At 46.3% G+C, this 57,671-nt stretch carries 44 protein-coding genes and 6 tRNA genes (2 of these 50 running past the window's edge); 30 read left to right on the plus strand and 20 right to left on the minus strand.

The window, feature by feature from the left end:
* A protein-coding gene (locus AC51G0_RS10915) for a DUF3360 family protein (RefSeq protein WP_496298430.1) crosses the window boundary here: on the plus strand, positions 1–1,299 show its 3' portion. It extends 156 nt beyond the left edge of the window; the window shows 1,299 of its 1,455 coding nt (coding positions 157–1,455); the start codon falls outside the window, past its left edge; it ends in the stop codon at positions 1,297–1,299.
* Positions 1,300–1,900: 601 nt separating this feature from the next.
* Here AC51G0_RS10915 and btuD read toward each other — a convergent pair.
* The 6 genes from btuD to pheS form a co-directional block, all read right to left on the minus strand.
* A complete protein-coding gene (gene btuD / locus AC51G0_RS10920; RefSeq protein ID WP_496298431.1) occupies positions 1,901–2,662 on the minus strand; it encodes a vitamin B12 ABC transporter ATP-binding protein BtuD in 762 nt (253 codons plus the stop codon).
* A 40-nt stretch (positions 2,663–2,702) separates the two neighbouring features.
* Positions 2,703–3,695 carry a vitamin B12 ABC transporter permease BtuC gene (btuC, locus tag AC51G0_RS10925; protein ID WP_496298433.1) on the minus strand — a complete coding sequence of 331 codons (993 nt, stop codon included), beginning with the start codon at positions 3,693–3,695 and terminating at the stop codon, positions 2,703–2,705.
* Positions 3,696–3,805: 110 nt separating this feature from the next.
* On the minus strand, positions 3,806–4,849 hold the full coding sequence (locus AC51G0_RS10930) for a succinylglutamate desuccinylase (RefSeq protein WP_496298434.1): 1,044 nt from the start codon (positions 4,847–4,849) through the stop codon (positions 3,806–3,808).
* A gap of 351 nt (positions 4,850–5,200) precedes the next feature.
* Positions 5,201–5,497 (minus strand): integration host factor subunit alpha, encoded by a 297-nt coding sequence (gene ihfA, locus AC51G0_RS10935; RefSeq protein WP_299021885.1) that lies wholly within the window; start codon positions 5,495–5,497, stop codon positions 5,201–5,203.
* A gap of 475 nt (positions 5,498–5,972) precedes the next feature.
* Positions 5,973–8,375 (minus strand): phenylalanine--tRNA ligase subunit beta, encoded by a 2,403-nt coding sequence (gene pheT / locus AC51G0_RS10940; protein ID WP_496298436.1) that lies wholly within the window; start codon positions 8,373–8,375, stop codon positions 5,973–5,975.
* 18 nt (positions 8,376–8,393) lie between these two features.
* Entirely contained in the window at positions 8,394–9,377 is a 984-nt protein-coding gene (gene pheS / locus AC51G0_RS10945; RefSeq protein ID WP_496301924.1) for a phenylalanine--tRNA ligase subunit alpha, read from the minus strand.
* 480 nt (positions 9,378–9,857) lie between these two features.
* On the opposite strand from pheS, the gene AC51G0_RS10950 reads away from it, so the two are divergent.
* A complete protein-coding gene (locus tag AC51G0_RS10950) occupies positions 9,858–10,115 on the plus strand; it encodes a YiaA/YiaB family inner membrane protein (protein ID WP_496298437.1) in 258 nt (85 codons plus the stop codon).
* Between the two features lie 4 nt (positions 10,116–10,119).
* A complete protein-coding gene (locus AC51G0_RS10955; RefSeq protein ID WP_496298439.1) occupies positions 10,120–10,605 on the plus strand; it encodes a hypothetical protein in 486 nt (161 codons plus the stop codon).
* 55 nt (positions 10,606–10,660) lie between these two features.
* On the opposite strand, the gene rplT is transcribed toward AC51G0_RS10955, so the two are convergent.
* The 5 genes from rplT to yqfB form a co-directional block, all read right to left on the minus strand.
* Complete coding sequence (gene rplT / locus AC51G0_RS10960) at positions 10,661–11,014, minus strand: 50S ribosomal protein L20 (protein WP_048897216.1); 354 nt, start codon at positions 11,012–11,014, stop codon at positions 10,661–10,663.
* A gap of 41 nt (positions 11,015–11,055) precedes the next feature.
* Positions 11,056–11,250, minus strand: a complete 195-nt coding sequence (rpmI, locus tag AC51G0_RS10965; RefSeq protein ID WP_007469870.1) for a 50S ribosomal protein L35 — start codon at positions 11,248–11,250, stop codon at positions 11,056–11,058.
* 95 nt (positions 11,251–11,345) lie between these two features.
* Positions 11,346–11,816 carry a translation initiation factor IF-3 gene (infC, locus tag AC51G0_RS10970; protein WP_496298442.1) on the minus strand — a complete coding sequence of 157 codons (471 nt, stop codon included), beginning with the start codon at positions 11,814–11,816 and terminating at the stop codon, positions 11,346–11,348.
* An 84-nt stretch (positions 11,817–11,900) separates the two neighbouring features.
* Positions 11,901–13,829 carry a threonine--tRNA ligase gene (gene thrS / locus AC51G0_RS10975; protein WP_496298444.1) on the minus strand — a complete coding sequence of 643 codons (1,929 nt, stop codon included), beginning with the start codon at positions 13,827–13,829 and terminating at the stop codon, positions 11,901–11,903.
* Between the two features lie 187 nt (positions 13,830–14,016).
* Positions 14,017–14,346, minus strand: coding sequence for a N(4)-acetylcytidine aminohydrolase (gene yqfB / locus AC51G0_RS10980; RefSeq protein ID WP_496301925.1), 330 nt, complete (start codon positions 14,344–14,346; stop codon positions 14,017–14,019).
* A 158-nt stretch (positions 14,347–14,504) separates the two neighbouring features.
* Between yqfB and hutC the strand changes: the two genes are divergently transcribed.
* The 8 genes from hutC to AC51G0_RS11020 all read left to right on the plus strand — a co-directional run bounded on the left by hutC (position 14,505) and on the right by AC51G0_RS11020 (position 23,587).
* Entirely contained in the window at positions 14,505–15,209 is a 705-nt protein-coding gene (gene hutC / locus AC51G0_RS10985) for a histidine utilization transcriptional repressor HutC (RefSeq protein ID WP_496298445.1), read from the plus strand.
* Between the two features lie 410 nt (positions 15,210–15,619).
* On the plus strand, positions 15,620–16,852 hold the full coding sequence (hutI, locus tag AC51G0_RS10990; protein WP_496298446.1) for an imidazolonepropionase: 1,233 nt from the start codon (positions 15,620–15,622) through the stop codon (positions 16,850–16,852).
* Complete coding sequence (hutG, locus tag AC51G0_RS10995) at positions 16,842–17,870, plus strand: formimidoylglutamase (protein WP_496298448.1); 1,029 nt, start codon at positions 16,842–16,844, stop codon at positions 17,868–17,870. The genes hutI and hutG overlap by 11 nt, the downstream gene beginning before the upstream one ends.
* A 28-nt stretch (positions 17,871–17,898) precedes the next feature.
* Positions 17,899–19,611, plus strand: a complete 1,713-nt coding sequence (gene hutU, locus AC51G0_RS11000; RefSeq protein WP_496298449.1) for a urocanate hydratase — start codon at positions 17,899–17,901, stop codon at positions 19,609–19,611.
* Positions 19,612–19,636: 25 nt separating this feature from the next.
* Positions 19,637–21,169: a histidine ammonia-lyase gene (gene hutH, locus AC51G0_RS11005; RefSeq protein ID WP_496298450.1), complete on the plus strand. Its 1,533-nt coding sequence runs from the start codon at positions 19,637–19,639 to the stop codon at positions 21,167–21,169.
* Between the two features lie 234 nt (positions 21,170–21,403).
* Entirely contained in the window at positions 21,404–22,270 is an 867-nt protein-coding gene (locus AC51G0_RS11010; protein WP_496298451.1) for a fructosamine kinase family protein, read from the plus strand.
* 136 nt (positions 22,271–22,406) lie between these two features.
* Complete coding sequence (gene hxpB, locus AC51G0_RS11015) at positions 22,407–23,060, plus strand: hexitol phosphatase HxpB (RefSeq protein ID WP_496298452.1); 654 nt, start codon at positions 22,407–22,409, stop codon at positions 23,058–23,060.
* Between the two features lie 323 nt (positions 23,061–23,383).
* Entirely contained in the window at positions 23,384–23,587 is a 204-nt protein-coding gene (locus AC51G0_RS11020; RefSeq protein ID WP_496298454.1) for a CPXCG motif-containing cysteine-rich protein, read from the plus strand.
* Between the two features lie 100 nt (positions 23,588–23,687).
* Here the strand turns inward: AC51G0_RS11020 and AC51G0_RS11025 are convergent, their stop codons facing one another.
* Positions 23,688–24,299, minus strand: coding sequence for a riboflavin synthase subunit alpha (locus AC51G0_RS11025; RefSeq protein ID WP_496301926.1), 612 nt, complete (start codon positions 24,297–24,299; stop codon positions 23,688–23,690).
* 198 nt (positions 24,300–24,497) lie between these two features.
* Here AC51G0_RS11025 and AC51G0_RS11030 point away from each other — a divergent pair, with 198 nt between their 5' ends.
* From AC51G0_RS11030 to AC51G0_RS11100, 15 genes are all read left to right on the plus strand, one after another.
* Positions 24,498–26,345, plus strand: coding sequence for a diguanylate cyclase domain-containing protein (locus tag AC51G0_RS11030; RefSeq protein ID WP_496298455.1), 1,848 nt, complete (start codon positions 24,498–24,500; stop codon positions 26,343–26,345).
* Positions 26,346–26,515: 170 nt separating this feature from the next.
* Positions 26,516–27,886, plus strand: coding sequence for an MATE family efflux transporter (locus tag AC51G0_RS11035; protein ID WP_496298456.1), 1,371 nt, complete (start codon positions 26,516–26,518; stop codon positions 27,884–27,886).
* 98 nt (positions 27,887–27,984) lie between these two features.
* On the plus strand, positions 27,985–29,031 hold the full coding sequence (locus AC51G0_RS11040; protein WP_496298457.1) for a DUF3080 domain-containing protein: 1,047 nt from the start codon (positions 27,985–27,987) through the stop codon (positions 29,029–29,031).
* Positions 29,032–29,167: 136 nt separating this feature from the next.
* Positions 29,168–29,428 (plus strand): DUF5062 family protein, encoded by a 261-nt coding sequence (locus tag AC51G0_RS11045; RefSeq protein ID WP_496298458.1) that lies wholly within the window; start codon positions 29,168–29,170, stop codon positions 29,426–29,428.
* A gap of 65 nt (positions 29,429–29,493) precedes the next feature.
* Positions 29,494–30,291: a ParA family protein gene (locus tag AC51G0_RS11050; RefSeq protein ID WP_496298459.1), complete on the plus strand. Its 798-nt coding sequence runs from the start codon at positions 29,494–29,496 to the stop codon at positions 30,289–30,291.
* 188 nt (positions 30,292–30,479) lie between these two features.
* Positions 30,480–30,556: transfer RNA gene (locus AC51G0_RS11055), tRNA-Val, on the plus strand.
* A gap of 58 nt (positions 30,557–30,614) precedes the next feature.
* A tRNA-Val gene (locus AC51G0_RS11060) sits at positions 30,615–30,691 on the plus strand.
* 53 nt (positions 30,692–30,744) lie between these two features.
* Positions 30,745–30,821: transfer RNA gene (locus AC51G0_RS11065), tRNA-Val, on the plus strand.
* A gap of 57 nt (positions 30,822–30,878) precedes the next feature.
* A tRNA-Val gene (locus AC51G0_RS11070) sits at positions 30,879–30,955 on the plus strand.
* 57 nt (positions 30,956–31,012) lie between these two features.
* A tRNA-Val gene (locus AC51G0_RS11075) sits at positions 31,013–31,089 on the plus strand.
* Positions 31,090–31,145: 56 nt separating this feature from the next.
* Positions 31,146–31,222: transfer RNA gene (locus AC51G0_RS11080), tRNA-Val, on the plus strand.
* A gap of 484 nt (positions 31,223–31,706) precedes the next feature.
* On the plus strand, positions 31,707–34,709 hold the full coding sequence (locus AC51G0_RS11085; RefSeq protein ID WP_496298460.1) for an ExeM/NucH family extracellular endonuclease: 3,003 nt from the start codon (positions 31,707–31,709) through the stop codon (positions 34,707–34,709).
* Between the two features lie 56 nt (positions 34,710–34,765).
* Positions 34,766–35,635: an endonuclease I family protein gene (locus AC51G0_RS11090; protein WP_496298462.1), complete on the plus strand. Its 870-nt coding sequence runs from the start codon at positions 34,766–34,768 to the stop codon at positions 35,633–35,635.
* 412 nt (positions 35,636–36,047) lie between these two features.
* Complete coding sequence (locus AC51G0_RS11095; protein WP_496298463.1) at positions 36,048–37,148, plus strand: efflux RND transporter periplasmic adaptor subunit; 1,101 nt, start codon at positions 36,048–36,050, stop codon at positions 37,146–37,148.
* On the plus strand, positions 37,148–40,315 hold the full coding sequence (locus tag AC51G0_RS11100) for an efflux RND transporter permease subunit (RefSeq protein ID WP_496298464.1): 3,168 nt from the start codon (positions 37,148–37,150) through the stop codon (positions 40,313–40,315). The genes AC51G0_RS11095 and AC51G0_RS11100 overlap by 1 nt, the downstream gene beginning before the upstream one ends.
* Before the next feature lie 368 nt (positions 40,316–40,683).
* On the opposite strand, the gene AC51G0_RS11105 is transcribed toward AC51G0_RS11100, so the two are convergent.
* The gene (locus AC51G0_RS11105; protein ID WP_496298466.1) at positions 40,684–41,550 is read right to left on the minus strand and encodes a GNAT family N-acetyltransferase; all 867 of its coding nucleotides are present in this window, start codon (positions 41,548–41,550) and stop codon (positions 40,684–40,686) included.
* Positions 41,551–42,052: 502 nt separating this feature from the next.
* Here AC51G0_RS11105 and AC51G0_RS11110 point away from each other — a divergent pair.
* Positions 42,053–42,541 (plus strand): L,D-transpeptidase family protein, encoded by a 489-nt coding sequence (locus AC51G0_RS11110; protein ID WP_496298468.1) that lies wholly within the window; start codon positions 42,053–42,055, stop codon positions 42,539–42,541.
* Between the two features lie 151 nt (positions 42,542–42,692).
* On the opposite strand, the gene AC51G0_RS11115 is transcribed toward AC51G0_RS11110, so the two are convergent.
* On the minus strand, positions 42,693–43,367 hold the full coding sequence (locus tag AC51G0_RS11115) for a fructose-6-phosphate aldolase (protein ID WP_496298470.1): 675 nt from the start codon (positions 43,365–43,367) through the stop codon (positions 42,693–42,695).
* 173 nt (positions 43,368–43,540) lie between these two features.
* Between AC51G0_RS11115 and AC51G0_RS11120 the strand changes: the two genes are divergently transcribed.
* On the plus strand, positions 43,541–44,452 hold the full coding sequence (locus AC51G0_RS11120) for a glycyl-radical enzyme activating protein (protein WP_496298471.1): 912 nt from the start codon (positions 43,541–43,543) through the stop codon (positions 44,450–44,452).
* 4 nt (positions 44,453–44,456) lie between these two features.
* Positions 44,457–46,883 carry a formate C-acetyltransferase/glycerol dehydratase family glycyl radical enzyme gene (locus AC51G0_RS11125; RefSeq protein WP_496298472.1) on the plus strand — a complete coding sequence of 809 codons (2,427 nt, stop codon included), beginning with the start codon at positions 44,457–44,459 and terminating at the stop codon, positions 46,881–46,883.
* Between the two features lie 130 nt (positions 46,884–47,013).
* On the opposite strand, the gene AC51G0_RS11130 is transcribed toward AC51G0_RS11125, so the two are convergent.
* On the minus strand, positions 47,014–49,731 hold the full coding sequence (locus AC51G0_RS11130; protein ID WP_496298474.1) for a bifunctional diguanylate cyclase/phosphodiesterase: 2,718 nt from the start codon (positions 49,729–49,731) through the stop codon (positions 47,014–47,016).
* A 341-nt stretch (positions 49,732–50,072) separates the two neighbouring features.
* On the opposite strand from AC51G0_RS11130, the gene AC51G0_RS11135 reads away from it, so the two are divergent.
* Complete coding sequence (locus tag AC51G0_RS11135; protein ID WP_496298476.1) at positions 50,073–50,819, plus strand: DeoR family transcriptional regulator; 747 nt, start codon at positions 50,073–50,075, stop codon at positions 50,817–50,819.
* Here AC51G0_RS11135 and AC51G0_RS11140 read toward each other — a convergent pair.
* The 5 genes from AC51G0_RS11140 to AC51G0_RS11160 all read right to left on the minus strand — a co-directional run.
* The gene (locus AC51G0_RS11140) at positions 50,795–52,762 is read right to left on the minus strand and encodes a diguanylate cyclase (RefSeq protein WP_496298478.1); all 1,968 of its coding nucleotides are present in this window, start codon (positions 52,760–52,762) and stop codon (positions 50,795–50,797) included. The two genes, AC51G0_RS11135 and AC51G0_RS11140, sit on opposite strands and share 25 nt — an antisense overlap.
* Before the next feature lie 198 nt (positions 52,763–52,960).
* On the minus strand, positions 52,961–54,415 hold the full coding sequence (locus AC51G0_RS11145) for an HD domain-containing phosphohydrolase (protein WP_496298479.1): 1,455 nt from the start codon (positions 54,413–54,415) through the stop codon (positions 52,961–52,963).
* 104 nt (positions 54,416–54,519) lie between these two features.
* Positions 54,520–55,965: an NAD-dependent succinate-semialdehyde dehydrogenase gene (locus tag AC51G0_RS11150; RefSeq protein ID WP_496301927.1), complete on the minus strand. Its 1,446-nt coding sequence runs from the start codon at positions 55,963–55,965 to the stop codon at positions 54,520–54,522.
* Positions 55,966–55,989: 24 nt separating this feature from the next.
* Positions 55,990–56,871 (minus strand): cache domain-containing protein, encoded by an 882-nt coding sequence (locus AC51G0_RS11155; RefSeq protein ID WP_496298481.1) that lies wholly within the window; start codon positions 56,869–56,871, stop codon positions 55,990–55,992.
* Between the two features lie 47 nt (positions 56,872–56,918).
* Positions 56,919–57,671 carry the 3' portion of a TRAP transporter large permease gene (locus AC51G0_RS11160; protein WP_496298483.1) on the minus strand. It continues 588 nt past the right edge of the window, so 753 of the gene's 1,341 nt are visible here — the last part of the coding sequence; its start codon lies beyond the right edge, outside the window; the stop codon is at positions 56,919–56,921.

The raw sequence follows: 57,671 nt of genomic DNA on the forward strand, positions 1-57,671 counted from the left end.
TGGGTACCGGCAATTGCAGCAACAATCGGCAAAGTTGTGATGGTTACCGCCATGGTCGCCGCATTTGCCGCACAATTTGGCCTATCACAAGAGTTCGTTGCTGAAAACGTACGCTTTGAGCTATTAATTGCAGGTCTCCTTTTTGTCGTTTTCTTCTCTGCCATTTTAAATCCGCTATCCAATTTGGCGGGAACTCATGGGCCAATGATTCCATTAATTCCATTAATTGCAGCATCTGGAGGTCACCCTCTTGCATTAGGAATTATGGTGGGCGTATTTGGTTTACTACTAAGCGCAACAAAAGGTGGTTCCAGGCTGGTTAATTTAACCGGCGAAGGTGTCCGTGGCGGGTTGTTAATATACCTGGGGGCGGTTGGACTTATTGGGCAATTAAACAAATTTGAATCTTGGTCGGTAAGTTCTGGGCTAGATGCCGTTTCCTTCATTGTTATACTTACCACTATTGTTATTTATGCTTATCTGGCAAAAATAGAAAAACGCTGGCTGGCCATTCCTCTCTGTTCACTAATTGCCGGTGTGGTTGCATATATAATGGGTGTACCATTTGAGTTTGTTACTGAACCCGGTTTACCTAATATGAGCCCGTTTTACTGGTGGGGAGAAAATACCGGTTGGCAATTGGGGTGGCCTCAATTAGAACATTATGTGGCTGTTATTCCTTTTGCAATTCTAGCTGTTGCTATGTGGTCTCCTGACTTTCTAGGACACAGAGTATTCCAAGAATTGAATTACCCGAAAAGTGCTAAAGGTGCGCTGATGAACGTGGATGACACAATGGCTGTGTGTTCTATTCGTCAGATGATCGGTGCAGGCCTGGGCGGTGGTAATTTGGCATCGTCTTGGGGTACTTACATGATCCCGGCTGCCATTGCTAAGCGTCCGATCCCAGGTGGTGCGTTGTTAACTGGTTTACTTTGTGTATTAGCAGCAGTCTTAGGCTTTCCAATGGATCTCGCGATGTGGGAACCTGTTCTGCGTGTTGCGCTATTAGTCGGCGTATTCTTGCCTTTGCTGGAAGCCGGAATGCAGATGGTGAAATGCTCGCGTAGCTCACAAAGCGCCGGTATCTGTATGTTTGCCTGTGCGTTAGTTAACCCTGTATTTGGTTGGGCGCTAACCATGCTACTAGATAACCTTGGATTAATCGGCAACAAGGAGCGTGCTGAGTCTCTATCACGAACCGATAAACTGATCATTCCAGCGACAGCCGTCATTGTTTGTGTAGGTGCATTAGCCCTTGTTGGTCAATTGCCGGGTATTCCTGCGCTGTTAGGCTAAATTAGTTTTTCAATGAGCAATAGGCCAGTTCTCTGGCCTATCAGCGAGATTGAAAAGGCTCAGAGACAAGGCGCTTTCAAGCAACACCGTCACTGAGCCTTTGCAACTTGCCCATCGGGAGCACACAGCCGCCCGTATCTGCCCCAAATTGCTTTGATATAAAACCACAATATCTTCATTAATTTGATATCTATTTATCATGGTAAAGAATATGCGATTGATAGCCATGGCTCCAAACCATGCCCTAAGAATACTTAAAAATGGATTGTATTCTTTGCTCTTCAACCTTAAGTCTTTTTTCTTCCTCACCTACCCGATGCTGCAACTGCTGTGTGGATTAGGTGTTGGGATAGGTCTTCTAGTCAACTTTACAGCGTCTGATGTTAATGAAAGCGGCTACCTGATTGGATTTGTGTTCGTCTGCTTGAGTCTGTATTTATTTTTTCAAAAAAAATACTACCAAAGCCTCTTAGCATGGTCAGATCCCCGCTCAAGCAATGTCGTGAGAATCTGTAAAAATTCCGCTTAGTAATCGTTTGGACGGCCGTAGCTAGCCGTCCTTTTGAACATACCTCATGGCTCTTAAGACCATCTCAGCTTCTTAATCAGTAAACAGCAAACAAGACTTTCCGTCATGCTCAATGCGCTGTACGCGGGTCACAAACACTGTCTCAAGCTGCTCGACTGTCATAACATCTTCCGGCCTACCTTTAGCCACACAGGAGCCATTGTTCAGTAACAGAACCTTATCAGCCTCTCGTAGGGTTCGGTTCAAATCATGATTTGCCATCACAACGGCAATCCCCTGCTCTGCCATCATGCGTATCAACTTGTACATTGCCGCTTCCTGGCCAATATCCAACGCCGCAGCTGGCTCATCGAGCAATAACAGTTTGGCTTCGGGGTTCAGCGATGGCCAGACTTGGAGACACGCAGCGGCGAGACGAACGCGCTGCCACTCACCGCCAGATAGCTGCTGAATATTTCTAGTTAGCTTATCGGCAATATTTAAGGCATGGCAGACCTTGTCCAGTGCGGATTGGACATTCTCTGCATCTAACTCACCAAGTGCCGACAGCGCTAACGACAGGTAATGATACACCCCGACAGAAAAGGCCGGCCTGTCTTGCTGAGCCAAATAACAGCGAAGCCTAGCCAGCGACTGCAGATCATGATCCTCAAGAGGTTTACCGAGAAACTGCACTTCGCCTTCACACGGAAATAGCCCTGATAACATCGAAATAGCGGTACTCTTACCACTACCATTTGGGCCAATGAGGTGCACAATCTCTCCGGCTTCAATCGAAAACGAAACCGGTAGCAACCGTGGCGGCATAGCCAAATTCTTTGCGTCTAAAATCATTGCATTCTCATTTATTACATTGGTCATCATCGGCTCGGGATTAATCAATCTGTGAGCGCAGCAGCATCCAGATAAAGACTGGTGCACCAATGCTGGTGATAACAACCCCGACAGGAAGTTCGGCCGAAGGCAGGATAACTCTCGCTAGAGTGTCAGCAATAGCGAGCAGCAATGCGCCGCACATCGCGGCTAAGGGAAGCAAAAAACGGTTTTCGGTACCAAGGGCTAGGCGAAGCAGATGCGGGACAACCAGGCCGATGAATCCAATCACTCCTCCCAAGGCAACAGACGCACCAACCAGAAGGGAGACTATCAGGATCAACCGCCAACGAAAGGCTGATACATCCAATCCTAACTGCTTTGCCTGGCCTTCACCTAGCATGAGCAGATCGAGCTTCTTTCCCTGCGAACATAACCAAGCCAGTACTGGCACAACCAACATCAATAGCGAAAGCTGTGTCCAGCTCACCCCACCGACACTGCCCATCAGCCAGTACATCAGCTGCCTAAGGTTTAGATCATCACTAAAATAAAATGCCCAGGTCACCACCGCACCCGACAGGATCCCGAGTGCAACGCCGATTAGCAGTAATCTGGCTGTTGAAACCTTACGCCGCCGGGATAAACCTACTAAGATTAGCGTGAAGCACAATGCCCCAAGCATTGCCGCCAGCATTGTCACCAACGGGTTAGGAACAAAGGGCAAAGCAAATAGAAGGATCACCAAGGCAAGGCTGGCACCACCTGAAATTCCCAGCACCCCTGGCTCTGCCAGCGGATTGCCAAGCAATACCTGCAAGACGGCACCAGACGCAGCCAAAGATGCCCCTATTGCCAGTGCTGCTAACAATCGGGGCATACGCAGCTGAAGTAACAGCTGTTGCTCCAAACCGCCGTCAGGCGACCATGGCCAGATAAAGAGTTCGCCCACTGCGAGTGAGAAAAAGCTAGCAACCAGCAATACAGCGGTGATCAGAATAAAACTGAATTTCCACCTCGCCTGCTGGCGTAAAATAAGATCATTTAAATGCATGGGTCGAACACGGTAAAAAAAGAGCGTTTACAATACATTTTCAGCGGCTGAATGAAAAGAAAGCCATCGAAAGAATAGCCTTCTTTTACAGTCACTTTGTAGATCAGTGCCTATTTGACCGTCACTTGCTCGCCAAAGTTGACTTCTGTTTTCTTAACTAACAGGCACGCACGTTGGCCCAGCGCAACATTTGGGTTTGGAAATACAACAGCTTCACCGCCCTCTAATGAGAAATACTCGATGCCCTCATCGCTCCCGAGCTGTTTACCCTGTTCAAAATAAGTAAAATTGGCTTGGTTAGCCGGGAAGGTAAAACGAAAGGCATCGGTTTGTTTTACCAAGGTTCGCGTCACCTTATAAACACATAGCTTGTCGCCTTCCCACTCCATGGCTAATTCTGGCTCAGTGACTAGTGACAGCATCGCGCGATTAAAGGATCCGAGGCGTTCTAAATCATTTTCGCCGAACTTAGCAACTTTACCGAGCTCCATCGTAAAGGCCTGTGCCCCGAAATATTCCGCACTATACCAGCTAAATGTCGGTGACGGTGAGCTAGATAATAACGCCGCTTCAATTTCAGCACGCTGCAAAAAAGAAAACAGACGATTGCTCCGGGTTGGGTTTTCACTATAGGGACTGACGGCAAAGGTAAAATGCTCTGAGTCTCGAATAGCGCAATGAAGGTCAAGGTGCCAACGATCTGCCTTGCTGGCTGTGGAGCCCGCATAGAAAAGACTTACCGACTTCTGCAGTTGGTTTGCTGTGATACAGTCAATGTTTCGCTCTTCATTGTGCCCTTTAAACAGGCGGTTCATGTTTTCATCAATGAAGCGAGTATGTGCATTAATTGCTTCCGGGTGGGCAATAATTAGCAACAGACGATGAGCTGGGATGATATCCCCTTTCAAAATTCCCTCGGCCAAATGTTGTACCAGCTCAATTGGGCTGGTTTCATCACCATGCACCCCTGATGAAAGTACGATATCTTTTTCCAGCCCAGTCAACTTGGCCGGGGTTATCTGAAGCACACCACGCATTAAGAGCTGGCAATGTACGCCTGATGCTACCGTCCACTCACCAAATTCAAACGGTGAAGACAAATCAAGAGTCGCTTCTAAAAACTTCCCTTCTTTCACCTGCTGCAGAAACGCCATTTACAACCTCCGTGTTATTGATTTAAACGGTGAGGCCACTGTGTAATAACGGCTTTATATTGCTTGATTCAGTGAAACCTACCACAAACCAATATACAACCCAGCTACATATTTGTAACTAATTTGTTTCAGTAGAAGTTCGCAAAAAAGAATAAAAGAGCGAGATGCGAGAAATTGGTGCTATCACTTATGTACTGTCAATACATATTCACGCTTCTCGAAGCGAAGCGCTCTCGCCTCCTATGCGAAGCATAGATACGCCTCCATAACACCTGCGTAGCAGGTGTTATTAAAAGAAAACCCAAGTGAGTCTACACTCTCACTTGGGTTCTTTTATCCTACTCAAAACTGCTACTTTTCGATTTCGATACTTTCTACGCGAGCTTTAAGTTTTTGACCTGGGCGGAAAGTAACAACACGGCGGGCAGAAATTGGAATATCTTCACCCGTTTTAGGATTTCTTCCTGGTCGCTCGTTCTTGTCGCGTAGATCAAAGTTACCAAAACCTGATAGCTTCACCTGCTCGCCACATTCAAGAGCTTTCCTGATTTCTTCAAAGAAGACTTCCACCGTATCCTTGGCGTCCCGTTTGCTTAATCCAACATTCTCAAACAGGTTCTCAGCCAAATCGGCTTTTGTGAGCGCCATAGATAATTCCCTCAAGACTATGTTGAATGGATAGCAGACATAAACCAATGTATCTCTGCTGCGAATTAGTTACGTAAGGCTGGAGCTATTTATCAACGAATCGGTATGCATTTTATATCGCATAACAAACGCTCTTCCTCAACTAGAGACAAGTTTAAGCCAACTTGCTGATTTCCGCCAACTTTTTTACATAAAGTTAGCATCAAATTATTGATTTTTAGTAGCAAGAAAAGGTTAATTCCATGCACCCTGTTGTGCTTTAGTCTCACACAAACCAAAAATAACTCCTGAAAAATCATGGGTATACCGAACAACTCTCTAAAATGAGACAGATAATCAGTAAATACCGCTATCTATCAGAATGTTAGATATTTTTAGATTTAGATCAAAAAAAAGCAGCCGTTTCCGGCTGCTTTCATAAAACAATGACTTAAATAACAAAAAAATTGCTCACCTAAGACATGCTATTAATCTTTTAGTCACGCAGGCTTGCACCAAAACGCTCGGCAAGAACGGTAACGATACTCTCTACAGCTCCTGAGATATCCGCGTCTTCAAGCGTACGCTCAGCAGATTGTAGAGTTAGTGCAATCGCAAGGCTCTTCTGACCGTCTTCGATACCTTTACCACGGTAATCATCGAATAGGTTTACGCCTATCAGCAGCTCACCACCATTTTCGCGACAAACTTCTACCACATCGCCAGCTGCAACATCATCATTAACCACGACGGCAATATCACGACGGTTTGCAGGGAACTTAGACACAGCAACAGCTTCAGGTAGTACGCGAGTATTAATCGCATTCCACTCGATTTCGAATACAACAGTACGACCGTTAAGGCCAAACTTACGTTCTAGTTCTGGGTGAACGGTACCGATGAAGCCGACTTCGCGCTCAGTTTCAAGACCAGCATCAACAACGATTGCTGCTGTTTGACCCGGGTGAAGAGCTGGGTGTTTCGCAGGTTTAAAGCCAAACGCGATTTCATTTGAAGTCAGCTCTAGTACCGCTTCTAAGTCACCTTTTAGGTCAAAGAAATCAACTGTGTTGGTTTCAATGTCCCAATGCTCTTCGCTGCGAGAACCAGCAATAACACCCGCCAACATTGGCTCTTGGCGCATGCCGTTTTCAGCAGACTCACATGGGATAAAACGCAGGCCGTATTCGAACAGACGAACACGCGGTTGCTGACGTTTCTGGTTGTGAACAACTGTATTCAATAGGCCTTGGATTAAACCAAGACGCATTGCTGACATGTCTGCAGAGATAGGGAACGGTAGAACCAACGGCTCTACACCTGGAACAATCAGTTTTTGCTGCTCTGGCTCAACAAAGCTATAAGTAATTGCTTCGTGGTAGCCACGGTCAACAAGAAGGTCACGTACACGCTTAAGCGGTAGGTTAGCTTCTTTGTGATCGTTCATGCTTAGTGCAGCAACAGGCGCTTGATTTGGAATGTTGTCGTAACCGTAGATACGGCCAACTTCTTCAATCAGATCTTGTTCGATAGCAATATCGAAACGCCATGTTGGTGCTGTTGCAGTCCAACCTTCCGCAGTTGTTTCAACAGACAGGCCAAGGCGTTCTAGAATTTCAACAACATCTGCGTCTGCAATGTGGTGACCTAGCAGGTTGTCTAATTTAGTACGACGCAGCGCAACTTTGTTCGGCTTAGGTAGATCAGCTTCAGACTCTACTGCCACAACCGGTGCAACTTCACCGCCGCAGATCTCAACGATCAGCTGAGTTGCACGCTCCATTGCACTTACCTGCAATGCGTAATCCACACCACGTTCAAAACGCATTGAAGAATCAGTGTGCAAGCCATAGCTACGCGCACGTCCACGAATATGGTCAGGTGCAAAGAAAGCACATTCCAGCATGATGTCTGTTGTACCAGCCATCACACCAGACAGTTCACCACCGAAGATACCAGCAATAGCTAGTGCTTTAGTGTGGTCAGCAACAACCAGAGTATCAGCGTTTAGCTCTGTTTCGGTGCCATCTAGAAGAGTCAGTTTCTCGCCCTGCTCTGCCATACGAACAACGATACCGCCTCCGATCTTAGAAAGATCGAATGCGTGCATTGGTTGGCCTTGTTCTAGAAGTACGAAGTTAGTAATGTCGACTACAGGATCGATAGAGCGGATACCACAGCGGCGCAGTTTTTCTTGCATCCATAGTGGCGTTTCAGCTTTAACGTTCACGTTCTTAACGACACGGCCTAGGTAGCGAGGACACGCAGCAGGGACTTTAACTTCAATTGAAACTGTGTCATCAATTGAAGGGGCAACAGCAGCAGCAGATGGCTCTGTTACGTCTGCACGGTTAAGTACGCCCACTTCACGAGCAAGACCACGGATGCTGAAACAGTCAGCACGGTTCGCAGTTAGATCAACGTCAACAGTAACGTCTTCTAGGCCTAGGAATTCGCGGAAATCAGTACCTAGTACCGCACTTTCTGACAACTCAAGGATACCGTCAGACTCAACATCGATACCTAGCTCAGAAAAAGAGCAAAGCATACCGTGTGATGGTTGACCACGCAGTTTTGCTTTCTTGATTTTGAAGTCACCAGGCAGTACAGCACCAACAGTCGCGACAGCAACTTTGATGCCTAGACGGCAGTTAGACGCACCACACACGATATCTAGCAGCTCTTCAGCGCCAACATCGACTTTGGTTACGCGCAGTTTGTCTGCATCAGGGTGTTGTTCACAAGAAACAACCTGTCCCACTTTAACGCCAGTAAATGAACCCGCCACAGGTAGTACGTCGTCTACCTCCAGGCCAGCCATTGTAATTTGATGTGTTAGTTCGTCAGTGGTAACCGCAGGGTTAACCCACTCACGAAGCCATGATTCGCTGAATTTCATTGTGATTAAACCTCTGGATTACTTGAACTGTTTTAGGAAACGAAGGTCGTTCTCGAAGAACGCACGTAGGTCGTTTACGCCATAACGAAGCATGGTTAGACGCTCAACGCCCATACCAAATGCAAAACCAGAGTATTTCTCAGGGTCAATGCCTACACTGCGAAGTACGTTCGGGTGAACCATACCGCAACCTAGTACTTCCAACCATTTACCATTTTTGCCTTTCACGTCTACTTCAGCAGAAGGCTCTGTGAATGGGAAGTAAGATGGACGGAAACGTACTTCCACTTCTTCTTCGAAGAAATTGCACAGGAAGTCGTGAAGAATGCCCTTAAGCTGTGCGAAGTTAACGTTTTCGTCAACTAGCATGCCTTCCACTTGGTGGAACATTGGCGTGTGGGTTTGATCGTAATCATTACGGTAAACACGGCCAGGTGCAATAAAGCGTAGTGGCGGCTGGCTTTCTTCCATAGTACGGATCTGAACACCAGAAGTGTGCGTACGAAGCATCAAGTCTGGATTAAAGAAGAAGGTATCGTGATCCGTACGTGCTGGGTGATCTTCAGCAATGTTCAATGCATCGAAGTTGTGGAAAGCATCTTCGATTTCTGGGCCAGCTTCTGTTGTAAAACCAAGCTCACCAAAGAAACTTTCGATACGTTCGATCGTACGAGTAACAGGGTGAATACCACCGTTTTCGATACGACGACCAGGCATAGTCACATCAATCGTTTCAGCAGCAAGCTTTGCTTCTAATTCAGCACGTTGTAGTGCGTCTTTACGCTCTACTAGAAGCGCCTGAACAGCTTGCTTCGCTTTATTGATTTCCTGACCAGCAGCACGACGCTCTTCTGGTGGTAGTTTACCTAGTTGTTGTAGTTGAAGGGTTAAGTGCCCTTTTTTACCTAGGTACTGAACTCGGACTTCGTCCAGAGCGACTAATGAATCAGCCTGCTCAATAGCTGCCGTTGCGTTGGCAATGATCTCGTCTAGATGTTGCATCATTTCCTCATCCACCCACAGGTGGCGTCCATAAGGGAGATATAAATTCGCGTAACGATACATACTAAAGAAACATGCGTCTAAATCCAAATCGAATCGCACTAAAAAAGTGGGTTTGGACGAAAAAAAGCCGCCTTTAAGAGCTCTTATAGCAAATAGCATAAGTATCTGGTCATTCAATAAGAATTCAAAGGCTCGAAGACAAGGCGCGCCTTGGAAAGCCCCTCTAGCACGCTCGGATCGGTTCTCGAGTGAAAGCAAGGTTCACGATGAAATTCCCCACCCTGTTTCGCTTTTTCCTCTCATCAAGCTTTACGCTACGCTGTAATTGATATGTCAGTTAGGCACCATTAAAAACTAAAGCCCTCGCAACTTTATCGTCAACCTCTCCATTTTTATCTTTCGCATTGCACAATCAAGCATCCTGAATTAAATTAATAAAACAGCGTTCGATTGTTATGAATAAATAGAGAGGAATTTATGGGATCGCAAGATAAGTACTGGCTAAACTACACAAAACTCACTTTTGTTATCGCGATAGCTGCAATGATTATTAGCATTGTCATGCTACCGGGCGATCTTCTCGTCAAGGGCTACTACAGTATCTGCAGCTTATTTCTTGTCAGTGCCACCGTCACATTAAGCAAGGCAGTACGCGATGAAGCCGAGTCAAAAAAGCTCCTACAGAAACTAGAAGAGGCAAAAACAGCCCAGCTTTTGAATGAATTAGAAGAGTAGCCAAATGAACGATGATGGATCGGCTAACCATATGTTTCTCATGTTGGTGAGACAGATCGGTCAGCTACACACTATGCTGGCCAACACCCAAGGGAAAAGAGCAACGCTCATCAATAAACAACACCAGCTTTGTGCTCTACACAACCGTTTTAATCGCGACATTGACACGATGATAGCCGCACAGCCTACAAACAGAAATAGAGATACCATATCGTCGAGTAACGTAAATCCACAGTCGAATGAAGCCTGGGAGTTTACTGCACTTCTCAGACGGTGCTGGAAAATCAGACAAGTTCAAACGCAGCTAGAGGGGAAGATAAATCGCACCAGGCAACGAGACAAACGAATTGAAGAGGCAATAAAGAAGACACTGACGTTAAGAAACAACGTAGCAAGTGTGATGAAAGCTGGTGTACTCGGCGGTCCACTACAAAATGCAATGGAGTTGTTACTGTTGAAGAATCAACTCTTGCTTAATCAACACCATTAATTACAACAAAAAAAGGAGAGCCGAAGCTCTCCTTTTCCATCAAACTGGACTGAAATTACAGTGCAGCTTTCGCTTTTTCAACTAGTACTGTGAAAGTAGCTTTGTCGAATACTGCGATATCAGCAAGGATCTTACGATCGATTTCGATAGATGCTTTCTTAAGGCCGTTGATTAGACGGCTGTAAGACATGCCATTCTGGCGTGCTGCAGCATTGATACGTGCAATCCAAAGTTGACGGAAAGTACGTTTCTTGTTGCGGCGGTCACGGTAAGCGTACTGACCAGCTTTAGTAACAGCCTGGAAAGCTACGCGGTAAACACGTGAACGTGCACCGTAGTAACCTTTAGCTTGTTTAAGAACTTTCTTGTGACGTGCACGTGCTTGTACACCACGTTTTACGCGAGGCATAGGAGACTCCTAACTAAATTAAAATATAAAACTAAAAACTATTAAGCGAACGGAAGCATACGTGCAACTGCTGCAACTTCACATGCTGGAAGAATCGCATTTGGACGAAGCTGACGCTTGTTCTTAGTAGTACGTTTAGTAAGGATGTGACGCTTTGTCGCGTGCTTAAACTTAAAGCCACCAGCAGTTTTCTTGAAACGCTTAGCAGCACCTTTGTTGGATTTCATCTTTGGCATGATGAGACTCCGCATTGTTGATAGTTAATAAACATAGTAATCAGGCGAACAAAAGCGCTGCCTAAGCAGCGCTTTTAGCTACTTGAATGCCGTAATTACTTCTTCTTTGGAGCAAGCATCATAGTCATTTGGCGACCTTCAACTCGGTTCGGAAAGCTCTCACAGACCGCTAGGTCTTCAAGCTCTTTCTTAATACGATTCAAAAGTTCAATACCAAGATTCTGATGGGCCATTTCACGACCACGGAAACGTAGTGTGACTTTACCCTTATTGCCCTCTTCTAAAAAGCGAGTCAGGTTGCGCAGTTTTACCTGATAATCGCCTTCGTCTGTACCAGGTCGGAATTTAACTTCCTTGATCTGGATTTGTTTCTGCTTTTTCTTTTGCTCTTTAGCAGCCTTGCTCTTTTCGAACAGGTACTTGCCATAGTCCATCACACGACAAACTGGTGGCTCGGCATTCGGGCTGATTTCAACTAAATCCACGCCAGCTTCATTAGCAATACGCGTTGCTTCTTCAATAGAAACAACACCGATTGATTCGCCATCAATTCCCGTTAAACGCACTTCGTTAACACCGCGAATTTCGCCATTTAGACGATGCGCATTTTGTTTAACTGGTGCTTGAGTTCTTCTTCCGCCTTTAATACCTTATTCCTCCACAACATTGAGCTTGCGACTGCTAACTTCCTGCTGCAAATAAGCAACAAGGTCGTCAATCTTAAATTTACCCAAATCTTTACCCTTGCGAGTACGAACTGCTATCTCGCCTGCTTCGACTTCTTTGTCACCGCAAACAAGCATGTAAGGCACTCGCTTCAAAGTATGTTCGCGGATTTTAAAGCCAATCTTCTCATTTCTCAAGTCCGCATTGACTCTAATTCCACTTTTTTGCAGTTTTTCTACTACTTCTTGTACATATTCTGACTGACTGTCAGTAATGTTCATCACTACAGCTTGCTGAGGCGCCAACCATGTTGGGAAGAAGCCTGCGTATTCTTCAATCAGAATACCGATGAAACGCTCTAGCGAACCAAGAATAGCACGGTGAATCATAACTGGAGTGTGACGTTCGTTGTCTTCACCCACATATGTTGCACCTAAACGCTCAGGCAGAGCAAAGTCTAGCTGAACTGTACCGCACTGCCAAGCACGATCTAGGCAGTCATGCAGTGTAAACTCGATCTTAGGACCGTAGAATGCACCCTCGCCTTCTTGAATATCATATGGAATTTCCATTGATTCAAGAGCCAGCTTAAGGTCTGATTCAGCTTTATCCCACATTTCATCAGAACCTACGCGCTTTTCAGGGCGAGTAGACAGCTTAACAACAATGTTGTCAAAGCCAAATGTCTGATAAGTATCATAAACCATTTTAATGCAAGATGTAACCTCTTCTTGCACTTGGGCTTCTGTACAGAAGACATGCGCATCATCCTGGGTGAAACCACGCACACGCATAATGCCGTGAAGCGCACCCGATGGCTCGTTACGGTGACATGAGCCAAACTCAGCCATACGCAATGGAAGATCACGGTAAGACTTCAGGCCTTGGTTAAAGATCTGAACATGACCAGGGCAGTTCATTGGCTTGATGGCATATTCACGGTTCTCAGAACTTGTTGTGAACATGGCTTCTGCGTATTTGTCCCAGTGACCAGAGCGTTCCCAAAGAACACGGTCCATCATCAATGGGCCTTTCACTTCCTGGTATTTGTACTCAGTTAGCTTCTCACGTACAAAAACTTCTAGCTCACGGAAGATAGTCCAACCATTGTGATGCCAGAACACCATACCAGGCGCTTCTTGCTGCATGTGGAACAGATCTAGCTGCTTACCAATTTTACGGTGGTCACGCTTTGCCGCTTCTTCTAGACGAGTAAGGTGCGCTTTAAGCAACTTCTTATCTTGGAAAGCCGTACCGTAGATACGCTGAAGCATCTTATTGTCGCTGTTACCACGCCAGTAGGCACCCGCAACACTCAACAATTTGAAGTGCTGGCAGAAGCCCATATTAGGGACGTGAGGACCACGACACATATCAATGTATTCTTCGTGGTGGTACAGACCTGGACGATCGTCTTGAGAAACGTTTTCGTCAAGGATTTCAATTTTGTAAGCCTCGCCACGCGCTTCAAATGTATCACGCGCTTCTTGCCAGCTTACCTTCTTCTTAACAACGGCATACTTTGTTTTCACAAGCTCTTTCATGCGCTTTTCAATCGCATCAACGTCTTCTTGTGTTAAAGATTGCTCAAGGTCAATATCGTAGTAGAAACCATTGTCGATCGTAGGACCGATCGCCATTTTAGCTTCAGGATAAAGTTGCTTGATGGCGTGGCCTAGAAGGTGAGCACAAGAGTGACGGATGATTTCCAGACCGTCTTCGTCTTTTGCTGTGATGATTTCTAGGCTGGCATCGTTTTCAATCAGATCGCACGCATCAACACGTTCACCGTCAACACGACCGGCGATACATGCTTTCGCAAGACCCGGACCGATTGAGAGTGCAACATCCATAGTTGATACAGCGTTATCAAATTGACGTTGGCTGCCGTCAGGAAGAGTAATTACAGGCATGAATATGTCCTTTCACAGTGGTGCCACACACCAAGTAGCACATGTTGAATTAAAAAAGCTTTGAGAAACTTTTATGAAATAAATGCAGTTTTTGCGTCGCTACCGCAATACAGAGCGGCATACCAACACAAAAACGAAGGTGCAAATATAGCAAACGGTAGTTACTGAATGCAAAGGCACAATTAAATTAATTTTCGACTAATTTAAAGCTCACTACATATAACTGCTGTACACCCGGATAGATCTCTTCAATGACAGCTTTAAGCTGATCTAATGTCATGTTTTCCTGCTCTGCATGATCACTATTGAGATCATCGAGCAAGACTGGTTCAACGCCGACAATATCAAGCTCGCAGAGCACCCGCCCCTCTTCATAGGTAACAACTTTGACACGGCTACCCGGTACAAAGTGACTCTCCGCCTCGTCACGGATAGTTATCGTCTTCTTTCCCGCCACAATGTCATGTTCAAACCGCTCAAAGAAGATCATCTCCGTCGGGATAATTACACTAGCCATCATTCACCCCAGCTATAGATAAATAAAAACTATATAGCACGACCAATAACATTGATATCTTTATCAATGTCTAGATTATGCTTACCATTTTGCCCTGTGACTTGAAATCGAGCCCAAAAGTTGCTTTCATTTGTATAGGCAATTATGGAATCACAACAATGGCTCAGTCACCGCGGTACCTTCAGATCAAACACTATCTCAATGATAAAATTCAATCTCGTACCTGGCCACCCGGCTTTAGGATCCCGACAGAGATCGAATTGTCAGAGCAATTTTCCGTGAGCCGAATGACGGCTAACAAAGCTATTCGCGATTTAGTCAAGGATGGGCTGCTTGAACGGACTCCTCGATTAGGCACCTTTGTCTGCCAGAAAAAGGCCGAATCACCGCTGATGGAAATCCGCAACATTGCCGCGGAAGTTAAAAATCGAGGCCATGATTATGCAAGCAAGGTGATCAGTCAGGTGACGGTAGAAGCCAACGACGATATTGCCCTCCAGCTCGGTGTACGTCATGGCACCAATGTATATTTTACCCAGATTGTCCATTACGAAAATGACAACCCTATCCAGTTAGAAGAGCGTTGGGTAAACCCTGACTTTGTACCGGAGTATATTGAACAAGACTTTACCCTCCAGACGCCAAATGAGTACCTGGTACAAACCTGCCCTCTGAGTGATATTGAGCATACTGTTGAAGCAATCTTACCGGCCAAACGTATTTCTGATCTGCTAATGATGACTTCAGGATCACCGTGTTTGTTGCTAAACCGCCGCACCTGGAGCGACAAGAACCTGATCAGCACGGCCCTGCTCTATCATCCGGGGGACAAATATAAATTAAGTTCTAGGAGTAAGGTCTAAAGCGTGAAGCGTGAAGCGTGAAGCGTGAAGCGTGAAGCGTGAAGCGTGAAGCGTGAAGCGTGAAGCGTGAAGCGTGAAGCGTGAAGCGTGAAGCGTGAAGCGTGAAGCGTGAAGCGTGAAGCGTGAAGCGTGAAGCGTGAAGCGTCGCAGATTGTAGAAACAAAAAGCGAGAGTCAAACAACTCCCGCTTTTCTCTCGCTTCTCGAAGCGAAGCGCCCTCACCTCTTACACGAAGTGTAAATACGCTTCCAGACGAAGCCTTCCCTCCCCCTATCAAACTCCTACTTTTTAACGTCCGACAGCCAATAATTACAATTTCGATCACATTTTCTTTACATTACACCTTGAATTCCCCTCGTTAATCGTCTTTAATTTGTATATACATAATCAACATTCGAAGATGAGCTTCCATGGATCGAGTACTGACAAATCTAAAAATGGTCACCATGCAGCCAGGAGCTGGTTACCAGATCATTGAAAACGGAATGATTGGTATCCAAGCTGGCAAAATCATGTTTGCCGGTCATGCCAACCATGATGATCTCCACGGTCATCCTGATGTCATTGACTGCCACGGCGCACTGGTCACCCCTGGATTTATTGATTGTCATACTCACTTGGTATTTGCTGGCAATCGTGCCAACGAATTCGAACAACGTCTTAACGGCGTTCCCTATGAAGACATCGCCAAAGCCGGTGGAGGCATTCTGTCGACGGTTCGAGCTACCCGTGAGGCATCGGAAGATGAGCTTTATGAACTTGCTCTGCAACGGCTAAATGGGCTTAAGCAAGATGGTGTCACCACTGTCGAAATCAAATCAGGCTACGGCCTTACTTTAGCCGATGAGCTAAAAATGCTCCGTGTGGCCCGTCGTATTGGCGAGCTAAATGACATCAAGGTATCCACTACCCTTCTGGCCGCTCACGCCTTGCCTCCTGAATATGTTGGCAGAGATGACGAGTACATAGAGCATGTCTGCCAGGACATTATCCCTGCCGCAACCAATGAAAAACTGGCAGATGCCGTAGATGTCTTCTGCGAAGGCATCGGTTTTAGTACCGAACAATGCCAACGGGTTTTTACTGCAGCAAAAGAACACGGCCTGAACATAAAAGGCCATACCGAACAGCTTTCTAACCTTGGCGGTAGTGCACTGGCTGCACGTATGGGCGCAACATCCGTTGATCATATTGAATACCTCGACAATGAAGGCGTAGCAGCATTAGCGGCATGTGACACTGTTGCAACGTTATTGCCTGGAGCGTTTTACTTCCTGCGTGAATCACAGCAACCGCCCATCGATCAGCTACGCCAGCTGAACGTACCGATGGCTATCTCTACCGACTTTAACCCGGGGACCTCCCCGATAGCCTCGCTTCGCGCCATGATGAACATGGGCTGCACGCTATTTCGGTTAACTCCCGAAGAATGTTTGCGTGGGGTAACTGTTAATGCAGCCCAGGCACTGGGACTGCAGGAAACCCGAGGTCAAATTCAGCTTGGCATGGAGGCCGACCTTGCCATCTGGAATGTCGAAACACCTGCCGAGCTGTCATACCGCCTTGGTGTACCCGATCTTATTGCCCGTGTCGTTGACGGCCACCTATTTCCATCAAACGGAGAAATGCACAATGCCAATTAACATGAGTCCATGGCAGGGCCGCACCGATCCGGAAGACGGTGAACTAGGCCTACGCTGGCATCAGAAAGTACAACCGGCTGATCAAGCAAACGAGGAAGGCATCATGCTGCTTGGTTTTGCCTGTGACGAAGGTGTTTCCCGCAACAAAGGCCGCACAGGTGCTTACGCAGCTCCTGTAGCCATTCGAAAAGCACTGGCAAATTTGGCCTGGCATCATACCGGGCCAGTATATGATGGCGGGGATATCAGCTGCGATGATGGCAACCTCGAGCTAGCACAGCACCGTTTAGGCGAGGATGTCAGCAGGGCACTGCGTCAGCGTCATAAGGTCATCGTTTTCGGTGGTGGCCACGAGGTGGCATGGGGAACATTCCAGGGGATTGGCAGCTACCTGGTGCAAAAGCAGCACGTGGCCAACCCAGAAGATGATTCAGTATTAGCAGAGCAAGCCCTTCAGCCTGCGCCAACAGTCGGGATCATCAACTTTGACGCCCATTTCGATTTAAGAAATCCGCCTGCAGGACAACAATCTGAAATGGGTAGCTCTGGTACTCCCTTTCATCAAGCAGCCCGTTTTTGCCAGCTGCAAAACTGGCCATTTAAATACGCCTGCCTTGGCTTGAGCCGGACTAGCAATACTCAAGCGCTTTATGCAAAAGCGGATCGCCTTGGTGTGCTTTATAAAGATGACACCGAGCTGACTCACCAGCATATAGAGCAAACATTAGCAGAACTACAAACCTTTATTGATCAATGTGATCACCTCTACCTCACTATTGATCTCGATGTATTTCCCGCCTCTGTTGCACCAGGTGTCAGCGCACCTGCTGCACGCGGCGTCCCTTTCGATATTGTCGAGTTGCTTCTTGCGCCAATTTTGGCAGCCAAAAACCAGGAAGGTGAATCCAAGCTTCTGGTCGCTGACATGGCCGAGTACAACCCGCGTTTTGATATCGACAACCAAACAGCACGGTTAGCCGCAAGGTTAGCCTGGACAATCGCCCGTGCCATTCGATAACCGGATCCGGCACTGCAAGGAGAGCCAAATGACGCAATCAACGTCTCAACATCAGTCAAACCCACGTTTAGATGAATCAAGAACAATTAATGCCCCTACAGGGACACAACTAAACGCCAAGTCATGGTTAACAGAAGCTCCGCTACGGATGCTGATGAATAACCTGCACCCGGATGTTGCCGAACACCCTCATGCGCTTGTGGTATACGGTGGCATTGGTCGCGCAGCCCGAAACTGGGAGTGCTATGACAAGATTGTTGAAGTATTGCAACGTCTGGAAGACGATGAAACCTTACTGGTTCAATCCGGTAAACCTGTTGGTGTGTTCAAGACTCACAGCAATGCACCACGCGTACTCATTGCAAACTCTAACCTGGTACCACACTGGGCAAACTGGGAGCATTTCAACGAGCTCGATAAAGAAGGCCTGATGATGTATGGCCAGATGACAGCGGGTAGCTGGATCTATATCGGCTCACAAGGCATTGTTCAGGGCACATACGAAACCTTCGTTGCCATGGCTCGCCAGCATTTCAATGGCGATGCAAAAGGGCGCTGGATCCTGACTGGTGGCTTGGGCGGTATGGGTGGTGCCCAGCCTCTTGCTGCAACTATGGCAGGGTTTTCAATGATTGCAGTCGAATGTGATGAGTCACGTATCGACTACCGCCTTCGTACAGGCTACGTCGATTGCAAGGCCACCACTTTAGATGAAGCGCTAGCCATTGTTGAAGAGTCAAAACAAACCGGTAAACCAGTCTCTGTTGGCCTGCTTGGCAACGCAGCAGATGTCTACCCTGAACTGGTTGAACGTGGCATTGTTCCTGATGCAACGACTGACCAAACATCGGCGCATGATCCCCTCAATGGCTACCTGCCAAAAGGCTGGAGCATGGAATATGCCGCCGAGATGCGTACCAAAGACGAAGCTGCCGTAGTAAAAGCGGCCAAGCAGTCGATGGCGGTTCAGGTACAGGCTATGTTGGATCTGCAAACTGCGGGTTCGGCAACAGTTGATTACGGTAACAATATTCGCCAAATGGCGCTTGAAGAAGGTGTCGAGAATGCCTTTGACTTCCCAGGGTTCGTACCTGCGTATATCCGTCCGTTGTTCTGCGAAGGCGTAGGACCATTCCGCTGGGCAGCACTATCTGGCGATCCAGAAGATATCTACAAAACGGATCAGAAAGTGAAAGAACTGATCCCGGACAACCCTCACCTGCACAACTGGCTAGATATGGCCCGCGAGCGTATTCAGTTCCAGGGGCTACCGGCCCGTATCTGCTGGGTAGGTTTGAAAGACCGTGCCCGCCTAGGTAAAGCGTTTAACGAAATGGTTAAAAATGGCGAGCTGAAAGCACCCATCGTCATTGGCCGCGACCACCTAGATTCTGGCTCTGTTGCCAGCCCGAACCGTGAAACTGAAGGCATGATGGATGGCTCTGACGCTGTCTCTGACTGGCCGCTACTTAATGCGCTGCTAAATACCGCTTCTGGCGCGACTTGGGTATCGCTACACCACGGCGGTGGTGTCGGTATGGGCTTCTCGCAGCATTCAGGTATGGTTATCGTGTGTGATGGTAGTGACGATGCTGCAGAGCGTGTCGGCCGTGTTCTACGCAATGACCCTGCAACCGGGGTAATGCGCCATTCCGATGCGGGTTACGACATCGCCATTAATTGCGCCAAAGAGCAAGGTCTTGACTTGCCAATGATCACCACCCAGTCAGTAACAAAATAATCACCGATAGCGAGAAGGAAGTTGTATGTACCAATTTGAAATTAATCCGGGAAAGCTATCTCTTAAGCAACTCCGTGAAATCAGCCGCCAGCCTGTTGAACTGTCTCTGCATGAGTCAGCGTTAGAAGGCATGCAGGCAAGTACCCAGGTGGTTGAGCAGATCATTGCTGAAGACCGCGTTGTTTACGGCATCAACACCGGTTTTGGCTTACTCGCCAACACCCGCATCGCTGTGGAAGATCTTGAAACGCTGCAGCGTAGTATTGTTCTGTCGCATGCTGCAGGTATCGGTGAATTTATGGACGATGCCACCGTGCGCCTGATGATAGCCCTGAAAATCAACAGCCTTTCTCGTGGCTTTTCTGGTATTCGTCCATTAGTCGTGAATGCCCTGATACAACTTGTGAATTCAGAAGTGTATCCGTGCATACCAAAGAAAGGATCTGTTGGTGCGTCGGGCGATCTCGCCCCACTTGCCCATATGAGTACAGTTTTACTAGGTGAAGGTCAGGCTCGCTACCAAGGTGAGGTCATTACCGGTGCAGAAGCACTTAAGATCGCAGGCCTTGAGCCAATTACGCTGGCGCCGAAAGAAGGACTAGCCCTTCTCAATGGTACCCAGGCTTCAACGGCCTTTGCCCTAGAAGGCCTGTTCGCAGCAGAAGATCTCTATGCTTCCGGTACTGTCTGCGGCGCGATGTCAGTTGATGCTGCGCTCGGTAGTCGCCGTCCGTTTGACCCGCGCATCCACCGTGTACGTGGACACCGTGGCCAGATTGATGCAGCAACAGCATACCGACACATGCTGGATAAAGAGAGTGAAATTGGCCTGTCGCACCAGCAATGTGAAAAGGTACAAGACCCTTATTCACTTCGTTGCCAGCCTCAGGTTATGGGTGCCTGCCTTCAGCAGATCCGTAATTCTGCTGACATTCTGGAAATTGAAGCCAACGCGGTTTCAGATAACCCACTGGTATTTGCTGACGATGGCGACATTATCTCTGGCGGTAACTTCCATGCAGAACCTGTAGCTATGGCCGCTGATAATCTAGCCCTTGCCATTGCAGAAATTGGTAGCCTTTCTGAGCGCCGAATGGCACTGCTTATCGATAGCGCCCTGAGCAAGCTGCCTCCGTTCCTAGTCGACAATGGTGGCGTCAACTCAGGCTTTATGATTGCCCAGGTTACGTCAGCAGCACTAGCCAGCGAAAACAAAACACTGGCGCACCCGGCTTCTGTCGATAGCTTGCCAACATCAGCCAACCAGGAAGACCATGTTTCGATGGCAACATTTGCGGGTCGTCGCCTAGCAGATATGGCTGAAAATACCCGCGGTATTTTAGCCGTTGAACTATTGGCTGCTTCACAGGGGCTCGACTTCAGAAATCCAAACAAGAGTTCTGAACGAATTGAAAAAGCCAAAGCCCAGCTACGCGAGCGCGTCAGTTTCTATGATAAAGATAGATATTTCGCACCAGATATTGAAAAAGCCAACCAGCTACTGAAAGAAGCTGCCTACAACACGCTAATGCCTGCTCAGCTGCTACCAAGCCTATAATCCCTACCGAACCTAAAGCCGGAAATGATTTTTTCCGGCTTTTTCATTATTTTGTCATCATTTTAAATCATCTTTTTGATATTGATTTAGCTGTCTTTTCGGTATCAATTCACACTCGGGCAAGCTAAAACCTTGATAAGCGCACAGTTCTTTGTGCAATAAATAGTCTAAGATGTTGATGAGACACCCATAACATTCAGTCTCACACTATCTTGATCAGCCGTGGAGGGTGCTATGTGGCAAGCGATTTCTCACCAGCTTTCTGACGTTTTAGGAAAACCATTCAAAATCACTGAAAAGGAATCCCTTGAAGGCGGTGATATCAATGAGTGCTACTGTATTGGTGATGGTAACGATCGCTTCTTTCTGAAGCTCAATGATCGTGACCTACTCGTAATCTTCGAGACTGAAGCTGAGAGCTTACGTATCCTCAACGAAGCTGATTGTATTCAGGTGCCTCAGTTACTACACCTTGGTACCAGCCGGGACAAATCCTTTCTCGTGTTAAATTATCTACCAACCAAGGTCATCGACAATGATGCGGCGTATACCCTTGGTCAAGAGCTTGCCAGGTTGCACTCCTGGGGGGATCAGGCCGAATATGGCTTTGATTTAGATAATTACATCGGATTGACCCCACAGCCAAACAAATGGCGTCGTCGTTGGTGTCGTTTCTTTGCTGAGCAGCGCATTGCCTGGCAATTACAGATCTGCCAGGAAAAAGGTATCGACTTTGGCAACATCGATACGATCACCAGCCGAGTCATCGAACTCTTGATGAACCACCAGCCTAAACCATCGCTGTTACATGGTGATCTCTGGCATGGCAATACCGCAGTGACTGTAACTGGCCCTATTATTTTTGACCCGGCCAGCTACTGGGGGGATCGTGAATGTGATATTGCGATGACCGAGCTATTTGGCGGTTTTCCTCACACCTTCTACGAAGGCTATCAATCAGTTTGGCCTTTAGATGATGGATATCAAGAACGTAAAGAGCTCTATAATTTATACCATGTACTGAATCACTGTAACTTGTTTGGCGGGAGCTATATCGCTCAAGCTGAACATTCGATAGAGAAGCTCGGCCTGCTCGGGTAGCCCAAAGCTTTCTATCGCATACTCTCTAGCAGGGTAATATGTTATCTTCAGTGTAAAATAACAAGCTGAGCATTTAGCTGGTTTATCAGCCAAATGTTCAGCTTGTTTTTGTTAGAACTTTTATTGAGACAAATTGATGTTACAAGCTGCTGTTTTTGATATGGATGGCCTACTGGTCGATTCAGAACCCTTCTGGCAACGCGCCCAGGTTGAAATATTTTCCTCGCTTGGCGTTCAAATTGAGCAACAAGATACCCTGCAAACCATGGGATTGCGTATCGATCAGGTCGTTGAGTTCTGGTTTGCCAAGCAACCATGGCAAGGTGCTAACTGCGCGGCTGTCACAGAGATGATCGTTGCACGGGTTGAAGAACTGGTCAAAGAACACAAACCTATGTTGCCAGGCGTATTGGAAGCCATTGAAGCCTGCGAACAGTTTGGTCTGAAAATTGCCCTTGCCTCTTCATCTCCAATGCGTTTGATCCAGGCAACACTCGAAGCGCTGTCACTGGAAAGTAAGTTTTCGGCTGTTCTGTCCGCCGAACACCTTCGTTACGGAAAACCTCACCCGGAAGTCTACATTAATGCAGCCGATGCGTTAGGTGTACCACCACAGGCGTGCGTGGCTTTTGAAGACTCTGTTAATGGCCTACTGGCAGCCAAAGCTGCACAGATGAAAGGGATCGCCGTGCCGGAAAAGGCGTATGCTGATGATGCCCGCTGGGCAATTGCAGATCATAAACTTTCCTCGCTTCACGAAGTAAACAAGCAATTAATTGCTAGCATGTAATTGATATTGCAATAGATTAAAGATGTGAAGGTAAGCCACCTTGCCTTCATATCTCATTCTACTTTTCTTCCTATATTTAAAATGTCCCTAATTTGACCTTTTGCAAAATACACCAGATCTTATAAATCGAAAAATATCCAGCTATAAACTTAAATACCTGTCAGTTTATTCATTGATTATTCGAAACTTCATATTGAATCAAACTTTATAGTTAATTCTCGGCAAAAACGAATGCTTAACGCTAAAGTTTAGGTAGATGAAAATAATCCAACAAAAAAGTATGAGAGCTGGTTTTATGTGCTCAGTACATTAAGGATATCAAGATGAAGAATTATACAGAGCAAGGGGTTACTTGCCCTCACTGCGGGCATCACATTAGAATAACCCTTGATGCCAGCGCAGGCAGTCAGGAGTTCTATGATGATTGTCCGGCATGTTGCCATGCCATTCATTTAACGATGGAAGTCGATGAGTTACACAAGACTATTAATTTGTTCATCGACGCCGATGACGAACAAATATTTTAGTCAATAAGAGTTATAATACACTTGCCTGTAGCCAAGAATATAAAAATCCCTGCAGTATGCACTGTAGGGATTGAGCGTTGAAATATCCTAAGGTAAATACTTAGTGTGTTTTTGCGGCTAGCACTCGCTCAACCGTATCAACTATTGCCTGAGTCTGCGGATCAATTTCAATATTCACGATATCTCCAGCCTGACGTTGTCCAAATAAAGTGCGATTTAGTGTTTCTGGGATCAGGTGAACACAGAACCTATCATCTTTCACATCACCAATCGTCAACGAACAGCCATCAATACCGATATACCCCTTACGTAACACGTATTTATTATATGTTTCAGGTAAACGAAACCAAATCGTACAGTTGTTCGGTGTCGTTATTACCTCGACGATTTCTGTCGAAAAATTAATATGGCCCGACATCGAATGGCCACCGATTTCATCACCAAACTTAGCGGCACGCTCAATATTGACAGCGTCTCCTACAGCCAACAGGCCAAGGTTGGTTACTTTCAGTGTTTCTTGCATCAAATCAAAGGCCACCCTGTCAATCTCAATCTCGGTGACAGTAAGGCAGCAGCCGTTATGCGCGACTGATGCGCCTATTTCAAGCCCAGACATCAACGGTAAGGGCATTCGAATTACATGCGTCTGAAACTGGTCTTTTTTTACAATTTCGACCACTTCTGCGGTTCCCTGAACAATCCCGGTAAACATAGTCTCTCCTGTGGACTTTTTTAAGGCAATATCACAAACAACATCATCGTAGTTATGGTAATTCAACCAACTGGCCATCAATGCAGATGAAACCACCGAATACATACCTGCTACATTTGTAACATCCCATGTAACGATATATCCTTCAAAGCAATTAGTATTGGTAAACATATCCCCCTAGGGGCCCAAGGAAATTACATGTTAAGTAAGTTGTCTGAAAACCTTGGCCTTCGTATTCAGCTAACTTTGAGCTTGTTTGTGCTATTAACCGCTGTTCCTATCGGGTTGTTATGGTACCACAGCTCAGAACAGGTTCGCCTACAGACCGTTGAAAAGCTCTATCGTCATTCCAGTGAAACTATTCATGCTCAGTTAGATAGCTTCTTCTCTGAAGCCCGGCTCGTCTACCGTCATCAACAAAGGATAGAAAAAGAGCTACCTGACATAGTACAGGATCGCGAGCAGCTCATCGCTTACTTGGCTAATGTCTTAAATCATCACTTTAATATCGACTACTTCTATTTCGCCAACAATCAGGGAGGGCTCCTCTCACTTGGCCAAGACAGGAACAGGCACTTTATCCGCTTAGAGTCGGAAAATGGCGCTGCGGGTATTCTGACCCGTTATGAAACCTTATACGACGGAAATGGCGGTGATATCACGGCACAAACAGAAAATTTTGATGCCCGCGAACGAGAGTGGTATCAGAAGGCGCTTGAATCTGAGCAACCAGTATGGAGCGATATTTACCCTAGTGCAATTGATCACAGCCTACTTGGTATTACACTGTCAAAGGCCTTGCGGGACAAAAATAACCAACTCCTTGGCGTGTGGGGGCTTGATCTTACCCTTGCGAGGGTAGTCAACGAGCTTACGAAAGCCAAACCCAGCGAGAACAGTACCGTTGCCCTGATTAGCGATGAAGGTAAAGTTCTTGCCAGTAGCAACCCCCTACACAGCCCGCAACAAGGCCAACTCGTTACTGTCGATTCACGACATAAACACGTATTGGGCCATCTGTGGGGGTTAATTAACCAGCATGACGAGCAACAACATGACGCCACCCTCCCCTTTGAGTTCGAAGGGCAATCATGGCTTAGCTACCATACTCACTACCCATTGAGCAAAGACCGGGCGGTTCGGGTTGTGTTCTACTCTCCGGTGTCTGACTTAACCCAGGATTTTCTTCAGGCGAAAAACTATGCCATTGTCATCACTGTTTTGATGATTGCACTTGCGGCCTATTATGGCTCTCTAGGTACCCAGTATATTTTGACGCCTATCCACCAGCTGACCAAGGCCACCAAGGAGATCAGCCAAGGGAAATGGACCAAAAAGATCACTGTCGAACGCGATGATGAAGTGGGGCAACTTGCAAAGTCATTCAATAATATGACGGCTCACCTGGAAATCACCATTCGCCAGCTCGACCAACAACAGCAGGAAACTGAAAGGCTTAATACCCTGCTGGAAGAGCAAAATACACTGCTGGAAGAGCGGGTAAATGCCCGAACCAAAGAGCTGAGCATTGCCAACAAACAGCTCCGCCAGTTAGCCGATATCGACCCGCTAACGGGAATCGCAAACCGCCGCCACTTTTGGGAAATTTTCGAGGATAAAATAGAAAAAACCAATGGATGGCTGCTGATCCTTGATATCGACAATTTTAAACAGCTCAATGATTGCTATGGCCACCTTAGCGGCGATCTGGCCCTCCAACACTTTGCTAACATCTGCCAAGGTTGTTTATCTGAAAATGACTATATCGGCCGGATTGGCGGGGAAGAGTTTGCCATCTGGTCTGAAGCTGCCAATGTTGCACACATTCAGCAACTCACCGAATACATCTTTGATACCCTCAAAAAATCACCACTCCACCTTAAAGGGAAGCCCATTTTCATCACGACCAGTATTGGTGGTACTAGCTGCTTCCCCGGTAAATTGAGCTGTTACGCAATTGCTGATAGGATGCTTTATAAAGCGAAACAAACCGGCAAGAACAAAGCAGTTATCGACACTCAACTCAACTCGCCAAACCTGCTGTAATCAAGAGTAAATAGAGACCCAAGACACTCCCAGCTGCAGGGTTCAGTATAATTTGGCAATACACTAGCCCACTTTTTTTTCGCCGGCAAACAATTGTATCAGCGCCGCAAAACGCTATAATTCATCGCTCGTTCTATTTGTATTACCTTTCTCTGCTTCAGGAGCATTTTGTGCACAATTACAGGCGTGAAACACGTCAATTACTAAAGCTCGCGATCCCTGTTCTCATCGCCTCTGTCGCTCAGACATCCATGGGTTTTGTCGATACCGTCATGGCTGGCGGCGTAAGTGCTACTGATATGGCCGCAGTGTCTGTGGCTGCAAGTATTTGGTTACCTTCCATTTTGTTTGGGGTTGGCTTACTCATTGCTCTCGTTCCAGTTGTTGCCACATTGAATGGCTCGGGTAAAAAACAAAAAATCCCATTCGAAGTTCAACACGGCTTTATGTTGGCAGCAATTGTATCCTTGCCAATCATTTGGGTGTTATACAATGCAGGCTCCCTGATAGACATGATGGATGTAGAGCAAGAACTTGCAGATAAAACCATTGGCTACCTGCATGCCGTTTTGTTTGCTGTTCCTGCCTTTCTGTTTTTTCAGACGCTCAAAAGCTTCTCAGAAGGCTTATCTCTTACCGTTCCAGCCATGGTTATTGGCTTTATTGGCCTTGCCGCCAACATTCCACTTAACTGGATATTTGTCTATGGTAAGTTCGGTGCCCCAGCGCTGGGTGGCGTTGGTTGTGGCGTCGCGACAGCCATCGTATATTGGCTAATGTTCTTTTCGATGCTGGTTTACATTAAGCTGAACAAGCGGTTGAATTTGATTGGACTGTTTACCCACTGGCATAAACCGCAACTTTCTGCCATTTTGCGTCTGTTCAAGCTAGGGCTACCCGTTGCTGCTTCTATCTTCTTTGAAGTATCACTATTTGCTGCCATCGCATTGCTGATTTCACCGCTGGGTTCTATTACCGTCGCAGCCCATCAGGTTGCCAGTAACTTTTCTTCATTGATCTTTATGATCCCGATGAGCCTTGGTGCAGCATTGAGCATCCGTGTTGGCCACTTGCTAGGTCAAAAAGATCTTGAAGAAGCAAAGATAGCTTCTCACTGTGGTTTACTTGTCGGGTTGATTATTGCCATGATAACCGCACTGTTGACCGTCATGTTTCGTGAACAAATCGCGCAAATGTATACCGACAACCCTGAAGTCATTCTTATCGCAGGACAATTACTGTTCTTAGCTGCTATCTATCAGTGTACCGATGCTATTCAAGTGGTTGCTGCGGGTGCACTGCGCGGCTACAAAGACATGCAGGCTATTTTTGTTTGCACCTTCATTGCATATTGGATCTTAGGCTTGCCGATTGGTTATACCTTAGGTATGACAGACTGGATTGTAGAAGCGATGGGCCCCCATGGTTTTTGGTACGGCAATATTATCGGCCTGACAGCAGCTGCGATTATGCTTGGCGCTCGCATGCGCTGGGTTCACAAACAAGATGATGCGCACCAGATTGCGATGTCGCTGCGATAACGCAGGTTCTGAATTTTATATAACAAGGCGGCCATGGGTCGCCTTTTCTTTTTGCTCAGACATTTACCATAATAGAAGAAAACCAATCAGCCGATGTGATGCCTGACATACAGCAGTACGCCTTCTTACTTGTTATTGTTTGTCTCACCCTCATGGGGTGCGAGTATCACTCGGTGGAAGACAGCCTTGAGACATACAACGAAAGACTGGCCAATGTACTGGATGTTCCTCCCTCGCAAGAGCCAGATACCGACATCCCCCAATTTGCAACAGTCCGGGATCTTGCCTTACCGGTGGAAGACATTCGTATCGGCTTACTTGATGCCTATGAACTCCGAAAGTGCGGCTTATTCAATTTAATCGCCGAACGAAATTCCGTACTGGGAAAAGTACAAGACAAAACCCGCCGACTCCGTTACGAGCTCCTATTGGTAGACGGCTTAGAACACTGCATCGCTACCCTGCCGCTCAACTCAACAAACCTTCCTGAACTCAAACAACACCATAAACTTAAACGAGAGCAGCTACCAACCTACTTATGGAACATGCTCACCACTGGCGAAGAATGGCGAAAACAGTTTAGTCTCCATTTCCGCCCTTTTTCACTCAATGACTTCCCTGGTTTTGTTGAAAACCAAGAAGCAATGCGTTATCTGCATGTTATTCATAGCATGATCAAAAATGGCGAAACCGTCCCTCCCAAACAAACTGAACGCTTACTGTTTCATCAACAGCAGATCCACCCATACCGTTATTTTGGACAGCTCGTCTATTCGATGGCCCGCGCCAGAGATTGGTTAGTTTCATCCACCCGCTTATTGGAAGCGAATGAATCAACAATCATCTGTGGCCCTAATCGCAATCAACAAAAAGCCACCTATCTCAGTAACGTTTTCTACCGTTTCTTTGCGACTGATCTTCAGCCTTATCTGGCAGAACTTGACTCTCAGTACCGCCAAATTCAAACTTCACTGCAGGCTCTGTTTCAGCCGCCTGCTGAAGTTTCCAATGATTTTGCACCATACTATCAACACTACATAGCCGGAGAGCTTCATGACAGCTTCAAGCAGGCGATAATGGATCACGTCAAGTTCTGGCAGCGCACCTTCAGGCGATGCCAGATCAAAGTGGGGACACAGAATTAGTAGAGACTCAGTATTCAAGTAGAATCAAGCTGTTATTTCAGTTCAATTCGCTCTAAGATGAAGCCAAGACAATACCGATTTGCTGAGTTCATCCTGCTGTGTGAATTCAGCAAATCCATATTGCAAGGAGCAAACAATGAAGAAACATAAAAACGAAGCCAAACTGCTTAAGAAAGCTCTAGAGCTCGGGATGGCGTTTGCTAAAAAGCAAGGATTTGGCGATCTAGATAGAACAGTCTCGCCAAAAGATAAAGTCGAGTGCATTTACCGCCTACTGGTTGATGCAAAACAAATTACGCCACTGGCTATCGACCAAGAAGACGGACCGAATATGAAGCACAAGCTAGTGCTATGGATTTCACGATTATTACCCGCTGATCACGAGTTACTCAAATAAGCATTGCGACACATATTAGCGTCAGGTAACGTATTCTAATTACACATATTCCAAGGTGGGAAACAATGCGTCGGGTAGTATTCAATCAAAAAGGTGGAGTGGGAAAATCAAGCATAGCGGCAAACTTGGCCGCTCTGAGTGCAGCTAATGGCTATAAAACGTTATTAATTGATCTCGACGTGCAAGGCAACAGCAGTCATTACCTCGGCTATGACATTAACAGTGAGAGCAACAAAACTGTTGCCGATTTGCTCAACCAAACGGTCGGCTGGTTCTCGGTATCGACACCAGTTAAAGAGTTTCCGCAACCGACACCGTTCTCCAACCTAGACATCATCCCTTCTAGCCCTAAGCTTGAAAAAATTGAATCTGAGCTTGAACGACGCTACAAAATTTACAAACTGCGCGATGCGTTAGATGAGCTGGAGAAGAGTTACGACCGTATCTACATTGACACGCCACCTAACCTAAACTTCTTCAGTAAGGCCGCGCTGATAGCCGCCAAACGTCTGTTGATTCCCTTTGATTGTGATAGCTTTTCCCAACAAGCCCTGATCACCCTGCTTAACAATGTCGCCGAGCTTCGTGAAGATCATAATCCCAAGCTCGAAGTCGAAGGCGTGATCGTCAATATGTTCAATGCCCAGGCCAAGTTCCCCGCTCAGATCATCGCGGATCTGAGTGATCTGGACTTGCCGATTTTAAAACCCTACCTGCCACTATCCATCAAGATGAAAGAATCGCACTACCATCAGCAGCCGCTTATCCATTTGCTGCCAACCCATAAGCTGACCCAAACTTTCGAGCAGTTATTTCACACGCTTGAAAAAACCACGGATAAAGCCGTACAAACTGAGCAATAACAACTAATTATATTCGCACTAATTAACAATAAGTTAGTGCGGATCCGCTTTGAATTGCCGATTAGGCTCGCGCTTTGGATAAACAGTAAGCAATCAATCTCTTTTTTCTGATTTTATCGAGACTTGCACTTGCACCGCCAGAATGAAGTGTTTAATATCCACCTTGTTCCTAGGGAACACAAAACAGTACGACCGTAGCTCAGCTGGTTAGAGCACCACCTTGACATGGTGGGGGTCGGTGGTTCGAGTCCACTCGGTCGTACCAAATTTGCTTGTAAAGCATCGATAGCAATCAATAACTTGCTGTCACACAGAAAGACAATACGACTATAGCTCAGCTGGTTAGAGCACCACCTTGACATGGTGGGGGTCGGTGGTTCGAGTCCACTTAGTCGTACCAAATTTCAGTAAACTGCCCGCTTTTAAAGCCTGTGGTTTACAAAAAGAGATAATACGACCGTAGCTCAGCTGGTTAGAGCACCACCTTGACATGGTGGGGGTCGGTGGTTCGAGTCCACTCGGTCGTACCAATTTGCTTGTAAAGCATCGATAACAATCAACCAGTTGTTATCAAATAGAAAGACAATACGACTATAGCTCAGCTGGTTAGAGCACCACCTTGACATGGTGGGGGTCGGTGGTTCGAGTCCACTTAGTCGTACCAATTTAAGTAAACTGCCCTACTTCTTTAGAGTAACTGCTGTTTACAACAAAAGATAATACGACCGTAGCTCAGCTGGTTAGAGCACCACCTTGACATGGTGGGGGTCGGTGGTTCGAGTCCACTCGGTCGTACCAAATTTGCTTGTAAAGCAAGATAACAATTAACCAGTTGTTATCACACAAAAGATAATACGACTATAGCTCAGCTGGTTAGAGCACCACCTTGACATGGTGGGGGTCGGTGGTTCGAGTCCACTTAGTCGTACCAAATTCTCGATGAGAAGCAGAAAGCCTGTTCGAAAGAACAGGCTTTTTTGTATTTAGAGCTTTCCAACTATCAACTATGATAAACCACCCCCTCCCCTCCTAAATCACCCTGTGGTAGCTGTACTTATAGAGTTAACACCAATGAGTTACGCCAGCCTCAGTGGCAATTTGTAGAGCGAGGAAGAGATCTGCCTTTATGAACCATCTGTATATTGTTGTGACTACTTTCCAGTAATAGTCAGTAAATAACAGGTTAGATTTGTCCTATCATATGATTTATAACAACCCTTTTCGAACTCAAATATTACTCATTACCCATCCTGTTGAAAAAACCCGTTTTTTTGAGCTTTATATCAATATTTAGAGTATTGACTCTGCTTTATGTCACATTTACCCCGCGAATGACTGGATGAGCTTGCATAAATGTCCAGAATTGGATTCAAATCAAACAATAATGTATAGCAGTGAAGCTAAGAGGTTTTGAAATGAGACATTTATCACGTACCGCAGTGGCGCTGGCGGTCGGTTCAGCAGTATCTATGAGTGCTCAGGCCGATATTTTAATTACTGAAACCACAGAAGGTTCCGGTTCAAATAAAGCGGTTGAAATAGCAAATACCGGTACAGAAGCGGTTACCCTTGATGGTTACACTTTAGAAAAAGATACCAATGGAAAAAATGAATGGGGGCAATCGCTTAAGCTTGATGGAACCACTCTTACTGCTGGTCAAACGCTAGTTCTTGTTCACCCTAAAGCAGAAGCAGAGCTTCTGAGCAAAGCTGATATTCAAGATAGCTCAGTGATTAACTTTAACGGTGATGACCCTATCGCCATTAAACTTAACGGCGCTATTATCGATATCGTTGGTGATTATGGCGATGTAGATTACAACAAAGATAAAACGTTGCGCAGAAGCGTAATGACGCCGAGTGCGACTTATGATGCTTCTAAGTTTACTTCCCATGAACCAAAAGATTGGAGCGACTTTGGTCAAGTCGGAGAAGGTAGCGAGCCAGTTGAACCTGAAGAGCCAGTAGTAGTAACTCCAGCAACGATCATGGAGCTGCAGGGAGACTCATGGTCCTCACCTTTCACTGACCCAGCCAATGATAAATATGTTTCTGATGAAACCTTTATTGTTGAAGGTGTAATCACGGCTATTCAAACTACCGCATTAGGTAAGGATTTACCGGTTGGCTTTTTCATTCAAGATGAGAATGGTGACAATAACGAACTAACGTCTGACGGTATTTTTGTTCCTGGTAATATCACTGGCTTAACAGTTAACGATAGAGTCAGTGTAACTGGTAAGGTTACAGAGTCTTACGGCTGGACGCAGCTCGAAGCGACGAAAGTTGAACCAACGGGTGAAACCGGCATGATGGCTTCAACAGCGATCCGTACCCTTGAATCTGATGAAGATTTCGACTTCACCCTCGAGCGCCATGAAGGCATGTTGGTGAAGTTTGATAAAGATGCCGACATGCGCGTAGCGCGCACTTATGGTTTCGATTATGGCCCATATCGTAGCAACATGGTTGTGTCGCATGAAAGTGTGAATCTGCACCCGAACCAGCAAAATGCACCGAGTTCTGCAGAGGCAGAGAAACAAGCCGACTGTAACAAAGATCAGCGTGTTATCGTTGAATCATTTGAAAAAGCGGCTAAAGGTGTCGTGCCTTGGTACCCTACCTTTGGCGATGATAACGGCACAGGTACTACAGATAATTACGTCCGTGTTGGTGACATTGTCGATGGTTTAGAAGGTGTTTTAACGTATTCTTATTCTGAATTCCGTTTCTTCGTGACCAATGAGGCGACGACAGATACCTTTGTTCGTGAAGGTACCGATCGTACAGCAGCACCAGAACTTAAAGAAAATGGCGATATTAGCGTAGCAACCTTTAATGTATTGAACTACTTCAACTCGCCATTTGGCGGAGCTGAAAACCCTCATGGCGATAATCGCGGTGCAACATCAGCGGATGAATTTGAACTTCAAGCAACCAAGATTGTTAAGGCCATTTTAGCCATTAATGCTGATATCGTTGGCTTGATGGAAATTGAAAACAATGGCTTTGGCCCGGATTCAGCCGTTGTTAATCTGGTTACGCGCCTGAACGAAGGTCTTGACGAAGCAGAACAGTACACTATTGCAAGCAAGAATGGCCTGGATTATGTCGGTAGCGATGCAATTACTAGCCAAGTGATCTACAAAGCGTCTAAAGTGGGCCTTGCTGAGCTGCGTGTTATCCCTATGCCACAGCAACATGCACCGGAAGTCCAGTACAAAGACGGTTCTAAAGATAAAACCGAGTCGGGTGATAACTACATGCGCGACTCGATTACTCCGACTTTCTCTATTAAAGGTACAGACCAAACGCTGACGGTTTCTGTTAACCATTTAAAATCAAAAGGCTCTACTTGCTGGGAAGACGTTCAAACAGGTGAAAAACTGGATGCAGACCAGCAGGGTTCGTGTGAAAACTTCCGTGTATCTGCTGCATACCACTTAGCCGAAACATTGGCGAAGATTGATGGTGACAAGTTGATTATTGGTGATTTGAACTCATACGGGGGTGAAGATCCTGTAACGGTACTGACTAACCGTGATCACCTACCGGAAGGTTACGAAATCAGAGCTGCCCGTGATACTTACATTGGTGGCGACGAAACTACGGGTGAAAAACTGCATGGCGAAGATGGTGCTGTAATCGAGACGTCTTACAACTACACCAACGTTGTGAAATCCCTACACCCAGATGCTTATGGTTACTCATATAACGATGAAGTTGGTACTCTTGATTATATTCTTGCATCACCTGCATTTAGCCCTACGATTGTAGATGCGACCGAGTGGAACATTAACTCTGTTGAGTCGACATTATTCCAGTACGAAGATAAGAACAACTGTGATACAGACAGTGGTGAATGCTCCACTCGTCACCAGGATGTGTATCGTTCTTCTGATCACGATCCAGCTATTATTGCTCTTGATTTTGGCGATGTAGATCTTACACCAATTGCAGTACCGGCTGAGCCAGAAAATAAACCTGAGGAAGAAGCTAGTCCTGTCGTTGGCAAAGGCTTCGATAAGGTGTTTGATCTAACAGCAAGTAAAGATGATCTTGTCATTGGTACTGTTGTTAAGTTTGAGGTGACTGGCAGCAATCAAAAGGCAATATCGAAATCTTTTGATGCTTCAAGTGATTCATCTACGTTCACCTTTACTGATGTGTTAAGCGCAGATGAGATCAAGCAAGGTTGGACGACCATCAAGGTTGATGCCCTAGATTCAGGTACTTATACATTCAAGAAGTACATTGGTGAGACGTTAATCGATCAAGAAACACTGACTATTGAAGATAATACACCTCAACCAACTACAACTGCTGGTGATGACGATAAAGACGGTGGTTCTACCGGTCTACTCGGCCTGTTGTCACTATTAGGTCTTGGTTTCTTCCGTCGCAAGGTTCAAAAATAACTTGTAACCCTATCTAAGGGAGGCGTTCTGCCTCCCTTTTTTTATTAAGAATATATATGAAAAAGACACTGATCGCGTTATTAGCGGTGACTACCTTTTGTGCGGAAGCGGCTTATATTCAAGCTCATGACCCACACGTTGTCGCTCCTTTTTCAGCACGTTGTAATACAGAAGCACCAATTCCACCGATTGATAATATTTATAACCCAAATGGCTATTATAATAATGCCATTAGTAAAACTGGCGCTGAATTAAAATCCGCTTTAAATACTATTATTAGTATGAATCACAAAAAATTATCTTATACACCGGGTGTTTGGGATGCTTTATTAATAACTGATGAAGATCCACAAAACCCTGATAATGTTATTTTGATGTATACAGGGCGCTCTCAGTTGAAACAAGGCCATGGTGGCGGCGTCGATGACTGGAACCGTGAACATACCTGGGCAAAATCTCAGGGTGGTTTCAATACACAAGGGGCTTTGGGGTATACCGATATTCACCATTTGCGTCCAACAGATGCTTCTATAAACTCTGAGCGTGGTTCGTATGAGTTCTATGAAGGCGGCGTTGCAACGAAAGAGTCACCAGAAGCAGGGAATAAAAAAGATACCTCTAAAGGAACCTTTGAACCGCGCGATGAAGTAAAAGGCGATGTTGCACGTATGCTGTTCTATATGGCAACACGTTACGAAGGCAATGATTTAAGTACTCCTGACTTAGAGTTGGCGGTTGGTTATGAATCAGGCTCTGCGAAGATTGGTGATTTATGTACTCTGCTTCGCTGGAATGAGTTCGATGCTGTCGATGAATTTGAATTTAACCGCAATACTAAGATTCAAAGCATTCAAGGTAACCGAAACCCGTTTGTAGACAATCCGCAGTGGGCGAATGAAATCTTTGGTACAGCAGAGTGTCACTAATTAATAGCTTTAGCCAAATATCACTTTTCTGTTGATAAGGCTATCATAATCCGGAACCAGTTACTGGTTCCGGATTTGACATGTTTGATTCTCAGCCAATAATTCAGCTGTAAATTTTACGAACAGTTTCTTATCGTGAATATAGTGATGATTTGCACATTAGTCATGTTTTTATAGAAATATCAGCTTTCATAGCACGTCTTAAAATCACCTTATAATAATAGTTTGATATATGCCGAATTTTGATGAATTTTATCCATCTTATTTACTCCCAGCTTAATAAAGTCACATTGCCATCTATATAATGGTGATAAAATATCCAATTCCTAGCAATACAATCACTGTTCAAGTTTGCTATCGGCAACATACAGCTTTAATACTGACTCACTCGCGCTCATAAGGATTGTGCTACATGATTTCAGTTCGACCGCTTCTTTCTCAAAGACCATGGATTATTTCTCTCGCCATCCTCCTTGTTATTGGGTTATGGCTCCTCAGTGGGATATCGGGTGACGAAAAGGAATTTCAGCCAAAGGCATTGAGTTCAGGTGAACAGCAATCAGCTCCACTAGCCAAAGTTGTTGTTTCCAAGTTCAAATCGCAGCTTACTCATCGCTCAATTTCGCTCTATGGACGAACGGCACCCGATCGGCAGGCTACATTAGGAGCAGAAGTCTCAGGGACAGTGGATACTCTGCTTGTTCGTAAAGGGCAACGAGTCAAAGCTGGCCAGGCCGTGGTCAGGCTGGACAAAGCAGACCGAGAGCTGCAGCTAAAACGTGCCCAAGCGTTGCTACGGGTTCGAGAAAAAGAACATAAAGCCGCCAAGTCCCTTCGTGAACGTGGCTTACAAGGTGAAGTAGCACTAAGCCAGGCCGAAGCAGCACTTATTGAAGCAAAAGCATCGGTAAGAAACTTAGAGCTAGCATTGGAAAATACACTTATCAATGCCCCCTTCGACGGCATAGTTGAAATATTGCACATTGAAAAAGGTGACTACCTGGGTATTGGCGACCCTGTCGCGACTATCGTAGATCTTGATCCGCTGGTAATTAAAGCTGATATCAGCGAGCGGCATATACAGCAAGTCAATACTGGCCAGAAAGCGCGTATTTCTCTGGTAAATGGCTTTAGCTCAGAAGGTACACTGAGGTATCAAGCAACCGTTGCTTCCGAGCAAACCAATACCTTTGCTATTGAAATCGAGATCCCGAACCCAGATATGAAAATGACCGCCGGGATCAGTGCCGATGTCGAGCTAGACCTTGATACTCAACCAGCCATCAAGGTTACCCCTTCAATGCTTGCGCTGGATGAATCAGGGAACTTAGGTATTAAAACCCTTGCCAACGACAATCATGTGGCCTTTGTACCAATTTCAATTGTCAAGGTAGAACCCGACGGTATTTGGCTAAGTGGCGTCGGTGATCAGGTTGATGTCATTACTGTAGGCCAAGGCTTTGTGCGTGAAGGAGATAGTGTTATTCCTGTTCGCAAGGCGGGGAACGAATAATGTTTGCGATTATCAACGCGGCGCTAAGCCGCACCCGTACTATGATCACCTTGCTAATACTTATCCTGATCGCTGGTGCCATCATGTATCAGGTGGTTCCTAAAGAATCAAACCCAGATGTCACCATACCGATTATCTATGCATCAGTTTCGCACGAGGGTATCAGCCCCGGTGATGCTGAACGGTTACTTGTTCGTCCTCTTGAAAAAGAACTTCGCTCAATTGAAGGCGTCAAAGAGATGAAATCAACCGCTGCCGAAGGTTATGCCTCAGTAGTGCTAGAATTCAATGTCGGTACCGATCTCAACGAAGCATTGACTGACGTTCGCGAAGCTGTCGATACCGCTAAAACAAAATTACCCGCTGATAGTGATGAACCCGTAGTAAAAGAAGTTACCATCGCCAGCTATGATCCTGTTCTCTCCATGGTGCTTTACGGCACAGTCCCCGAGCGAACCACCGTGCAAATAGCCAAACAGCTTCAAGACAAACTGGAAAGCTACCGCCAGGTACTCGAAGTTGACATCGCCGGAGACAGGGAAGATGTGGTTGAGGTCGTCGTCGAGCCGCTTCTTATGGAAAGCTATGGCCTTGATCAGAATGATGTATTCAATCTCGTCTCTCGTAATAACCGAGTGGTTGCGGCAGGCTTTATTGACAGTGGTTACGGTCGATTTTCAGTAAAAGTTCCCTCTGTGTTCGACTCATTGAAAGATATTCTCGAACTGCCTATCAAGGTGGAAGGAACCAAAGTGATTACCTTTGGCGATATTGCGACCGTTCGCCGTTCATTTCGAGACCCTAATAGTTTTGCCCGCCTTAACGGCCAACCAGCCGTTGTCCTTGATGTTAAAAAAAGGGCTGGCGAAAATATCATTGAGACTGTTGAAATAGTTAAGGCTGTTGTTCAAGAAGCGCAGCAACTGGCCACATGGCCAGACAATCTGCTAGTCGAATACACGCTTGACCAGTCTAAAGATGTCAAAATAATGCTTGTCGACTTACAGAACAATATCTTGTCAGCAATTATCCTGGTCGTCATCGTGATACTGGCAATACTCGGCTCTCGGACAGCCCTTCTGGTCGGGATATCTATTCCAGGATCTTTTTTGACCGGATTGCTAATACTTGCCGTCAGTGGGATCACCGTAAATATTATCGTCCTATTCGCCTTGATCATGGCTGTTGGTATGCTGGTCGATGGCGCTATTGTGATCACCGAATATGCAGACCGCAGAATGCAGGAATATATACCCCGCAAGCAAGCGTATCGGGAAGCAGCAAAGCGAATGGCATGGCCGATCACCGCATCCACAGCGACCACGCTAGCCGCCTTTGCACCTATGCTATTCTGGCCCGATGTTACCGGGGAGTTTATGCGTTATCTGCCTTTGACCCTGATAGCTACCCTGAGCGCCTCTTTACTTATGGCGCTGCTATTCGTACCGGTATTGGGTAGCGTGATCGGCAAGCCCCAGCATGTCAGTAAAGAGGAGCATCAACGAAAACTGGCAATTGAAGGAAGACAGTTTGACCAAGCCAAGGGGATCACACACCTCTATCTCAGTAGCCTCGCAATCGCGATCCGCCACCCATTGAAAATTCTTGTTGGCACCCTACTGTTCGCTGTTCTTATCGCCTTTAGCTATGCACAAGCTGGTTTGGGCGTTGTTTTCTTCCCTGAGGTTGATCCGCCCCATTTCTCGATAAAAGCACGCTCTCATGGTGATTTGTCCATCTATGAAAAAGACCAATTAATGCGTGATATAGAAACGAGGATCATCGGAACAGAAGGACTCAGCAGTATCTACACCCGCACCGGAGGCGACGACCAAATCGGCTACATACAGCTTAACCCGCTAGACTGGCAGTATCGATCCCCGGTCAAAGATATCATTACCGAACTTCGTAACAAGACCGAGGATTTGGCCGGTATTGAATTGGAATTCAAATTTCCTGAAGCCGGGCCCCCTAGCGATCACGACCTCATCGTTGAGGTCAAGGGGACAGATAATGTTGATATGTCAGAGGCGGTCCAGCAAATTCGCCACTGGGCCGAGTCTCAAGCCGCCTTTACCAATATTACAGATTCTAATAATAAGCCTGGCATTGACTGGGAAATAAACATCAACCGAGATGATGCGGCGAGATTTGGCGGTGATGCGACGCTAGTCGGCAATACCGTCCAGTTTGTTACAAATGGCTTAAAAATTGGTGAATACCTACCGGATGATACCGATGAAGAAGTTGATATCCTTGTCCGCTACCCACAAAGCAAACGTGATATTGGGCGCTTTGACGAGCTAAGAATAAAAACCCAATATGGAATGGTACCTATTACCAACTTTTCCAATATCGCTCCGTCTCCTAAACAGCACACCATCAACCGTATTGATGGTAAACGAGTACTGGAAGTTATGGCTGATATTGCCCCTGGCTTTAACCTGAGCCTTGAACTGCCTAAAGTACAGGCCGCCATCGATAACATGACGCTGCCTAGCACTGTCTCCGTTGAGTTACGGGGGCAAAACGAGGAACAAACCAACTCATCACGCTTTTTGCAGTCAGCCTTCCTTGTTGCCCTTGCAGTTATGGGATTAATCCTCGTTACGCAGTTCAATAGCTTCTACCAAGCCTTTTTGATTCTGAGTGCGGTGCTATTTTCCACGGTCGGCGTCTTCCTGGGCCTACTTATCTTCCAACGTCCTTTTGGCATTATTATGTCAGGGATTGGTGTCATCTCATTGGCTGGCATTGTGGTCAATAACAATATCGTGCTGATAGATACCTACAACCAGCTACGGCAAAAAGGCTACGACAAAACGGTGGCTATTATGCATACCGGCGCCCAACGCTTACGCCCTGTACTGTTAACCACGATCACAACCGTCTTGGGGTTGCTGCCCATGGTATTGGAAATGAACATTGATTTGATCAGCAGAAAAGTAGAGTTTGGCGCGCCAAGTACGCAGTGGTGGTCACAACTTGCAACGGCTGTAGCTGGCGGCCTTACCTTTGCTACCTTGTTAACCCTTATCCTGACCCCTTGCCTACTCATGTTGGGCCGAGATCGGCATCAAAGTAAGCAGAGACAAACAGTTTTCAAACCTGATGAGAAGATTGAAATTACAGAAGAACACTCGATGAAGACCGAAAAGGCTTACTAATTCAAGTGTTCCAATTCTTCTCCCAATCAAACACCTTGTCGCGGCAAGGTGTTTGCTCATGAAACAAAAAATTTCACACAATAACCTCTTAATATAGATGGCAATTTTCTTGTTAATTATCATTCGAGTAAAAACACCAAATAGACACTATTTATTAAAAAAGGAATACCACTAATTATATTAACATCCCCTAGCGGGGGATATAATGGACTTTCAACTTGGACTGAAATATTCATTACTAATTAGCTTATTAAACTTCACTCACTGACTGTAATGTTTAATTGCTTCACCACCAGCACCCAGTACTTTTCTTTTACTTACTATAAAATACAAACCTGAATAATACTTAGTTGCTGGTACAATAACGGCTAAGCCATGCCTTCGACAAAAATAACCGGATCTTGATAACTAATTGCTACACCTTCATCCATTAGTTCTTCAATAACATCATCATTCATCTCCACAAACGCTTCGCTTAAAATGTCACAAATTGCTTCACCGCCAGGAGTCAGTGCCAACGCAGAAAACCAAGGTTTCAACCTGATATTGGCATCAAGAAGTACCTGATGCAGCTGGATCATATCTTTTCGGGCAATATTGACAATGGTATTGGCCAAGCTCGTTGCAATTCCCAAACCTCGGAACTCAGGTGCGACAAACACAGTATGTAGAGAAAGCTCGTAGCAAAGCTCTGATTGATGAACAGGAAAGCGATGATCTTCGATATAACGGCTAAAAACAGCCGTGGCAATCAATACTTCATTGCAATACACCAACAATGCAATATCGTTATCGCTGTCCAATTGCTGCTGACGGGTAAATGGGGCTTCCAACACACCAGAATCTGCTGAGAGTGTGGTTTTATAATCCACCCCACTTAGTGCCAGAGTTTCATTATCAGCATCCGCGAGTGGTTTCAGCACCATCAAGGCATCGGTGATAACCAGAGGCTCTATCACCCCCTCCAGTGTTAATTCGTTTAACGGCGATAATTTCACTGTCTCATAGAGTGTGCGCGCAAGGTGGCCAGTAGACACAGGGGTGCCAGAAGAGTCTATCCGATAAACATCGTTACTATTGCAACTAGCCTGAACATCAACAATATAAGCTCTCTGTTTAATATTGTTCTGTAGCTCCAAAGCACGTTCTGGCGCCTCTTGCCAGTTGCAGCAAGATTGAGCCAATTTGAAAGAGGTCTCTTCTTGAAGATAAATCTGATAGCGATTGTTCAGCATGAATTACAGCCTTGCTATGAAATAAGCAATTGAGTGGTTAAAAGAAGCTAGATAAATAATATCAAACTTTGCCAATTGCGGTTGAGAGAGAAGCGGAACTTGTGATGGATGAGTTATTCGGTGAGAAAGCATACGTTTGAATTGTCAAAATTCACAACAAAATCGCCAATCTTTTGACGACAAAAAAATGACGCAAAAAAAGCAATTAAATAGACAAAAAATTAGTATTTTAATTTCAACACATTGAAATTTAAACGCCTAATCTGGGACCAATATCACCTCATAAAAACCCTATTCTAGCTTGATAATTAATTGAGCATTGACTAAAGTCAGCCATGTCAGAGCAATGTCAACTCCTTGAAAATGAACTTGCGATGATTCAACGCCGCTACCAGAAACAATGAAAGCAAGGATGCTTATGAAGTAATGAAACCTATCTCTTATTAGTTATTTAAAATCCATCTTATTCCTAAAATAAATTTATAACAATATTAAGCAGTTAATGAAAACGTTACTTTTTATATTATTAATAGTTGTATCTCAAGGTGCTATGGCATTTAGTGATAGACCAACAGCAGACCTTGTACTGGTAAAAAAAGCTGAAAGAAAGATGTTTCTTATTAAGAACAATACTGTCTTTCGTGAATACCCTATTAGTTTGGGTCGTCAACCTGTTGGTCATAAAATGCAACAAGGTGACTACCGGACACCTGAAGGATTATACAAAATCGATTTTCGTAACAGACAAAGTCGATTTCACCTTAGCCTACATATCGATTATCCAAATCAGCAAGACAGACTAAGAGCACAACAACTAGGTATAGATCCTGGCGGCGATATCTTCATCCATGGCTTGCCAAATGGTAAAAACATGCCCCTCGTTTACGAAGGGGTTGATTGGACCCGAGGCTGTATTGCAGTCAACAACCCACAAATCAGGGAAATTGCACAGTATGTCTCCGATGGAACACCGATCCGGATAGCGCCATAAAGAAGGGGGCATCCAGCCCCCGACAAAGTGACTTCCATGTCGCTGCATATCAATTGTTAAGTGGAAAAAGGCGGTTAAGCCACCACTTGAATAACAAGAGCTACTAACCTGAACGTTCGGCATTATTGATAAATCAGGCCAGCCTAGCTCTTTAGCTTTCAAATGAAAGCTGACTGCCGAACGTACCCTCCCAATCCTTGCTAAATTGCGCTACCACTGGCTCAACCGCTGGATGGCCTAGCATCTGACTCATGACATCCACAGGCAATGTAATTGCCCCAATCCCTAGCTTCATTACCTCTGTAACCTGCTGAGTATTCTTAAAGCTTGCCGCTAAAATCTTGCTTTCAAGCCCTTGTTTGTCGAGCAATAGCTGCAAGTCAGCAACCGCTTTAACACCATCAGCCCCCATTCCGTCAATACGATTGACATACGGGGCCAGATAATCTGCACCAGCCATAGCAGCCAAGAAACCCTGATGTGCTGAATAGATAGCCGTTGCCAGTACCTGAATCCCTTCGGCTTTCATTTTTCGAATGGCAGCCAAACCTATTTCTGTTGCAGGTACTTTCACCACCATGTCATATGGCAGCTCGTGGATTTGTCGCGCTTCTTTCACCATTTCATCAACGCTCTGGCTAACAACTTGGGCATGAAAGCGGGCATCAGAACCCAATACCTTTGCCATGTCAGCTAATACACTATTCAGGCCCTTACCTTCTTTGGCCAAGATAGTGGGATTCGTTGTTATGCCTCGCAGTGGCAAACAGGCGTTAAAGCGGCCCACCTGTTCGACATCTGCTGTATCTAAATAAAACTCTAACATCGTACATACCTCAATGTTCTGCTGTTGCTGGCTACTATACCGAGCACGGGATCACTCTAGTTTGATCAAAATCAAATCAACTTTCACTCACAACACCTAAAGTTTCGATTATCGAAGCATCGAGATTTCACTTTTCGTAAAGGTGATGCAATTATTAGCCAGTAGAGGTGATCGTGTATTTCAATATTCAGCGCTTTTCAACCCATGACGGTGACGGGATCCGCTCTATTCTCTTTCTTAAAGGTTGCACCCTCGCCTGTCCGTGGTGCCAGAACCCAGAAAGCCGCAGCCCTGATTACTCGATCCTCTATGATCAACGACTTTGCATGGCTGAATGCCGGCTTTGCCTGGATAAGTGTAATGCCATTCAGCGGGATGACCCCAATGGACCGATAGCGATAAACCGTGATTATCTCTCCTCTGCTGACATTGAGTCCCTACGGGAAATCTGCCCTAGCCAGGCCTTGAGTGTTTGCGGGAAAGAAGAAACCGTTGATGAGCTTTGTGGACAGCTGCTCAAGGATAAACCTTTCTTTAAGCAGAGCGGCGGGGGCGTAACCTTCTCGGGAGGCGAACCATTGCTGCAACCTGACCTAGTGGCTCAAATCGCACAGAGGATGCATCACGAAGGGATCAATACCGCTGTTGAAACCTGCCTGCACGTACCCTGGAAAAACATTGAAACAGTGCTGCCCCATATTGACTGTTGGCTCACCGATCTAAAGCATACCGACAGCGACATCTTTCTTAGCTGGGCTCACGGTTCGTTGAAGCGGATCCAATCTAACTTTCAGAAGCTTGCCAAACAAGCTAAGAGGATCATTATCCGAGTCCCTGTTGTTCCGGGCTTTAACGACAATGTACAGGCGCTGGAAAAGATCATCGACTTCGCTGCCAGCCTTGATAACTGCTATGAACTTCACCTGCTTCCTTACCACACACTTGGCATCAATAAATATCAGCTACTGGATATGCCCTATCTGTGTGCAGACAAACCATTAGACAACGCTGATTTGCTCGAGGCTGCCAGAGCTTATGCAAAATCGCACCCAGTACAACCTATTACCGTGAACATCAGAGGGTAACATAATGAAATTAAATGACTTGCCACCGCGTATTGAAGCCCACAAACATGCACTGATTAATATTGTTACTCCGCCAATCTGTACCGAGCGGGCCGAAGCCTATACCCGTGCCTATCAGAGCAACGAAGATAAGCCTGTGGTTGTTCGTCGAGCACTTGCTCTTGCTGAGCACCTCAAAACACGGACGATCTGGATTAAGCATGACGAATTAATTGTCGGTAACCAAGCCAGTAAGGTCAGGGCCGCCCCGATCTTCCCTGAATATACCGTACGTTGGCTCGAAGCAGAAATTGATGATCTTGCCGACCGTCCAGGCGCCGGGTTTGCCGTCACCGAAGAAAACAAGAATGCTATCCATCAACTGACCCCTTACTGGCGTGGCAAAACCGTTCAAGACCGTTGCTATGGTTTGTTCACCGACGAGCAGCAGGCAATACTTGCCTCTACGATTATCAAGGCCGAAGGTAATATGACCTCTGGCGATGCCCATCTCGCGGTTGATAATGAAAAGCTATTAAATATCGGCTTGAAAGGCTTGCTCGACGAAACCCGATACCATCGCGCAAGTCTTGATCTGGCCGATTGGAAAGATCTCAAACGTGATCAATTCCTTAAATCCGTTGAGATTGTCCTGTCAGCTATACAGCAACACATTCACAAGTATGCCGATTTGGCCGAAACTATGGCCAAGGAAGATCCGCGCCAGCAGCGCCGCGACGAACTCCTGACCATTGCCAATAGCTGCCGCCATATTGCCAGCGAGCCACCTCGCAGTTTCTGGCAGGCCCTGCAACTTTGCTACTTTGTGCAGCTTGTTCTTCAGATCGAATCCAACGGCCACTCGGTATCATTTGGCCGAATGGACCAGTATCTCAATCGTTTCTACCAACAAGATGTCGAAAACAACCCGGTTATCAGCCGTGAATTTGCTATGGAGCTATTGCAGAGCTGTTGGTTGAAGCTGTTGGAAGTGAATAAAATCCGCTCGGGAAGCCATTCAAAGGCCTCTGCCGGTAGTCCGCTGTACCAAAACGTCACGATAGGCGGGCAGTACCTCGACACCAATAGCGAACCGCAAGATGCCGTAAACAACCTATCGTGGACAATTTTGGAATCTTGCGGCCAGCTGCGCTCCACCCAGCCTAACCTGAGTGTTCGATACCATGAAAGATTGGATCAAGGATTTCTTATGGGTTGTATCGATGTCATCAAGTGCGGATTCGGAATGCCCGCTTTCAACAATGATGAAATCGTCATTCCTGAGTTTATCAAGATGGGCGTTGAGCGAGAGGATGCCTTCAACTATTCGGCGATTGGTTGTATCGAAACAGCCGTGCCGGGTAAATGGGGGTACCGTTGCACCGGGATGAGCTTTATAAACTTTGCCCGCATTATGCTGGCAGCCCTTGATGGCGGGCGCGATGCAACGACAGGTGAAACCTTCCTGCCACACAATAAATCCCTCAGCCAGGCAAATTTCCAGAACTTTGATGAGATCATGCAGGCGTGGCGTGAGCAAATTGCCTACTACACCCGTAAATCCATAGAAATAGACTGCGTCGTTGACTCCGTTCTGGAACAGCAGGCACATGATATTTTCTGCTCGTCTCTCGTTGATGATTGCCTTGAGCGAGGTAAAACAGTTAAAGAAGGCGGCGCTAAATACGATTGGGTATCAGGTCTTCAGGTGGGTATTGCTAACCTCGGTAACAGCCTTGCTGCAATTAAGCATATGGTGTTTGACCAACCACAAGTCAGTCAGTCCGAACTTGCCGAGGCACTCAAGAATGATTTTGCGAACAGTGAGGGAGAGCAGCTCCGGTTACGCCTACAAAACTTCGCTCCTAAATTTGGTAACGATGAAGATACCGTAGATAACCTACTGGTCGAGGCGTATCAGGCTTATATCGATGTTCTTTCGAACTTCCACAATACCCGTTATGGCCGAGGCCCGATTGGAGGGGGATATTACGCCGGTACATCCAGTATTTCTGCCAATGTCCCCTTTGGCTCAGCAACCATGGCGACACCGGACGGCCGCAAGGCCCGCACACCATTGGCCGAAGGCTCTAGCCCCTCATCAGGTACAGATGTTAAAGGGCCTACAGCCGTTTACAATTCAGTAGGTAAGTTGCATACCGACAAGATCCTAGGTGGTGTTTTGCTTAACCAGAAGCTGTCTCCGGCTTCTGTTGAAGGAGAGAGCGATATGCTCAAGCTCAGCATGCTGCTGCGTACTTTCTTTAACCATCACAAGGGCTGGCATGTCCAATACAACATTGTCTCGCGCGACACACTACTGGCAGCAAGAGAAAACCCGGAGCAATATCGTGATCTCGTCGTTCGGGTTGCTGGCTATTCTGCTTTCTTTACCGCTCTGTCACCTGAAGCGCAAGACGATATCATAGCTCGTACCGAACATAATTTATAAAGGAAAACCTTCAAAAGTCGCTCAAAGGAAGCAAGCTCACTCCAAGCCACTAGCATAATAAAAAACACTGGGCACCGGAGTATAACTGAAACCACCCTACTGAGTATTCTGCAGGGTGGTTTTCTTATTTTCAGACAAGGCTTTCATTCATTTCATTGATTTGATGATCAGCACACCCGCTAATCGCAACACGAAGACAGTCTTGGGATGACAAGGGTTTATAAAAGTAATACCCCTGGAACTCTTCAACCTCGAGTGCCCGCAAGGCAGCCTTTTGCTGTTCGGTTTCAACCCCTTCGGCGACCATCTTTAACCCTAAGGCTTTAGACATACTGACAATACTGCTGATCAGAATTTCTCCCTGAGGATCGACGCCAATGCGCTTAATAAAGCTCTGATCCAACTTCACCACATCCAGTGGAAACTCACACAGAGAGTTCAAAGCCGAATAACCTGTGCCGAAGTCATCCAGAGCTAGCTTAACACCCATATTTTTTATCACCTGCATGCGATGGATAACCTGCTTTGTCGAGCCAATCAGCATACTTTCTGTAATTTCAATGGTCAGATGTTCTGGCTTGACCTGATGCCGTTTAAGTACCGATTCAATCAATGAAATCAGCTGAGAATGGGAAAAATGCGGGCTCGACAAGTTCACATGCATTGTTAAAGGGCTTAACCCATGAGCTTGGCGCTGACGGTTAACCTGGGCCAGAAATTCGCAGGATTTATCTAAAATGCGGCTACCCAATGAAATGATCAACTCGCGAGATTCTGCCATCGGAATAAACTGGCCAGGTGATACTTCTCCCAGCTCCGGATGGTGCCATCGCGCCAACGCCTCAAAGCCACAAACCTCTTCGGTTGCACCAGAAACCAAGGGTTGAAATTTTGGGTAAATACTCCCATCTCGGATAGCTTTGGCAATATCCCGCTGAATGACTACATGGCTTTTAAGCTGCTCAGATATACGGTGGTTAAATAACTGGATACGCGATTTCTTCTGCCCCGCTCGGTAAGTTGCGTACTCGGCGGCATTCATCATCTCATCGGCACACGGCGTCAGGGCCGATGATTGTACTAGCCCCACCGATACAGACAACCGAACCTCAACCCCTTCCACGACCAAAGGTTGCTCTAATGCCGCAACAATTTCCTTGGCGTAACGATAAGGGACAAAACGGCTTTCTGCTGCTAAAACAAATGCGAATTCACTTTCTGCTACCCGGCCCAATACCCCTTCATTAACGATACCCTTTAGCTCTCTTGCAACTTCAAGCAAGATTTCATCAGCCATTTGATGGCCGAAAGCACCTGCCACAATATTAAAGCGTTCAATCCGAATATAAATCAATGATGGTGAAATTGAAGAGTACTGCTGCTCAGCGAGTTTACTATTTAACGCCTTAAACAAAGCCTGGCGATTAACCAGCCCGGTGACAACATCATATTTTTCCAGCTTCTGGATCAATCCTTCCTGAACTTTTTGCTGGCTGACATCTTTTATCGACAGCATCAAAGCCTCACCGCTTTGCTGCTTAATGGGTGTTGCCTCCAATTTACAGGCAACGAAACTACCATCAGCCGCTCGCATTTCCGTATCAAAATGCCTTACTCCCTCAGTAACAGCTTGATACATGGCTTCAACTTTACAATTTTGATCTCTCGCTTCCGGGCAAAAATTCAATAAAGGCTGACCGATAAGTACCTTGCCCGACGGATAGCGTAAAATAGAGGCAATGGTGTCGTTTGCATCCACAATTTGACCATCCAGTACCATTACCAGCCCAAGATTGCTATTGCGATATAGGGCATCAAACTTTTGCACCACATCATTTAACGCCGAGTGAGTATGGGACGATTTAACCAAGATTTGGTTAATCACCTCACTAACCATTGAGAATTCATCATTGCCCTCAACCTGAAGACGGGTGTTATATTCATCTTTGACCAGAGCTTCAAGCCCCTTCTCCAACGCAATAAAGCGACTTCCCACTTTGCGTCGAAAAGCAAGCAATGTCAGGATGCCAATGAATACTGCAGCGACAAACATCGCAATGGCCAACCAACTGATCAGCTGATTGCCTTGCTGAAAAATAGTGCGGGGCTGACTGCTTTTTAAAATAGCAAACGGCTTGTCATTAAAATCGTTCAGAACAACGGATGCCGCTAGATTTTTTCCATTTTTCTCAACCTGGGTCAACGGTATAGATTTACCCGCGATATTGTCTTGAGGTGTCACAACAACTGCCAATGTGTTTTCCACAGACAAAATCCCACTGTATTGGCTCGGGAAAACAGCGGACAGATAACGCCCCCATACTAGCCAACCGCCAACGGGGCTGTCTGCCAAACTATTGCGAATAGGGGTGACACTAACAACTAAGATTTTATCGTCGATCGCAATGAGACCTGAGCGCGCTTGACCGACAGGAGTACGACCGCTCTTCATGGCATCCAAAAAAGCCCCTACTCCGTTAGAAGACATTAATGGCTCTAAAAGCTCTATCGGTAAGCCTGTAGAAAGTCCTTGTACTGTTGTCATCTTATTTTCGATGACTTCCCCATCTCGATTAAGGAAAATCATCATATCAAGATCGAGGTTCTTCAGCCCATCATAGTACAGATTTCGATCCCGGTAAGCCTCGTCGCCTTTGGTTACAAGATGATAGCTCTCATCCCAATTAGCCCAGTCATACGAACGCTCACCCTGGCTTCTCACCAATATATCAATCACTGATCTCGCTTGATTACTGTGCTGAAGGATTTGCTGCCGTTCGATATCATTCAGGTTCAGCAAAAAGAAGTAGCGGGCACAAAACAAACAAAGCGCAGCTATTGCAAACAAACCCGTTCCAAACAAAAGAGCTGTTCTTGTACTTAGCTTGGCTGGCGCAAGATTCTTTATACTCATTATTAATTAGCAGTTGTAATTTAATATCTATAGGGAATATCAATTTACCATTTTGAGAAGTAACAAATCGTGACATATGACAATTGAAGCATAATTAATAACAAAGCAGACCTGTTCAAATATCTCTTTTATCATCAACCCCCAATATAGCTGTATGACTTATAGCGTTAAAAACGTTAGTATTTCACCTTCACTAGAAAGCGCCTTGAAACTCAACTCGAAAGGCAAGGCTAAAAGTAAGTCAACAAGCAAAAACATAGAAGACAAGGTGTGCCATGAACCCTCGCCATAGCGAAATTCTTCAACTGGTCAATGAACAGAAACGTGTGCTCGTTGCCGATCTTTCTGCTCATACCGGCGTCTCTGAAGTGACTATCCGCCAAGATCTAAGCTTACTTGAGAAGCAGGGATACCTTAAGCGTGTCCATGGAGGAGCGACAGCGGTTCAAAATGACGATGTCAGTAACCGTATGAGTATTCGGTTCGACATCAAACAACAGCTAGCCCAACGCGCTGCCGAGCTGGTTGAACCAGGCGAAACCGTAATGATTGAAGGGGGAAGCGCTAACGCCCTGCTCGCCCGGGAGCTAGCCAACCGTGGTGATGTTACCATTATTACGCCAAGTGCTTACATTGCTCATATGATCCGAGACTGTAAATCCGACATTATACTATTAGGCGGCATTTACCAGCATCAAGGAGAGAGCCTCGTTGGTCCCCTCACCCGACTATGCATTGAGCACACCCACTTCAGTACCGCTTTTCTCGGAATTGATGGCTTTCATCGGGATACCGGCTTTACCAGCCGAGACATGATGCGTGCCGATATTGCCAATGCCATCCTGAACAAGAACAAACGCAATATCGTGCTGACAGACTCCAGCAAATTCGGCCAGATTTTCTCAACCAGCATTGGACAGTTAGATCAGTTCTCTATACTCGTGACCAACAGCGACGTTGATTCAGAAGACTTAGACTGGATCCGAAATCATGGTATTCAACTTGAGCTTGTTGCTAGCTGATAGCCATTCCGGCCTGCCGATTTGACGTTATACAACGCTTTATCGGCAGCAACCAACATCGCGCCCCAATCATTCTCGAGTTCTTGGGGAGTATGAGCAAATACCGCCCCCAAAGATACAGTGACTTTGACTTCTCCTGCGTTCGTTACGAATGGCGTATCGGCAATAGACTTGCGTAATCGCTCCAGTACGCTGTCAACCTCCTGCTCACAGGTGTTGATAATCAACACAAATTCCTCACCTCCCCAGCGAATATTCAAGTCATCGCTGCGGGTAGTATTTTTAAGGCGCTGGGCTAATAAGGTAAGCACCTGATCGCCAATATCATGTCCTAGCTTGTCATTAATCAATTTGAAATGGTCAATATCAAGCAGCACAACTAATGCTGAAGTTTGCTCAGGCTGTGATGAAGCAGATGTCAGCCACTCCTCTAAATAACGACGGTTGTAAAGGCCAGTCAAAGGGTCTTGCATTGATTGAGTTGCTAGCTCAGCATTCGACTGCTCCAGTGCAACATTATTACGGCTGATACTATTGTAACGACGGTAAAGTACGTACAGAAATAAGAGAATAAATACAGTACCGACCCGCAGCATGTTTTCGCTCGTTTCCTTCTCTGCAAGGCGTGCTGTTTTCAATGCGTTTTCAGTTTTCAACAAGACAATTTCATGCTCTTTTACCTTCGCTTCAAATCGCTCTTGCAGATCAAACAATTCTTTGCGACGTACATCAAACAAGTATTCTTTCCCGTCATCGGCATACTGCTTGTAATACTTGAGTGCAAGCTTGTAGTCTCCGGACGCTTCATAAATATCCGCAATGATATTACTTACAAAAATATAGCGTTTACGATTTTCGCGCTGCTCATAGGCGTCTAGAGCCAGAAATGCATGCTCCAGAGCTCTATCTAGCTGATCGAGCTGTAAATAGGATTCGGCCAAGCTTTCGTTGCAGTTAGCGATTCCCCTAGGTTCACGATAAGATTCAGCCAATTTCAAACACGATTTAGAACTCTTCAGCGCCTGTTGCGGGTTGTTATTATCAAGTTGCACCGCAGATAAGTTCATCAGTGCGGTCAACTTTACCCGATATGAGCTAGTTTTCGCCGCTAGTTTCATTGCCTCACGAATATGGCCAACCCGCTTCTCAGGCCTGTCAAGGTACTTATCAATAACGCTGGCATTGATATGAAGAACCGCCTCGGCAAAAGGATTAGAGAATGCTTGTTCATGATATAAGTTGAGGGCTTTACTTATATAGCGGTCAGCCTTTGACCACTCTTCCATTCGTATATAAACCGTTGAGATGTTAGATAGTACGCGTGCTATTTGCAGCTTGTCCCCACAATCGGCGAAGATATCATACGCATCCTGATAACTTTGTAAGCCCCGCTTATACTCGGAACGATCAATATAAATATTGCCTTGCCATTTTAGCGCCCGGGCTAACAAAGAGTGGTAGTCGAGCTCTCGAGCTAAATCAACGACCTCTGAAAGTTTCGACTCAGCGAGATCATAATTACGCTTATCAACCAAGTCAGCAGCTTCATACAGTAACGCCTCTGCTACCATCCACTGGCTTTGTGTCTGCTCTCCAAGCTGTCTCAGCTGGCTGATATAGCTCATAGCCTTCGTATCATCATCGCCTTCAGCCTGCTCAATATTGTACTGGATCAACAGGTACATCGCCTGCCCAGCCGAAGAGCTTTTGGGATCGTGCTTAGCTGATAGTTTAGTCAGGCGCAGCTTTGCTTGTTTCGGGCTGATGAGAGACTGGGAGTACAAATCTAAATACGGTTGGTCTTCAACAGCTGCAATCGTTTTCAGAAATTGGGTACAAGGCTGGTTGCTCATTTGAGCGGCAAAAGACATGTAAGGAATAGACGCAATAGCGAGCAGTAGTACTCTCGAAAAATGCGCGATTAATTTGGGAGGTTTAGACATAAAACTCTTTGCAGGTTAATAATCGTAGTTGTTCCCTAACGACATTCCATCACGGCTATTAGTACCAGACATTGTATTACAAATACAAACACTATCAGCTGAATTCACTCATCTACATTCAAAAATGCCAACAGCATCATTAACCTAATACCACAATGCCCGCCAATGTGCGGGCATTGTTAAAATAGCACTACGGCATCAAGCAACCATCGCTTCTTCGTCTTGATAGTTGCGCGCGATTTGCACGAACTCACCCTCACAGGCCAGGAAAGCATCAACCACTTGCGGATCGAAGTGCTTCCCGTTACCTTCCAGGATAATCGACTTCGCTTTTTCATGGCTAAAAGCAGGCTTATAGACTCTCTTTGAGATCAGAGCATCATACACATCTGCCAATGCCATTAGGCGGCCTGATAACGGAATTTCCTCGCCAGCTAAGCCGGTTGGATATCCACTGCCATCCCACTTTTCGTGGTGAGTCAATGCAATCTCACGGGCAAGGAACAAGAAACTACAACTTCCCATCTGCTTTTCAGCCGTCGCTATTGATTCGGCACCAATCAAAGCATGAGTCTTCATGGTTTCGAACTCTTCATCCGTCAGCTTGCCCGGCTTGAGCAAGATCGCATCAGGAATACCTACTTTGCCGATATCATGCAGCGGCGCCGATTTATAGAGCAAATCTATCCGCTCTTCTGTCAGATAGTCACGAAATGCCTCCCGGAGCTTGAGCTGGTTAGCCAACGCGCGGACATACTCCTGGGTACGCAATATATGCGCGCCCGTTTCATTATCACGGGATTCTGCCAAGGCTGACAACCCGACAATGGCGACATCACGGGTCAGGTTGACTTCATCATAGCTTTTTTCCAACCGGATCAGCATCTCATTGGTGTAGTGCGCAATCGTCCCCATCTCGCCATGCTGGACAACAGGCACCCTCACGGACAAGTCTCCGTTAGCCGCCTCTTCTAAAACTTGTTGTTGATTCACCAGCAATAGACGCAATAGCTTCAGCCACTGATACATAATGGATACGGTATAGCCGACAAGGACAACGGCCACATAGACAAACTCTTTAACGATACTGACAATCGCCGAGTGCGGACCCGTAACAGCTATATTCTCTGCTAGCCAACGCACATCCTTGATCATGATCATACCCAGTAACGTTGTCAACAGAGCAACGACAAACACCACCATTCCGGCCATTTGGAAAGCAAGCGAATGGCGGTAGCTTTGGATACCCGCCAGCTCCGAGACGTTGATCTGTTTAGGGTAGTGCAGGATCTGGCTATATAAAGAGAGATCCAGGCTGATCAACACCCCAAGGCTACCAATACCTAACAGAACCTTTAAGCTACTCTCGATCGGAAAGTTGTGGAAAACGTTGTACCAGACGGATAGACAAACAGCCCCCACGGCAAATATCGCCAGATTCTTCGTCACGCAATGGAGGCTATCGCCGCTTTTGATCCAAAGCGAGCGTAACACGAACATCAGCGAAAAAGTCACAATCGCGTAGAGCCCGGCCTGCCAGCCAGAAAGCGTATCGAGAAACGGGCATACTCGCCCGCCATACAAGCTAAAGATCCCTGCGGCAATAATATAATGGAGCGCAGCCCGTTTAGTCAGTTGCTGTTCTGTATTCATAGCTGTTTATTATTAGTATGAGATTGATTCAGTTTAACGAAATGTTAAAAACATTTCATTCACTTAAAGCAACCCACAACAGCTATGCATTCACAAAATAAACGTTAAATACCGCCCATCAGCATATATTTCACTTCAACATAGTCCTCAATGCCATAACGGGAGCCCTCTCTGCCAAGGCCTGATTCTTTCACGCCACCAAACGGGGCCACCTCTGTGGAGATGATACCTTCATTGATCCCGACAATACCTGACTCAAGCCCTTCGGCCACGCGCCAAACTCGGCCAATATCTCTGGAATAAAAATATGCCGCCAACCCAGAGTCCGTTGCATTTGCCAATTCCAGCACTTCCTCTTCTGAGCTAAACCGATAGCAAGCCGCTACCGGGCCGAATGTTTCCTCACTGGCTATTCGCATCGCATGATGGGCATTAGCAATCACCGTAGGCTCATAGAAATTGCCGCCCAATGCACTTTTCTTGCCGCCTGTCAGTACAACCCCACCTCTGGCAACCGCATCATTGACATGGCTCTCGACCTTCTCGAGGGCCTGATCATTAATTAGTGGCCCTTGCGTCACTCCGTCTTCAAACCCGTTTGCGATCTTGAGCTTACCAACCGCTTCTGCGAGCTTGGCCGTAAATAGATCATAAACACTGTCTTGAACATAGAAGCGATTAACACAAACACAGGTTTGCCCGGTATTACGGAACTTCGATGCCATTGCCCCCTGTACCGCGGCATCAATGTCTGCATCGTCAAATACAATAAATGGTGCGTTGCCGCCAAGTTCCAAAGACAGCTTCTTCACCGAATCGGCCGCTTGACGCATCAATAGCTTGCCAACACGGGTCGAGCCTGTAAAAGAAATCTTGCGCACTGATTTTGCCGCCATCAGCGCACCGCCAATTTCAGCCGCATTGCCAGACACCACATTGAATACACCTGCAGGAACGCCGGCTTTCTCGGCCAGAACCGCCATCGCCATTGCGCTCAGCGGAGTCTCTTCGGATGGTTTCAATACCATGGTACATCCAGCCGCAATCGCAGGACCAGCCTTGCGGGTAACCATGGCCAGAGGGAAATTCCACGGGGTGATCGCACCCACTACACCAATGGGCTCTTTGGTCACAATAATTCTCGAATCCGGCTTATGGGTCGGGATCGTTTCGCCATAAACACGCTTGCCTTCCTCGGCAAACCATTCAAGAAAGCTTGCCGCATAGCCCACTTCCCCAAGAGCCTCCGCATATGGCTTGCCTTGCTCTGTGGTCATAATAGTTGCCAGATCATGCTGGTGTTCCATCATCAACTCACCCCAGCGACGAACCACCAGTGAACGTTCTTTGGCGGTCTTCTTACGCCACTGCTTAAACGCAACGGTTGCCGCTTCAATCGCCGCATTTGTCTCTTGTCCACCAGCAGCTGCAACATCAGCAATCTTTTCTTTTGTTGCTGGATTGGTGACAGCGTAACCTCTATCACTCTGCTGCCAGCTGCCATTGATATAAAAGCCGGTCTGCAATAATTCTATTTGCTTAAGATCCATCATTATTCCTGTTAAATACTGGTTTTAGCGCTGGTAATACCCAACACCCACCAATTTATTATCCAGCACGCGATAATAGGTATGCTTGGCTTCTGTCCTACCCGTTGTAGGGTTTCTCCACATATAAACCAGCTCCCCTTTCCCCTGCTGCTTGGCCTTATCCAGCATTTGTGTGATCACTGGCTGGCCGTCAGGGCTCATTACCTCAGAATGTGATTGACCAATAAGCGCAGGAGTCGCACCATGGGCAATAAATTTGCCTTGCTGCATATCTACAACGAATACATACAGATCATCTTGAATAAAGCGCCCTTCTTGTTGGCCAAACTCGGCCAGTGCCGCCTTTTCGTCCGTGACCATGGCTTTAATGGCATCATCAAGAAAGCTACGGGCCTGAAACGCCGTCGCCCGTGACGGGTAGAAACCCACAGCAACAATAATATCGCCGACCCGCCGGAACAGTGTCCGTTTCGGCTCCCCCTGGCTGTCGATAGGGTTATTCCAGTGGTACTCGACCACGCCATAGCCTTTGTCTACTGCCGTTTCAATCATTTCGCGAAAGAATGGCTTGCCAAACATGTCGACACTATCGAGTACGGTATCGCCAACAAGCACGGTTGAAGAGCCGCCACTAGCAAGAAAGCGACCGTCTACACGCAATGCAAACACATAAAGTTCATGATCAATAAATCTTTCTTGTGAGCTAAAGTCAGCGACGGCATCAGCACCTTGCAGCTCAATATGCCGAACAGCTTTATCAAGCAAGGTTATCGCACGTTTTTCATCTTTTGTTATGGTATGTGGCAAAGTTGCCAAGTCTTCCTGTTCAGCCATCGGTGTCGCTATGAGCGCGGCGCTGAACAATACCAGCAAATATATCACACCGCTTTTGACTAATAGGTTCATTACATTGTCTCCGTTAAGTCGCTAATTGTCGTGTTTCTATTTGCAAGCTAATAGCCCACCAACGACGGCAGCCAAAGTGATAATTGCGGGAAGAAGGCGATAAGAAATACCCCCACGACCGAGGCCATAACGAAGGGATGAATTCGGGCGGTTATCTGCTCAACCGACGATCCCCCGATCCCGGAAGCAACAAAAATATTTTCTCCCAATGGCGGCGTCGCAAAACCGATGGAAAGCGCACACACCACCACAATCCCGACATGGGTTGGATCGGCTCCGAGCATATACATGATTGGCAGCAGTACCGGGACAATGATCATGATCGCGGCCAGTGTTTCCATAAACATGCCGACAAATAGCAGCAACATAATGGTCAGCGCCCATACCAGGTACATATTATCGGTAAGGCTCAACAGCGAGTCAGCAACGACAACCGGGATTTTCTGCTCAATCAGCAATCGCCCAAACACAGTGGCGGCGAATAAAATTAGCAGTACCCGTCCAGTGATCCAGGTTGTGGTGGTCAGCGATTTGAGAATGTTCTTGAACTGCAACTCACGATGCAGGAAGAAGCCAACAAACAGCGAGTAGAAAATGGCGACAATTGCCGATTCTGTCGGGGTGAACATGCCGCTATAAATACCGCCAAGGATCAGAAACGGTGCCAATATTGACCAGAGCCCCTTGCGCAAGGTGCCCTTAATATCACCAAACGACCAGTTTTCGGTTAATCCTTTATAGCCCCGGCTTTTGGCAATCATGTAATTGGTAAAAATCAGAGTCGATGCCATGATCAGTCC

It is taken from the genome of Photobacterium sp. HL06 (assembly GCF_059552575.1).

Bases quoted from the DNA above. Each gene is read 5' to 3' on its own strand.
- AC51G0_RS11095 (WP_496298463.1), top strand. From the start codon at position 36,048: ATGATTTCAGTTCGACCGCTTCTTTCTCAAAGACCATGGATTATTTCT.
- hutC (WP_496298445.1), top strand. From the start codon at position 14,505: ATGGCTCAGTCACCGCGGTACCTTCAGATCAAACACTATCTCAATGAT.
- AC51G0_RS11045 (WP_496298458.1), top strand. From the start codon at position 29,168: ATGAAGAAACATAAAAACGAAGCCAAACTGCTTAAGAAAGCTCTAGAG.
- AC51G0_RS11135 (WP_496298476.1), top strand. From the start codon at position 50,073: ATGAACCCTCGCCATAGCGAAATTCTTCAACTGGTCAATGAACAGAAA.
- AC51G0_RS11115 (WP_496298470.1), bottom strand. From the start codon at position 43,367: ATGTTAGAGTTTTATTTAGATACAGCAGATGTCGAACAGGTGGGCCGC.
- btuC (WP_496298433.1), bottom strand. From the start codon at position 3,695: ATGCATTTAAATGATCTTATTTTACGCCAGCAGGCGAGGTGGAAATTC.
- hutG (WP_496298448.1), top strand. From the start codon at position 16,842: ATGCCAATTAACATGAGTCCATGGCAGGGCCGCACCGATCCGGAAGAC.
- btuD (WP_496298431.1), bottom strand. From the start codon at position 2,662: ATGATTTTAGACGCAAAGAATTTGGCTATGCCGCCACGGTTGCTACCG.
- AC51G0_RS11150 (WP_496301927.1), bottom strand. From the start codon at position 55,965: ATGGATCTTAAGCAAATAGAATTATTGCAGACCGGCTTTTATATCAAT.
- AC51G0_RS10950 (WP_496298437.1), top strand. From the start codon at position 9,858: ATGGGATCGCAAGATAAGTACTGGCTAAACTACACAAAACTCACTTTT.
- AC51G0_RS11030 (WP_496298455.1), top strand. From the start codon at position 24,498: ATGTTAAGTAAGTTGTCTGAAAACCTTGGCCTTCGTATTCAGCTAACT.
- yqfB (WP_496301925.1), bottom strand. From the start codon at position 14,346: ATGGCTAGTGTAATTATCCCGACGGAGATGATCTTCTTTGAGCGGTTT.
- hutH (WP_496298450.1), top strand. From the start codon at position 19,637: ATGTACCAATTTGAAATTAATCCGGGAAAGCTATCTCTTAAGCAACTC.
- AC51G0_RS11040 (WP_496298457.1), top strand. From the start codon at position 27,985: ATGCCTGACATACAGCAGTACGCCTTCTTACTTGTTATTGTTTGTCTC.
- pheT (WP_496298436.1), bottom strand. From the start codon at position 8,375: ATGAAATTCAGCGAATCATGGCTTCGTGAGTGGGTTAACCCTGCGGTT.
- AC51G0_RS11100 (WP_496298464.1), top strand. From the start codon at position 37,148: ATGTTTGCGATTATCAACGCGGCGCTAAGCCGCACCCGTACTATGATC.
- AC51G0_RS11125 (WP_496298472.1), top strand. From the start codon at position 44,457: ATGAAATTAAATGACTTGCCACCGCGTATTGAAGCCCACAAACATGCA.
- thrS (WP_496298444.1), bottom strand. From the start codon at position 13,829: ATGCCTGTAATTACTCTTCCTGACGGCAGCCAACGTCAATTTGATAAC.
- AC51G0_RS11145 (WP_496298479.1), bottom strand. From the start codon at position 54,415: ATGAATACAGAACAGCAACTGACTAAACGGGCTGCGCTCCATTATATT.
- rpmI (WP_007469870.1), bottom strand. From the start codon at position 11,250: ATGCCAAAGATGAAATCCAACAAAGGTGCTGCTAAGCGTTTCAAGAAA.
- AC51G0_RS11155 (WP_496298481.1), bottom strand. From the start codon at position 56,871: ATGAACCTATTAGTCAAAAGCGGTGTGATATATTTGCTGGTATTGTTC.
- hutI (WP_496298446.1), top strand. From the start codon at position 15,620: ATGGATCGAGTACTGACAAATCTAAAAATGGTCACCATGCAGCCAGGA.
- AC51G0_RS11110 (WP_496298468.1), top strand. From the start codon at position 42,053: ATGAAAACGTTACTTTTTATATTATTAATAGTTGTATCTCAAGGTGCT.
- pheS (WP_496301924.1), bottom strand. From the start codon at position 9,377: ATGCAACATCTAGACGAGATCATTGCCAACGCAACGGCAGCTATTGAG.
- AC51G0_RS11025 (WP_496301926.1), bottom strand. From the start codon at position 24,299: ATGTTTACCGGGATTGTTCAGGGAACCGCAGAAGTGGTCGAAATTGTA.
- AC51G0_RS11020 (WP_496298454.1), top strand. From the start codon at position 23,384: ATGAAGAATTATACAGAGCAAGGGGTTACTTGCCCTCACTGCGGGCAT.
- hxpB (WP_496298452.1), top strand. From the start codon at position 22,407: ATGTTACAAGCTGCTGTTTTTGATATGGATGGCCTACTGGTCGATTCA.
- AC51G0_RS11050 (WP_496298459.1), top strand. From the start codon at position 29,494: ATGCGTCGGGTAGTATTCAATCAAAAAGGTGGAGTGGGAAAATCAAGC.
- AC51G0_RS11140 (WP_496298478.1), bottom strand. From the start codon at position 52,762: ATGTCTAAACCTCCCAAATTAATCGCGCATTTTTCGAGAGTACTACTG.
- rplT (WP_048897216.1), bottom strand. From the start codon at position 11,014: ATGCCTCGCGTAAAACGTGGTGTACAAGCACGTGCACGTCACAAGAAA.
- AC51G0_RS11105 (WP_496298466.1), bottom strand. From the start codon at position 41,550: ATGCTGAACAATCGCTATCAGATTTATCTTCAAGAAGAGACCTCTTTC.
- AC51G0_RS11085 (WP_496298460.1), top strand. From the start codon at position 31,707: ATGAGACATTTATCACGTACCGCAGTGGCGCTGGCGGTCGGTTCAGCA.
- AC51G0_RS10930 (WP_496298434.1), bottom strand. From the start codon at position 4,849: ATGGCGTTTCTGCAGCAGGTGAAAGAAGGGAAGTTTTTAGAAGCGACT.
- ihfA (WP_299021885.1), bottom strand. From the start codon at position 5,497: ATGGCGCTCACAAAAGCCGATTTGGCTGAGAACCTGTTTGAGAATGTT.
- AC51G0_RS11090 (WP_496298462.1), top strand. From the start codon at position 34,766: ATGAAAAAGACACTGATCGCGTTATTAGCGGTGACTACCTTTTGTGCG.
- hutU (WP_496298449.1), top strand. From the start codon at position 17,899: ATGACGCAATCAACGTCTCAACATCAGTCAAACCCACGTTTAGATGAA.
- AC51G0_RS11010 (WP_496298451.1), top strand. From the start codon at position 21,404: ATGTGGCAAGCGATTTCTCACCAGCTTTCTGACGTTTTAGGAAAACCA.
- AC51G0_RS10955 (WP_496298439.1), top strand. From the start codon at position 10,120: ATGAACGATGATGGATCGGCTAACCATATGTTTCTCATGTTGGTGAGA.